The sequence below is a fragment of the Pandoraea iniqua genome, assembly GCF_902459685.1.
GTDB classification, from domain to species: Bacteria; Pseudomonadota; Gammaproteobacteria; order Burkholderiales; family Burkholderiaceae; genus Pandoraea; species Pandoraea iniqua.
The window spans coordinates 743,238-800,610 of the sequence record NZ_CABPSF010000001.1 but is presented as its reverse complement, the minus strand read 5'-3'; the positions used below and the strand labels follow the sequence as shown (position 1 = coordinate 800,610).

Here is a 57,373-nt window from a genome sequence, read left to right as displayed (position 1 = left end):
GCGGCGAACGCGGGCCTCACCCTGACGCTGCCCGTCACGCTCGGCGCGAACGGTCTCACTGTCTCCGGCAGCAACCCACTCGTTGTGAGCGGTGTGCTGAGTGGCGCGGGCGGCGTGTCGCTCACGGGGACCGGCAGTCTCACGCTATTGGGCGCCAACACGTATACCGGGGGGACGTCGCTGAGCAGCGGCAGGTTAATTGCCGGCAGCGGTGCCGCATTCGGTAGCGGGGTCGTGCACGCGTCCGGCTCAAGCGCGGTCCTCGATGCCAGTGCCCCGCTAACGCTCGCCAATCAAATTTCAGTCGGCGGTGGCAGCACACTGCTCACGTTTGGCGGTAGCGCACCGCTCACCCTCACCGGGCAGATCACGGGAAGCGGCAACGTCGCCAAGTTTGGGCCGCAGCCGGTCACACTCACAGGGATCAACACCTTCAGCGGATCCATGAGCATCTTTGCCGGCTCGTTGATCTTGTCCGGGGCGGGCACACTTCAGGTAGCGGGGACGCCGCTCGCGCTATCCGGACCGGGCACGACATTCGACATTTCGGGGGCGGACGGCGATCGCACGATTGCCGGGCTATCCGGCGTCGCCAACACGCGGATCCTGCTAGGCGCGAACAACCTCACGCTCGGCAACAGTTTCAACGGCACCTACGCGGGGGCGATCAACGGTACAGGCGGCATCATCAAGGCGAACGGCGACACGCAAACGCTCTCGGGCGCCAACACCTACACCGGCGGCACGACCATCAACGCCGGCGGTATCGCCCTCGGGGCAGGTGGCTCACTGGCCAGCACCGGCGCGGTGTCGCTGCTCGGCTCGGGAACGGCGTTCGACATCAGTCAGGCGGGCGCGCAGACCATCGGTGCGCTCTCGGGCGTGGCCGATTCCACCGTCTCGCTTGGCGCGGCGACACTGACGTTCGGCGACGGGAGCAACGAAAGCTTCGACGGCAGCATCACCGGCAGCGGCGGCATCGTCAAACAAGGCACGGGGACGCAGACGCTTTCCGGTCCGAATACGTTCAGCGGGGCCATCACCATCGACGCGGGCACGTTGACCGTCGGCGGGACTGGCACGTTATCGGGCAATGCGGTGAACATCGCCGGCGGCGCCGCGTTCGATATCGCCAATGGTGAGAATCAGACCATCGGCGCGTTGTCCGGGGCCACCGGCAGCGCTGTCAATCTGGGCGATAACACGCTGTCGTTTGGCGACGCCACGGATCAGACCTTCGGCGGTGCGATCCACGGGAATGGCGGCGGCATCGTCAAATTCGGCACCGGGACGCAGACGCTCACCGGACAGCAGACGTTTACCGGCGGGGTCGTCGTCGGCGGCGGCGCACTCGTGATCGGTGCCGGTGGCGGCCTGTCGTCGCAGAGTGCGGTCAGCCTTGGCGACAACACCACGTCACTCGACATCGGCGGTGCCGGTGCGCAAACCATCGGCTCGCTGAGCGGGGGCGCGGCGCAGGTGCGACTCGGCGCGAACACGCTGACCTTCGGTGACAACACCGGGCAGACGTTCACCGGCAGCATTCACGGCACGGGCGCGCTCATCAAGCAGGGCGCAGGCGTGCAGACGTTGACGGGAGCGAGTGATTTCGCCGGTGGCGTGACGGTGAGCGCCGGTGGGCTGGCACTGGGCAACGCGACTGCGCTTGGCAGCGGCGCGTTGACGATGGCCGATCAGACGACGCTCGACACCACACAAGCGACGACACTCGCGAACAACATCACCCTGAATGGCACGTCGGCGGTACTCGGCAGTCAGGACCTGACACTGACCGGCAACGTCTCGGGTGTCGGGGCGCTGCAAAAGACCGGCAGTGCACAACTCGTCATCGACGGCGCAGGCACGTGGACGGGCGGGACGACGATCAACGACGGTACGCTGGCCTTGGGCGCTGGCGGCGCGCTCGCCTCACAGGGGGCCGTCGCGCTGGGCAGCGACACCGCAACGTTCGACATCAGCGCGGCAGGCAATCGCACCGTCGGCGCACTCTCCGGCAGTGGGGGTTCGGTTGCGCTCGGTGCCAACACGCTGACGTTCGGCGATGCGACCGACCAGACGCTGGGCGCGGCATTTAACGGTACCGGCGGCATCGTCAAGCAAGGCACGGGCACGCAAACGCTCACGGCTGCGCAGACGTTTACCGGCGGTGTCGATATCGCGGGCGGCACGCTGGCGATCGGTACCGGCGGCTCGCTACAAGCCGCTAACGCACTCACACTGTCGGGCGCGAATACCGTGTTCGATATCGGTGCAGCGGGGCCGACCACCGTCGACGCGCTCACAGGTGTGGGGAGTAGCGCCATCGCCTTGGGCACACAGACACTCACGTTCGGCAATGCGCTCGACGAGACATTCGACGGTGTCTTTCACGGCACCGGCGCGATTGTGAAGGCCGGGCCGGGGGTGCAGACGCTGACCGGGGCAAGTGACTTCACCGGTGGCACGACGGTCAATGCGGGCGGGTTGATCGCCGGCAACAATCTCGCGCTCGGCACAGGTGCGCTGACCATCGCCAGCAATGCAACGCTCGACAGTACGCAAGCGGTGACGCTCGGCAACAACGTCAATCTGACCGGCACGCTGACCGTCCTCGGGAGCAACGATGTGACGCTGAACGGCGTGCTCGCGGGGCTCGGCGGGCTCACCAAATCGGGCAACGCGACGCTCACGCTAGGCGGCTCCAACACCTATACCGGCCCCACCACCATCAACGCCGGGACACTCGCGCTGGGTGCGGGAGCATCGTTGAATGCGGCAGGCTCGATCAACGTTGCGAGCGGTGCGACGCTCGATCTTTCCGCAGGCAACGGTACGCAAACGATCGGTGCCCTCGACGGCACGGGCACCGTCAATCTCGGCGGCGTCGTGACGAGACTCGGCGATGCCGAAAACGACACGTTCGGCGGCAACATCGCCGGGACGGGGTCACTCGTCAAAGTCGGCGTGGGCACGCAAACGCTCACGGGACAGAACACGTACAGCGGCGGCACGACTGTGCAAGCGGGGACGCTCGCGCTAAGCGGCGCTGGCGCGTTGGCGTCGAGCGGCGCGCTTTCGCTAAGCGGCACCGGCGCGACGTTCGATATTTCCGGTGCGAATGGACCGCGCAGCATCGGCGCGCTATCTGGCATCGCCGACTCGCAGATCGATTTGGGCGCGAATACGCTGACGTTTGGTGACGCCACCGGGCAGAACTTCGACGGCGTAATCTCAGGCGCGGGGGGCATCGTCAAACAAGGCGCGGGATCCGCAAGACTTGACGGCGTGCAGTTGTACACCGGTACCACGACCGTTACCGACGGGGCGCTCTTCATCGGACGTACGGGGAGTCTTGCGGCAGGGGCACATGTTGTGGTCGATGGTGTGAACGCGTCGCTTGATCTGAGCGATGCGGGCGACCAGACCATCGGTAGCCTGTCCGGTACGAGCGGCGTCGTGGCACTCAGTCACAACACGTTGACGTTCGGCGACGCGAACGACGACACGCTGGCCGCAGCAATTCAGGGGTACGGAAACGTCGTCAAACAAGGCACAGGCACGCAAACGCTCACGGGTGAGAATCTGCTGGCCGGCATGCTCACGGTCGCCGACGGGGCGGTGGTGCTCGGCGCAGGCGGCTCGCTGCTGAACATGACCGATGTCACGCTCAATGCCGGCACATCGCTCGATGTCAGCGCCGCCACAGCACCTACGATCGGCGCACTCAACGGGGGATCGGGCAGTGCCCTTCGCGTCGGCGCAACCGCGATAACGCTCGACAGTGGCAACAACGGCACGTTCGGTGGAACGCTGAGTGGCTCGGGAGGCATCGTCAAACAAGGCAGCGGTACGCAAACGCTCTCGGGCGGTATGGTGCTGTCGGGCGTGGTGCAAATCGACGCGGGCACGCTCGCGTTACGTGGCGCAACGCAGCTCGGTTCCACCGCCGTCAGTCTCAACGGCACAACCAGCGTCCTCGATGTCGCCACCGGCACGACGCATAACGCCGGCACAATTGCCGGCGTGGCCGGTAGCATCATTGAGCTTGGCGACGCGACATTGCGCTTCAGCACCTCCGGTGCCGACACACTAGCCTCCGACATTCACGGCGTTGGCGGACAACTCGTGAAAGGCAGCAACGGCGTGCAAACGCTTTCCGGTAACAGCGACTTCAGTGGCGGTACGGATGTGCAAGCGGGCGGCATCCTCGTCGGCAGCAATACCGCGTTGGGCACCGGCACCGTCACCTTTGCCGATGCAACATCGCTCGATGCCACGCAAGCCACCACGCTCGGCAACCAGATCACGCTCGACGGCAATCTCAACGTGCTCGGCACGCACGATCTCACACTCAACGGCGCCATTAACGGCGCGGGCGGCATCACCAAGAATGGCGGCGCCACGCTCACGCTCAATGGGCAGAACACCTACGGCGGCGCAACCAACGTCAGTGCGGGCACTCTCGCGTTGGGCGCTGGTGCCAGCCTCGATGCGGGCGGTGTTGTCGATGTGCAGACGGGCGCTACCTTCGACCTGTCGGCCGGTAACGGCACGCAGACGTTCGGTGCGCTCACGGGTGGCGGCGCGATCAACATGGGCGGCAATGTGCTCGAAGTCGGCAGCAGCGGCGCCGACGAAACGTTCAGTGGCAGCGTCGCGGGCACCGGCAGCCTCGTGAAGATGGGGACAGGTGTCGAGACCATGACCGGCACCAGCACCTTCACCGGTGGCACGGTCGTGCAGAACGGCACCCTTTCGCTCGCGGGTGCGGGCACGTTGGCCGCCACAGGCGCCGTGACGCTCCAGAACGCAGGCACCACGCTCGACATTTCAGGGGCGAACGGCGGCCGCACGGTCGGCGCGCTCACCGCGCAAGCCGGAACGAACGTCACCCTCGGCAACAACACGCTGACCTTCGGCGATGCCTCCAGCCACACCGTGAGCGGCACGATCTCGGGCACAGGTGGCATCGTCAAGCAAGGCAGCGGCACGCAGACCCTGACCGGTCAGCAGCAGTTCACCGGCACGACCACCATCGACGACGGCACACTTGCGCTGGGTGCCACCGGCAAGCTCGCAGCGGGTGCGAACGTGGTGGTGGCGGGCAGTCAAGCCGCGTTCGATATCAGCGCTGCGGGCGACCAAACGATTGCCACGTTATCCGGCAGTGGCGGCAACGTGAATCTGGGCGGCAGCACGCTGACGTTTGGCGACGGCAGTCACCAGACACTCACGAGTGCCATCAACGGCACGGGCGACATCGTGAAAGCCGGCGCGGGCACGCAGACGCTCGCAGGACAAAACACGTTCTCTGGCGACATCGACATTACTAACGGCACCCTTGCGCTCGGCGCGGGCGGTGCGCTCTCCGGCAGCAACAACGTCACGCTGGCGAGCGGTACGACGCTCGACGTCAGTCAAGCCAGCGCGCCGGCAACGGTCACGATTGCCGGTCTCGGCGGTGCCGCCGGATCGACGGTATCGCTCGGTGCGCAATCGCTCACGCTCGGAGGCGCGGCCAACAGCACGTTCGATGGCGTGATTCAGGGCAATGGGGGCATCACCAAACAAGGCAACGCCACCGTGACGCTCGGCGGCAACAACACCTACAGCGGGGGCACCACGGTGAAGGGCGGCACCGTCGCCGTTACTTCCCCAACGGGCCTCGGCACCGGTGGGCTGACGCTCACACAAGGCACGGTCACCACGCAAGGCGTCGACGTTACGTTGCCCTCGCTGACCGGCACGGCGCAGGGTGCGCTCACGATCGACGGCGGGTCCGTCACCGTGTCGTCGGGCAACTTCGGCGGCAGCGTGTCAGGGAGCGGCGGTCTCACCAAAACGGGCGGGGGAACGCTCACGCTCAGCGGCAACAACCCGCTCACCGGCCCAACGACTGTAGCCGGCGGCACGCTCGGCATCGGCAACCTCGGTCACTCGCCTGTGACCGTGCAGGCCGGTGGCACGCTGACGACACCCGCGCCCACCTCGGCGGGCGGCAGCGGCACGGGCGCGCAGACCGGGGCGCTGACTGGCGCGAGCGGCAGCCAGATCGTCGTGAGTTCGCCGGGAACCTCCCTCGGCGTCGGTGGCAATTTGACGCTTCAGCCGGGCTCGACGCTTCAGGTGAACGTGGCCCCCGGCACACCGCCCAGTCAGGTGAATGCGACGGGTAGCGCGTCCGTCGGCGGCAGTAATCTTGTCGTGAACGCTGCCCCGGGCACGCAGCCTGCCGACGCATCGGGTGCCGTGATCGTCTCGGCGGCCAATGGCGTGAGCGGACAGTTCGCATCGACCTCGACCAACCTGCTCTACCTCTCGCCGCAAGTGAGCTACACGCCGAACACGGTATTGCTCTCGTTCACACCGAACGGCACGCCGCTTTCCGCGGGTGGCATCACGCCGAATCAAAAGGCGGTCGCGTTGGCAGTGTCGGCACTCGGCACCGGCAGCCCGCTGTATCAGGCGGCATTGGGACTGACGGCAGATACCGCGCCCGCCGCGTTTGCAAGCCTTGACGGGAGTCTGCACGCGTCCATTGCGACGATGCTGCTCAGTCAGAGTCAGGTGACCCGTGACGCCGCATCGCAACGCCTGCGCGACAGCCTGCTGTTCGCCGACGATTGCGGCACCGGCAGCCGTGTCGGCACAAGCGAGTTGACGACGCCTCGGAACAACGTCGATTGCCGGGGTCAACGCCGGGCGACCCAAGCGTGGGCATCGTTCTACGGCAGCGACGGGCAACTGCGCGCCGCCTCGGTGGCCAGCGGTGGTGCCGGGGCATCGACGTTGCATCGTCGCGGCATGGGCGTGTTGGTCGGTGTCGATACGCCCATTGCCGAGACATGGCGCGCGGGGGTACTCGGCGGGCTGGGGCACGACACGTTCAACACAGGCCCCACGGCATCGGGGAACAGTAACGACGCGCAGATGGGCGCGTATGTCAGCCGGCGTTTCGGGCACCTTGGCGCCATGCTCGGCGGCTCGTACGCGTTGCAGCAGATCAGTTCGCAGCGGGCCATCGCCGTCGGCCCCATTGCACAGACCGCGCGTGCCAGCTATGACGCCGCGACGTGGCAGGTCTTCGGCGAAGCTGCGTGGCGATTCGATATCGGCCGCGTCGGCATCGAGCCCTTTGCGGCGATGGCGCATGCGTGGGTGCGTACCGATGCTTTCAACGAATCGGGCAGCGCCGCCGACCTTCATGCCGATGAACAGACGCGCGGCGTCACGTTCTCGACGTTGGGGGTGCGGGGTGACTTGCCCTTCGGCACCAGCACCGGCACGGCAGCGTTGGGACGCGTGAGACTGTCGGCAGGATGGCGGCACGCGTTTGGCGCGGACACGCCGGACGCGCAACTCGCCTTCGTCGATAGCGCGGCGGGCTTCACGGTTGGCGGCGTGCCGATTGCCCGGGATGCGGCCATTGTGGAAGCAGGCATCGACGCCTTCGTCGGGCAAGCCGTCACGCTGGGCGTGAGCTACACCGGGCAGTTCGGCAGTCAGGTTACCGACAACGCGGTGTTCGGCAATCTCAACTGGCGTTTCTGACCGACGGGGGGACGGGGGAACGGGCGAGCGGTGCGACGCAGGACGGTCGCGCTGCTCGCCTCGTCCGACATCCTCCGGTAAGCTGGCGGCTATTGCGCTCGTACGCGTGTCCCTCGCGGAGGCTGTCCCCCATGCCGTCACCGAAAGTTACGAAAGCCGCTCCGGAAGTCGCCCCGAAAGCCGCACCGAAAGTCGCTGCGGCACACGCGCCCCGCCGTACCGTCAAGTCTGGCGATCCACACACCGACCTCCATTTCAAACGTGTCTACGACGCGGCGTCGCCCGACGACGGGCAACGCGTGCTGGCCGACCGTCTGTGGCCGCGCGGGCTCTCCAAAGAGAAAGCCAAGATCGACTTCTGGGCGAAGGACGTCACGCCGAGTGCAGACCTGCGCAAGTGGTTTCACGCGCATCCCGAGCAGTTCAGCGATTTCCGTACGCGCTTTCTCGATGAGCTCAACACGCTCGACGCCGATCACAACGCGATGCTTGCCGAACTGCGCACGCGGTTGACCCAAGGGCGCGTGACGCTGCTCACCGCAGCGCACAAACTCGAAGACGGCGACGCGCAGACGCACCTTCACGTGCTGCGCGATTTTCTCGCGTCATGACCGCATGAGCACGTATTGCGCCTCAAGACGGCATTCCGCCCTTCAAAACGGCCTCAATCGCCCCGCACCGTCTGAAAACCCGCATGATCTCTGGCCGTCGGCGAAAGCGGCGCGGCCCCGGGCAAAGTTTGCTATAACGTTTGTCAGCGCGCCACGTTCGCCCCTCGCCGCGCGCTCACCCGTCGTACCCCACACGCTTACCCGGCTGCCGCTTCGGCCGCCCGCTGCCTCATGCTAGTTCCACTGATTGTTGCCTGCGCGCTGTTCATGGAGAACATGGATTCCACCGTGTTGTCCACCTCGTTGCCGCTGATCGCCAAAGATCTCGGCGAGAGTCCGATCACGCTCAAGCTCGCACTCACGACCTACCTCATCAGTCTCGCTGTCTTCATTCCGATCAGTGGCTGGATTGCCGACCGCTTCGGCACGCGCAACGTGTTCCGCTTTGCCATCGGGGTGTTCGTGCTCGGCTCGATCTGCTGTGGCATTTCGACCAATCTGCCGGAACTGGTGATCGCGCGTTTCGTGCAAGGCATGGGCGGTGCGATGATGGTGCCGGTCGGGCGGCTCGCGCTGCTCAAATCCGTAGAAAAGCGCGACATGGTGCGCGCGCTCAATTACCTGACGATTCCCGCGCTCGTCGGCCCGGTACTCGGCCCGCCGCTCGGGGGTTTCATCACCACGTACTGGCACTGGCGCTGGATCTTCTTCATCAACATTCCGATCGGCATTCTCGGCTTCGTGCTCGCGACGAAATACATCCCCGATCTGTTTGAAGAAGACGTGCCGCCGCTCGATGTGAAGGGCTTCATCTTGTCAGGGCTGGGCCTGTCGATTCTGATGCTTGGCCTCTCGACCATTGGCCGCCATCTGATTCCGACGCCGCTCGCACTCGGGCTCGTTGCCTTTGGCGCGATACTGCTGTGGTCGTATCTGCATCACGCGCGCGGTCTCGCTCACCCGCTGCTGCGGCTCGATCTGTTCCGCATTCCGACGTTCCGTGCCGGGGTAGCAGGTGGCACGTTGTTTCGCATCGGCGTGGGCGCAACGCCGTTTCTGCTGCCGCTGATGCTGCAACTCGGCTTTGGCATGACACCGATGGAGTCAGGTGCGCTCACGTTTATCTCGGCCGCCGGTGCCATGTTCATGAAGACGCTGTCGCTGCGCATTCTGCAACGCTGGGGCTTTCGCCGCGTGCTGATGACCAACGCGATCATCGCGTCGGCCACCATCGGCGGTTATGGGCTGTTCACCGATCAGACCGCGCATCTGGTCATTCTCTGCACGCTGCTGTTCGGCGGCTGCTTCCGCTCGCTGCAATTCACCAGCCTGAATGCCATCTCCTACGCCGACGTGCCCGCACACCGCATGAGTCAGGCGACGAGTCTGGCGAGCGTGGCCCAACAGGTCTCGCTCACGCTCGGCATCACTATCGGGGCAGCCGTGCTGCAAACTTCGTCGTATCTGCATGGGCGCGATCACGTCGTCTCGGCCGACTTCCCGTGGGCATTCCTGACGGTGGGTCTGATTGCGGTGAGTTCGACGATCTCGATCGCCCGCCTCGCCCGCGATGCCGGCAGCGAATTGGCGCAACGCAGTTAATTGGTGCAACGCAGTTGACGGACTGAAACTGATAGGCTGGGCACTTCTTCCAAAAGCACAATGCCCGGCGTTTTCGCAGAATGGCGATTCTCCTTTTTGAGAATCGAGACGATGCGCATCCCTTCTCCCCCGCCGTCATCCGCGCCCAAAGCCGCCCCGTCGGGGGGTGGCGGCAAGGCGGCAGCGCCCGCCCCTGCCTCCGGCGGCGGCAAGTCGCAAGCGTGCGACGCGATCCGCCAATACGTTTCGTCGGTCGCACCCGGCACAAATTGGGCATTTAGCCCGGCCCCGGATCTCTCCGTCGATAAGTTAGGTAATTTCCTTCGGGGTGTTGCCTCGTGGGACGCCCCCTTCGACCCACTCGACACCCGCAGACTCGCGTTCACGCTGAACACCGGTGAGCGGATCGAAGTCGACATGATGAAGATCGACGGTGAGCGGATGGAGGTCAGCGGCTTGTTGGCTGGAGACCCGCGATTCGTCGTCAAACGATTGCATCCGCACAGCGCGATTTCGGGGATGGGGTTGGGGACGGGTGCGGAATCGGCGAGCGGCCTACGTATGCTCTACGTGCAACGCGACCCCCATACCTGCGAGGCACTGACCGATGCCAGCCTGCTGGACTGGCTGCTCGATGCCTTGGCCGCATCGACACCGCTGGGCGAATTACTGGGCTTGCGCACCGCGACGGTCGATTTCTCAGTACCGCGTTTCGCCCAGATCATTCAGACGGACCGGCCCAGCCACGATTTTTTCCTCGTGCATAACGAAGAAGGCGTGCGCGCGGCGCCCGGCGAAAAGAATCTACCGGTCGCCGAGTGGCGCCCGCCCGACCATCACATCACGCTGAACACGCCGTTCTTTGTCGTCATGCTCACTGACGATGACTATCCGCTTCTGATCACTTATCAAGTGCACCCAGTCGAGGATGTCATCACAACTTACGATTAGCGGAAGATCACCGTCTTGTGCCCGTTGAGCAGAATGCGGTGCTCGGCGTGATAGCGCACGGCACGCGCGAGCGCCACGCACTCCACATCGCGCCCGATGGCGGTCAGTTGTTCCGGGTCCATCGTGTGGTCCACGCGCTCGACTTCCTGCTCGATGATCGGACCTTCGTCGAGGTCAGACGTCACGTAGTGCGCCGTCGCCCCGATCAGCTTCACGCCACGGTCGAACGCCTGATAGTACGGCTTCGCGCCCTTGAAGCTCGGCAGGAACGAGTGGTGAATGTTGATCGCGCGGCCCGCCAGTTGCTTGCACAGGTTGGCGGAGAGCACCTGCATGTAGCGCGCCAGCACCACCAGATCGATGTTGTTGTCGTTGACCAGCTCCAGCACCTTCGCTTCCTGCGCGGCCTTCGATTCCGGCGTGGCATTCATGAGCGGCAGGTGATGGAACGGAATGTTGTAGCTGGCCGCCAGTTGATAGAAATCCTTGTGGTTCGAGACGATCACCGGGATTTCGATGTTGAGCTGACCGGTCTTGTAGCGGAACAGCAGATCGTTCAGGCAGTGGCCGATCTTCGAGACCATGAGCATGACGCGCGGCTTGATCGCAGCGTCGACCAGTTCCCACTGCATTTCGTATTGCGTGGCGAGCGGTGCGAAGTCGCGTTGCAGCGCGGCCAGATCGGTTTCACCCGGCAGTTGCTGGAAGTGCACGCGCATGAAAAAGCCGCCCGTGAAGCGATCGTTGAACTGGGCCGAGTCGAGAATGTTGCCGCCGCGCTCGACCAGAAAACCGGCCACCGCGTGGACGATGCCGGGACGGTCCGGGCAGGACAACTTCAGAATGTAGCTATTTTCGATCGGTGCCATGATTGCTCCTGAGCAAAAGGCTTGCAATGACGTTGCAGTGTTGAAATTCTGATGGGGGCCACCCGGCGCGGTGCGCATCGCATGATGCTTGCACCACCGGGCCCCGGATTATTCGTCGGCCGGTTTGAACAACGCATCGATGCCCGCGCAGTCCTTCGCGCGCACAGCCCCTTCACGCAGCAGAAAATCTAGGCTGGCGAGACTCGCATCGACGGTCATCTTGCCGCGCGCGATCACATCGCGCACATGGCCGGCGGAACACAGCCAATGGGCGCTGGCCTCGCCGTCCTGATTCTCGGGCACGAAGCCGCGCGGCAGCGCGAGGTCGTAGACGAACACCTGCTCGGACTGCACCCCCTCCGGAATCTCCGCGAGAAGGTGCAGCGTGCGGCCCGGCCGGGCTTCGTTGGCCAGATACGCCGGAATGCCCGCTTCTTCCCAACATTCCTTGACGAGCGTGTCGCCCACGCCGATACCGTTGCCGATGCCCCCCGCCGCCGCATTGTCGAGGCAGCCGGGATCGGTCGCCTTGTGCACGCTGCGCCGCGCGATCCACATTTTCGGTGCTTCGCCCACGAAGCGCGCAGGGACATACGCGTTCACGTGCACGGCGAACGTCCGTGTGCCGAAGAACCGTGAGGCTGCGCGCTCGATCCATGCGAGTGGCGCGTCGTAAAGCCGTTGCCGGATGGCGTAGCGTTCGTTGCGCCAGCCGGTGATGATGCCCTCGGCCGCCAGCGTCTCGATCACCGGCGCGAGCGCCGCCGTGCGGGCTTCACACGTGTCGTGACGCGGGTGAATGCGCACCGCGAGCGAGCTGATCTCAAATACTTCGGGCCACCGGCACAGCGACGCGACGTCGCGACGACGAATCCAGCCGTAACGCTGCGAACCGATCACGAGCGGCAGGTGTGCCGTGTCGTCGAAGCGGCGCGCCGCTGCTATACATGCAAAAGACATACGGGAAGACCGGACGCACCCTCACCGGACAGGTGCGAAAACTAGGCAAAAGCGGCATTTTACAGAAGCGGCAGCGAGTCCGCCCGTGTCAGTCGAGATTCGGGGCGAGATTCACGTCGAGATTCGCCTCCGGTGTCGTGTCGGGATGTTGGCCCGCACGACACCGGCATCGGACCGGCTTCAGGCCTTCACGCGTTCGCCTTTCGGGTCGTACAGGGCCCGCAGTTGCACACGCGCGTCGAGCAGTTCGCCCGCCAGATCGACCTGATATCGGCCAGCTTCGACGAAGGCGGCATCTACCGGGCCATCGGGGTTGATGAGGAACGCGAGCCCCACCGGCGCGTCGATGGTATGTCCGTACGCCGCCGACGAAATGAAGCCCACCGGCTGGCCGTCACGCAAAACCGCCTCACCGCCCCACAGCATGCGATCGGCGGCGCCGTCGAGCGCCACGCTCACCAGCTTGCGCCGCACGCCTTGTGCACGGGCTTGTTCGACCGCCGTGCGCCCGGTGAACGCGATGTCACCCGCCAGCTTGCAGGCGAACGTCAGGCCAGCTTCGACCGGGTTGGTGTCCGGGGTCAGTTCGCGCCCCCACGCCCGATAGCCCTTCTCGATGCGCAGCGAGTCGATGGCGTAGTAGCCCGCATCGCGCAACCCGAACGCCTTGCCCGCCGCGTGCAGCGCCTCGTAGACCCCCACGGCGAATTCGACCGGCACGTAGAGTTCCCAACCCAGTTCGCCGACATAGGTCAGGCGCGTCGCACGCACGGTGGCATAGCCGAGATCGATCTCGCGGCTCGTGCCGAACGGAAATGCCTCATTGGAAAAATCGGCCTTGGACACTTGCTGGAACAAGGCGCGCGAGTTCGGCCCCATGACGGCCAGCACCGAGTATTGCCCCGTCACGTCCACGACTGTGCAGTGCGTGTCGGCCGGAATGCGGCGCTCCACGTAATCCATATCGCGGGTGGTCTGTGCCGAGCCAGTGACCATCAGGTACTGATCGGGCGCGAGACGCGTGAGCGTGAAGTCCGACTCGTAGCCGCCGCGCTCGTTGAGCATGCCCGTGTAGACCGTACGGCCTGGCGCCACCGACACGTCGTTGCTGCACAGCGATTGCAGCACGCGCTCGGCATCTCGCCCCTTGATGAGCAGCTTCGAGAACGAACTCATGTCGAACAGCGCCACCGCCTCACGGCACGCACGATGCTCGGCCGCGCTCCACGCGTGCCAGTTCTGCTGACCGAAGCTGTACTCGATGTGCGCTTCCTCGGGCGAAGGCGCGAAGAAGTTGGGCCGCTCCCAGCCCATCTTGCTGCCGAAGCACGCGCCCTTGGCGAGCAACGTGCCATAGAGCGGCGAACGGCGGAACGGGCGTGCCGTGTCGAGTTCGCGATTCGGCCACGGCATCGCGTAATGCAGGCCAAGCGTCTCTTTCACACGGTCGTGCAGCCACGTGTCGTTGCCGTTGAAACCCGCGAAGCGGCGGATATCCACCGGCCACAGATCCATCGTCGGCTCGCCCGCGACAATCCACTCGGCGAGGGCCATGCCCGCCCCGCCCGCCGACGCGATGCCCATGGAGTTGAAGCCCGCGCCCACGTAGAAATTGCGCAACTCGGGGGCTTCGCCAAGAATGAAGTTGTTATCTGGCGTGAAGGACTCGGGGCCGTTGTAGAACTGGCGAATCTGCGCGGTCTCGAGCGCCGGCACGCGGATCAGTGCGTTCTCCATCAAGATCTCGAACTGGTCCCAGTCGTCGGGCAACAGTTGAAACTCGAAGTTCTCGGGAATGCCGTTCATGCCCCACGGCTTGGCGTTCGGCTCGAAGCCGCCCATCACCAGCCCGCCCACTTCTTCCTTGAAGTAGATGTAGCCGTCGGGGTCACGCATTACCGGCAGGTCGGGATGCACACCCGCGATGCGCTCGGTCACGATGTAGTAGTGCTCGGCCGAATGCAACGGCACCGTGACACCGCACATGCGGCCTACGGCCTTGGCCCACTGGCCCGCGCAGTTGACGACGATCTCGGCGTCGATGCGGCCGCTCTCGCCGTCCTTGTTTTGCCACGACACACCGGTAGCCGTACGCACGCCATTGGGCGTCGCCGTGTGAATTTCGGTGATGCGGGTGTTTTCGGCGATGCGCACACCCCGGCTGCGCGCACCGCGTGCGAGCGCCTGCGTGAGATCGGTCGGGTTCGCCTTGCCGTCGCCCGGCAGCCATACGGCACCCACCAGATCGTCGGTGCGCATCACGGGCCACAACTCACCGGCATCGCGCGGCGAAATCACGTCGCATTGCACGCCGTACGCGCGCGCCACTGCGGCGGTGCGCTTGAGTTGTGTCATGCGCTCGGGCGTGCGCGCCACCGACAACGACCCACATTGCTTCCAGCCCGTGCCCAGCCCCGTCTCCGCTTCCAGCTCGCTGTACAGCTTGGTCGAATAGCGGATGAGCTTCGTCATGCTCTCTTGCGAGCGCAACTGCCCGACAAGCCCCGCAGCGTGCCAAGTCGTGCCGCACGACAACTGGCCCTGTTCGAGCAGCACGACGTCGGTCCAGCCGAGTTTCGCGAGGTGATAGGCGACGGAACATCCGACGATGCCGCCGCCGACGATGACGACGCGGGCATGAGTGGGCAAGACTGTGGCCATGAGGGGCTCCGGAAAGCGGCCCGCGCCAGCGACGGCGCGGGCAGTGTCGTGGTGGATGTCGTGAGATTACGCAAAGCTTGCTCACTTTGCAATAATTTGCAAAATAACGACACACAACGCCACATCACCCCGGATTGTCAGCCTGACATCCGCCCGTCATCTCAATGCGTCACGGCGCCAACCCCGTCAGCACGGCCACCAGCGCGTCACCCGCCTGCGCGAGCGTGCCGTTGTTGGCGATGACGGTCAGTGGAATGCCGTCGGGCGGTGTCCACTGCACGCGGTGCGCAACGCGTTGATCGAGCGCCTCACCCGACTCCCGGCCGCGACTGGCAAGACGCTGCGCCCGCACCTGCGCGTCGACCTGAACTTCAACCAACGACAACCGGTCGCCGTACCGCTGCACCGCGCGCTCGAGAAACGCGCGCGAGCCGTTCATCACCACGCTCGCACCGGCGGCCAGCCACGTATCGATTTCCACACCGATGCCGTAGCGGCAACCATGACTTTCCCAGTCGAGTGCGAAGCACCCCAATGCGTGCCGCTGAGTGAATTCAGCCGACGACAGCGCGACGTGGTTTTCACCATCGGCCGTTGGCGGCCGCGTGATGTAGCGATGGGCGAACAAGACGGGCGCGGCTGCGGCAGGTTGCCCGCCAATGCGCTCGCGCGCGTAGGCCAGTAAGGAGTCTTTGCCGGCGCCTGAGGCGCCCATCACATAGAACAATCGTGCGCGGTTCATGCGGCACCTCCGACTTGATCGGCGGCACTGGCCGTAGGGTTCTGACCGAACGTGAAGCGCTCGGCGATCACGAACGGTGCCTCGGGTGTGGGCTGCACAAACAGCGCAAGGCCGTCGACACGCATCGGCCCCAACGCCTGCACACGCGGGCGCCACCAGTCGGTCATCGCGGTGGCGTCGGCAGTGCCTACACGATCCGTGAGCGTGACGTGAAAACGGAATTCATCGAACACATACGGATAGCCCCACCGCGCGAGCAATTCGCGCTGGCGTGTCGTCAGCGGCTGTGCCAGACGACGCGCCAGTTCGGCCTCGGTGGGCAGCGCGCGCAAGCCATCAAACGCTTCCACGCAGTCGAACGCGAGCGCGTCGATCTGCTTCGCAGCGGCCGCGCCTGCGGCACTGATAACGCCCGGCACCCCGGCGATGTTCGTTTTCGGACGCAGCGCGACAAAGCCCGGCCGCTTGCCGTTGTCGGTGTCCACCACGTCGATGGTCAGCGGCAGATCGAATGGCGTATGTCTTGCGGCGACTTGCCGCGCGATGACGCAGAGGTCGTCGAGCGTCGCGCCCGGGGCCAGCCGCATCGGCGCTTTAAGCGTGCCGTGCAGTCCGTAGCGGCGCGCGTCGACAGTGAGGTCTGCCAGCGCCCGCGACAACCCCGGCACATGGGGCGCATTGAGTTGCCGGCCCGTGATGGCGTCGCGCCCCAGCCAGCGGCTGCCCTCGTTCCACCAACAGGCTCCCGCAGGCGGGACGTAGTACACGGCAAATCGCGCTACCGCCAAGTCGAGCGATGCCAATGCTGCGCGGCGTTGGTGCGCGTCGGGCAATGAATCGCCGACGGATGTGAAGACTTCGCTCATGCAGCGTCTCCCTGCACTACGAGTTGCATACGATCGGCGGGGAAATAGGCGATGCCATATTTGATCGGCTTGCCCTTTTCATCGACGTCGGTGCTCTCGACGCTCAACACCGGCTGCTGCCGGTTGATGCCGAGATGCCGTGCAATTTCTGCGTCGGGCAGGCGCGCGCCGATGCGGCTTTCGCGCCGCGTGTAATCGGTCACGCCGTAAGTGGCGAGCGTTGCGCTGATCGTCGTGGACTGCGCAAAAACGTCGGGAAAATCGGGGAAGCGTGCCGCCGGAAACCAGTTCTCGCTGTACGCAAGCGGCAACTCGATGCCCTGATCGTCGAGGCTGCGGCGCGCCAGTTCCACGCGATACACCTGCGTGCCCGCGCGCACTTCCAACGCTTGCGCCACGTTCGCTTCGGCGCTCACCTTGCGGGCCGACAGAATCTGCTGCGCGACCTTGAGGTTGTGCTGCGAGAGATTTTCGGAGAAGCGCGTGCGGCGGCCGATCACGTAGTCGATGGCACCGGCCTGCACGAATGTGCCACGGCCATGCTCGACATTGACGAGCCCCTGCTCGGCCAGACCGAGAATGGCGCGCCGCACCGTATGGCGGTTCACGCCGAAACGGTGGGCCAGATCGGTTTCGCTCGGCAGACGGTCGTCGGGCAGCCCTTCGCCATAGCGACGCTGGCCGATTTCGGTGGCGAGAATCTGCGCAATCTGTCGCCAAACGGCGACGCCGCCACCGCGTTCGAGTTGTGCTGTCATGAAATTGACACCCGGCAAAGTTGTAATGAGTTCGCGAGACTTACCACCTTCAGTGCCAAAGCGATCATACACACGTCTATACGACTAGACAATCATGCCAAACACAACTTTCGATACCGCGCACGACGCGCGCTCTCACGCCCCTCACGCCCCGCAGGCGCGGCAGCGCTGGCTGGCGTTGCTCGCCCGTGCCACGCGCGACGAGCTTGACGACGCGCTGGCGCGCTGCCCCGATGCGCCTGAATTCGTCTGGCTGCGCGCACCGCAGACCGGCCTCGTGCTCGTGCAGGGCCGGGTCGGCGGCAGCGGCGATCGCTTCAACCTCGGCGAGACCACGCTCACACGCTGCACGCTGCGTCAGCGCGACGGTGTAGTCGGCACCGGTTATGTGCTGGGCCGCGACGCCGAGCGCGCCGTGCGCGTCGCACGACTCGACGCGCTTATGCAGATGCCGCAACACCACGCAACGCTTGCTGCGGGTCCGCTGACGGCCATTGCAAAACGCGTTGCCGACACGGTGGAACAGACTGAGGCGGCCACGGCAGCCAGCCGTGTCGAATTCTTCACGATGGTTCGGGAGGCTTGAATGTTGATGGCATCGATGCCCGACTGGTCACAACTGCAACCCGGCTTCGCCGATCCGGTGCACGACGCGCAAGGCGTGTTTCGTGCGGTACTCGACGCGTTGGCGCGCCCCGGCCAACTGCGCAGTGTCGGCAGCCGTCTCGCGCCCAGCGACGAGGCCAGCGTCGCCGCCCGCGCCACGTTGCTGGCGTTGGCCGACTCGACGACGCCGGTCTGGTTGCAAACCGCGCTGCAGGAAGTGAGCAGTGCGCTGCGCTTTCATACCGGTGCGCCACTGCTTGGCGGTGACGCCGCCCTTGCGTCGGCACAGTTCGCGTTGCTGACAGACCCTGCGCGCTGCCCGGCGCTGGATCACTTCGCATTCGGCACGTCCGAATCGCCCGACCACTCGGCCACGCTGATCGTCGACGTACCCACGCTGGCCGCCGGTCATGCGAATGACGGCGGCCTGCACCTGCGGTTGCGCGGGCCGGGCATCGCAACGCATACCGATGTGAGCGTCGGCGGTCTCGACGCGGCCTTCTGGCAGGCGCGTGCGGCGCTGGCGCCACGTTTTCCTGCCGGGCTCGATCTGTTGATCGCGGCAGGCGATACGGTGCTCGGGCTACCGCGCACCACGCAAGTGGAGGTGTGCTGATGTACGTGGCCGTCAAAGGTGGCGAACGCGCCATCGAACAATCTTGGGACCTGCTCGCCAAAGCGCGGCGCGGCGATACGTCGATCCCCGCCCTCACCGTCACACAGATTCGCGAGCAGATGCGTCTGGCCGTAGCGCGCGTGATGAGTGAAGGGGCGCTGTACGACGAAACGCTCGCCGCGCTCGCGATCAAGCAGGCAGCGGGCGATCTGGTCGAAGCGATCTTCCTGCTGCGCGCCTATCGCACCACGCTGCCGCGTCTGGGCACCACGACGCCGATCGATACCGCGGCAATGCGGCTGTCGCGCCGTATTTCCGCCACGTTCAAGGACGTGCCGGGCGGGCAGCTCCTCGGCGCGACCTACGACTACACCCAGCGCCTGCTCGACTTCGCGCTGCTTGCGGAAGACGAAGCGGCGACGGCACCGCTCGCTGGTGAAGTGCGTGAGCACGCTAAAGATGCTTCCGATGCCGGTGATGCCGGTGATGCCGGTGATGCGAGTGATGCGAGTGATGCTACTGGCATCCCGCCGCTGCCGCCCATCGACACCACCCCGCGCGTGACCGACATTCTCGGACGCGACGGTCTGCTCGAATCGCTGCGCGCCGACGATCTCGATCCCGAGCCGCACGATCTGGTTCACACGCCGCTCTTCACGCCGGCATCGCGCACCGCACGACTGCAAAACCTCGCGCGTGGCGACGAGGGCTTTCTCCTCGCACTCGGCTATTCGACGCAGCGCGGCTATGGCAACGATCACCCGTTTGCGGGCGAAATTCGCATCGGCCACGTCGCCATCGAGATCGAACCGGAAGAACTCGGTTTCCCGATCGACATCGGCGAGATTGCCGTGACCGAATGCCAGATGGTCACGCAGTTCGGCGGCAATCAGGACGTGCCGCCGCAATTCACCCAAGGCTACGGACTTGCGTTCGGTCACAACGAGCGCAAGGCGCTGGCAATGTCGCTGGTCGACCGCGCGTTGCGCACGCAGGAACTCGGCGACGCGATTACGTCACCCGCGCAGCAGCAGGAATTCGTGCTCTATCACAGCGACAACGTCGAGGCGTCGGGCTTCGTGCAACACCTGAAGTTGCCCCACTACGTCGACTTTCAAGCCGAACTGGAACTCGTGCGCCGGTTGCGCGCCGAGCACGCGGCCAAGTACGGCGCTCAAGCGCCTGATGCCGACAAGGCCAACGAGGCCGATGAAGCTGCGCCCACGGCCACCCAAGACAAGCAGGAGGCCGCATGAGCGACGCCGCCACATTCGATTCGACAAGCACCCCACAAGCCAAATCTGCCACGCCTGAGCCCGCGCAACTTGCGGAAGGCTATAACTTCGCGTTTCTCGACGAGCAGACCAAGCGCATGATCCGCCGCAGCCTGCTCAAGGCCGTGGCCATTCCCGGCTATCAGGTGCCGTTCGGCAGCCGCGAGATGCCGTTGCCGTACGGCTGGGGCACGGGCGGCATTCAGGTCAGCGCCGCCGTGATCGGCGCGGGCGACACGCTCAAGGTGATCGATCAGGGCGCGGACGATACGACCAACGCGGTCAACATCCGCCGGTTCTTCGCGCGCACGGCCGGTGTGGCCACCACGACGAAGACCGCCGACGCCACGGTCATTCAGACACGTCACCGCATTCCCGAAACGCCACTGCACGAGGGCCAGATCATGGTCTATCAGGTGCCGATGCCAGAGCCGCTGTTCCGGCTGGAGCCGCGCATCGCCGAGTCGCGCAAGTTGCATGCGCTGGGCGAATACGGGCTCATGCGTGTGCGTCTGTATGAGGACATCGTGCGCCACGGCGCCATCGCCACGACGTACGACTACCCGGTGATCGTGGGCGGGCGCTATCTCTCGTCGCCGTCACCGATTCCGAAGTTCGATAACCCCAAGCTCCATATGAACCCGGCGCTGCAACTCTTCGGGGCGGGCCGCGAGCGGCGTCTCTATGCCATACCGCCCTATACCCCGGTCGAAAGCCTCGACTTCGACGACCACCCGTTCGAGATTCAGAAATGGGATGCGCATTGCGCGCTGTGCGGTGCGACCGAGAGCTTCCTCGATGAAGTGATTACAGACGATGCGGGCACGCGCATGTATGTGTGCTCGGACAGCGATTACTGCGGTAGCCGCACGGCACTCGCGTCGACGGCTGACGACACCGCGAAGGAGGTTGCATGAACGCCGTGACGAATGCGGCCGTCGGGATGCCGCCCGTCGCCGACCTGCCGCTGCTTCGCGTCGACGGTCTCGCCAAGCGCTATGGCGACCGGATCGGTTGCGAGGACGTGAGTTTCGAGCTGTGGCCCGGCGAAGTCATCTGCGTGGTCGGCGAATCGGGCTCGGGCAAGTCGACGTTGCTCAACGCGCTGGCCCTGCGTCACGACATCGACGCCGGCACGCTGCACTATCGCGGCACCGACGGCGCGCTGCACGACCTGCGCGCCCTCGATGAGGCGCACAAGCGCCGCCTGCTGCGCACCGAATGGGGCTTCGTGGAACAGAATCCGCGCGATGGCCTGCGCATGAACGTCTCGGCGGGCGGCAACATCGGCGACCGGCTGATGGCCGTCGGTGCACGCCACTTCGGCGATATCCGCAGCAAGGCGCGTCACTGGATGGCGCAGGTCGAACTCGATCCGCAGCGCGTCGACGAGATGCCCGGTGCGTTCTCCGGGGGGATGCAGCAGCGTTTGCAGATCGCCCGCAATCTCGTCACCGAGCCGCGCCTCGTCTTCATGGATGAACCCACGGCAGGTCTCGACGTGTCGGTGCAGGCGCGTCTGCTCGATCTGTTGCGCTCGCTGGTGGAGCGCCTTCATCTGGCGGCCATCATCGTCACGCACGATATCGGTGTCGCGCGGCTCATTGCTCACCGGTTGATCGTGATGCAAGGCGGGCGCGTGGTGGAAGCCGGGCTGACCGATCAGGTGCTCGACGATCCGCAACATCCCTACACGCAACTGCTCGTCTCTTCGGTGCTGCCCGTATGACTTCCGGAACGACACCTCACACCATGCTTCAGAACGCCGCCGCTGGCGCTCTTCGCCACGAATCGCTCACGCTCGCCACGCGCGAACACGATGTGATGCTGCGCGCGCAAGGGTTGCACAAGACCTTTCACCTGCACGCGCACGCGGGTGCGGTGGATGCGCAAATTCCGGCGCTCGACAGCGTCGACCTGACCGTGCGGCGCGGCGAGTGCGTGGCGCTCGTCGGCCCGTCCGGCGCGGGCAAGAGCACGCTGCTGCGCTGCTTGTACGGCAACTATCTGGCGAACGCCGGGCGCATCGAGATTCGTCACGACGACGGACATGGCGAGCACTGGATCGATCTCACGGCCGCCACGGCCCGCGAAGTGCTCGCGGTACGCCGCACCACGCTCGGTTACGTCAGCCAGTTTCTGCGCGTGATTCCGCGCGTGAGCACGCTCGACATCGTGGCCGAACCGCTGCGCCGTCTGGGTGTCGATGCGCAGGATGCCACTGCAAAGGCTCGTGCCTTGCTGGATCGTCTGAACATTCCCGAGCGGTTGTGGACGCTGGCACCGGCCACGTTCTCCGGCGGCGAGCAGCAGCGCATCAACATCGCGCGCGGGCTGATCGCGGCGGCGCCCGTGCTGCTGCTCGACGAGCCCACCGCGTCGCTCGATGCCCAGAACCGTGCGGTGGTCGCGCAACTGATCGCCGAGGCACGCGCCGCCGGCAGCGCCATCGTCGGCATCTTTCACGACGAGGCGACCCGCGACGAGGTTGCCACGCGCACGCTCGCGATGCGCCCCGTCCTACGCCCCGCTCATTGATTTCGGAGTTTTCGTCCATGCTCATCAAGAACGCCCGCATCGTCACGCCCGAGACCACCTTTACCGGGGTGGTGGAAGTGCGCGAGGGCCGCATTCATTCTGTGGAAGAAGGCACCACGCAAGCCCCCGAGGCCATCGACTGGGAAGGCGATCATCTGCTGCCCGGCCTGGTCGAACTGCACACGGACAATTTGGAGAAACACCTCGCGCCGCGCCCCGGCGTGTTGTGGAATACGCAGGCCGCCTTTGTCATTCACGACGCACAGGTGGCGGCTGCGGGTATTACGACGGTGTTCGACGCGCTGGCCATCGGCGAGCGCGATTCTGTCGGCCTGCGCAGCCGCAAGGTGCAAAGCGAGTGTGCGCAGACGTTGCTCGATACGGCCGCGTCTGGCTTGTTGCGCTCGGATCACTTTCTGCATCTGCGCTGCGAAGTCGCCACGCATGACGCGGTGAATGCCTTTGCGGAGATGAGCGATCACCCGTTGCTGCGGCTGGTGTCGGTGATGGATCACACGCCGGGGCAGCGCCAGTGGCACGACCCGGTGCAGTTCCGCCGCTATCACGAACGCAACGGCAAGCTGAGCGAAGACAAGTGGCTGGAAACGCTGGCCGAGATGAAGGCACAGCAGGACGCCTACGCGCACCCGCATCGCCGCGAAATTGTGGCGATGAGCCGTGCGCGCGGTCTGCCGCTCGCGAGCCACGACGACACGTCGCTGGATCACGTGGAAGAGGCGGTACGCGATGGCGTCTCGCTCTCGGAGTTTCCGACGACGCTGGCCGCAGCGCGGGCGGCGCGCGAGAAGTCGATCGCCGTGATCATGGGTGCGCCGAATATCGTGCGCGGTGGCTCGCATTCGGGCAACGTGGCAGCGGCCGATCTGGCGCGCGAAGACGCGCTCGACATTCTGTCGTCGGACTATGTGCCGTCGAGTCTGCTGCAAGCGGCGTTCCAGCTGCACAAGGAGATCGGCTGGCCGCTGTCGAAGGCAGTGAGCACGGTGTCGTGGGCCCCGGCGCAATCGGTGGGTCTCACGGATCGCGGCGGCATTCGCCCGGGTCTGCGCGCAGATCTGGTGCGCGTGGCCGTACGCCCCGGTATGCCGCCGGTGCCGCGTGCAACGTATCTGGAAGGGCAGCGGATCGCTTGACGCCATCCGAGTCGATACCAATGAAGAAGGGGCGCGCGAGCGCCCTTTCTCGTTGTTGGTGCACACAGTTGTCGCGCCGCTAGAAGACGCGCGAAGGGTTGTCAATGCAAAGGTTGACAGCTTGATGACCACATCCCGTCGCGCTTAGTGTGATTAGGTCAGAACGCGCTGCCGTTGCGATGCGTTTTGCTGGGCAGACATGATCGCGAGCGCGTCGTGGACTGCGAACCAAAGCATCGACCGGAGTCTTCTCATGGCATCGAACCAACCCATCAGCACGTTTCGTGGCGGACGCCTGACCGCCGCCCTACCACTCGCCGGCGGACCGGGCAAAACCCTTGACGAACCACGTCTGCTCGCCTTCTTCTTCCCATTCCCCGGTGACCCGCCGCGAGTCATTCAGGCGGTCGCCCCGTGGGGACTCATCGTGCCGGGGGAGGCTCTCGAATCGTTGGACGCGTTCTACCTCATGGAAATAGACGGCCATCGTGTGCCGTTCGGATCGACGGTCCTGATTCGCTTTATGCCGGAAGACGGCATCGGCGCGCAGGAAGTGCGGGTGCCCTTCTTCGGCCCGGACCTTGTGGTGCAAGTCATGTTGCCGGATGCATGGTTTGCGCCCGCCGTCGGAAAACACGTCACCATCGACTATTCAGTCCAGTGGCCGGACGGCGTACGGTATCCCGGCCCGGGCATTGAAATTTATGTCAAACCGATGTTGCAGCTGGGCAGCTTTTCACTCGAAGGCATACCCGCCGGAGAATCGATTGCGCCGGATGCGCACCCCGACGGCATCGTCGCAACGTTCGAGCACGTACCGAATCTCGATTCCTACAACAACCCACGCTTTCGCTGGGCTGTGAACGGCGAACGAAACGGCTTCATTACGACGCTCGCAACCTTCGACTTCGAGATCGAAGGGCTCGAGGCTACCGACGCTCAGGTGACGCTACCGCCGGAGACTTACCAAGGATTTTACGACCTGGGATACATCAATATTTACGCCGTTGCGCTGCTGATCGTAGAGATGATGCCGCTCCCGAATCCGAGCTTCGAGCTTATCTTCAGTTACGGTCGTTACCCGGTTCTGCCCCCGGGCCAATGACAGGGTGAGTACCTCATAACGCGAAAGGGCGCCGAAGCGCCCTTTTTTGCCAATGCACGACCCGCGCGCTGAATCGTCAGATCACCATCTTGCGCACACGCGCCGAGAACACGTCGATGCAGGTGACGACGACGATCATGATCAGCATCACGGCGCACGTTTGTGCGTACTGGAAGCTGCGAATCACTTCATACAACACCACACCGATACCGCCTGCGCCAACCATCCCCACCACCGACGCCGAGCGTACGTTCGACTCGAAGCGGTACAGCGTGTACGAGATCCACAGCGGCATGACTTGCGGCAGCACGCCGTACAGAATTTCGTCGATGGAACGCGCACCCGTGGCACGCACGCCTTCGACCGGACGCGGATCGATCGCTTCGACCGCTTCGGCGAACAGCTTCGAGAGCGTGCCCGTCGTGTGCACCCACAACGCCAGCACACCCGCGAACGGGCCCAGCCCCACGGCCACGATGAACAGCATCGCGAAAACCATTTCGTTGATCGCGCGGCAAGCGTCAAGCACGCGGCGCACCGGCTGATACACCCACGCCGGCACCATGTTCGAAGCCGAGAGCAAACCCATCGGGATCGAACACACCACCGCCAGCACCGTACCCCACACAGCGATGTGAATGGTCACGAGCATCTCGTTCACATACACGCGCCAGTCGTGAAAATCGGGCGGAAAGAAATCGTGCGCGAACTGGCTCATGTTGCCCGAGTCGCGAATCAGATCGAGCGGGCGCATGTCGGCACCGCCCCACGACCACACCAGAATCAGGAAGAACGCCCCCCAACTGATCAGAGACAGCCACGACCGCTTGGGCGGCTCGCCGGGCAGGCGGCCCGTCGCGCCAACAGGGGTTGCAGTGGAGGTTACGCTGGTGTTCATGTCGTGTACCACGTGAAATACCGGCAAGACTCACCGGTGGATGAATCGGACTTCTGCGTCGCGGGACAGCACACAGGTGCCGTCCCGCAGACCACTTGCTACTGTTTGATACGACTTGCGATGGCGTTGATACCGCCTTACTTCGTCTTGCTCAGTTCCTGATCGAGCGCGGCCAGCTTGCTGTCGATGTCAGCCAGTTGCGACTGCTTCTTGGCAGCATCGATGTTCGCGTCGGCTTCGAGCTGTTGCTTCTGCTTGAACAGTTCGAGCTGGCGGATCGGCAGCAGTTGGGCATTGCTCGACGCGCGGAAGCCACCGTAGTTGTAGATGTTCTTCAGCACTTCCTTCTCGTGCGCATCCTTGCCGTAGGCCAGGAAGAAGTCGCGAATCTTCTTCTTGGTGGCATCCGGCAAGTCCTTGCGCCACAGCATCGGATCCGACGGGATCAGCGGCGACTTCCAGAGCACCTGAACCTGCTTGGCCTTCTCCGGCTGCGTGGCTTCGAGCTTGTCGAGCTCTTCCGTGTTGTTGGTAGCGACGTCGATCTGGTTGTTCAGCACAGCCATCAGGTTCGCGCCGTGGTTCGAGCTGCGAGCCGTCTTGAAGTACGTGCGCGGATCGATGTTGTTCTTCGCGAACACGTAGTAACCCGGCACCAGCGTGCCCGACGTCGAGGTCGGATCGCCCAGACCGAAGTTGATCTTCTTACCGTTCTTGAGCACGTCGTCGAGCGTCTTGTACGGGCTCGACTTGTTGGCGATCAGCAGCGAGTAATAACCTTCCGAACCGTCGGCGTAGATGATCTTCGCGAAGATTTCGCCTTGCGAGCGATCCACGGCTTCCATCGCGCCCTTGTTACCCATCCATGCGAGCTGCACTTTGTTGAAGCGCATGCCTTCGATCACGCCGGCGTAGTCGGTGGCGAAGAACGGGGTCACCTTCAGGCCCGTTTGCTTCTCCATGTCGTCGATCAGCGGCTGCCAACGTTGGCGCAGCGCTGCGCTGGAGTCGGTCGAAATAATGCCGAAATTGATTTCCTGCGCGTGCGCAACCGCCACCGAGGCGATCATGGCCGCGCCGGCCAGCAGGGTTTTCCACAGTTTCATGAGAGCAAGCTCCTGGTCAGGTCAAGCTGAGGGACATCGAGGTAAGAAAAGGGGCTTCGGACTCGGCCGGCTTTTGCGCCGTGCCGTCGTCCGCAGCTTCGGAATCTTCAGTGCTTTCATTGAGCAATTCGCTGGCCTGCACGCCATACAGGCGGCGCAGCAGATCCGGCGTGAGCGCGGCCGACGGGCCGTCGTACACCACGCGGCCCTGATGCAGCGCCACGGTGCGCACGCAGTAACGCATGGCCACATCGACCTGATGCAGCGAGACGACGACCGTGAGCTTGTGATCGCGGTTCATGCGCGCCAGCATGTCCATCACCTTGCGTGCGGACTCGGGGTCGAGCGAGGCAATCGGTTCGTCGGCGAGAATGATCTTCGCGCCCTGCACCAACGTGCGAGCGAGTGCGGCACGCTGTTGCTGGCCGCCCGAGAGCGTGCTTGCGCGCTGGAACGCCAGATCGGCAATGCCGACTTCTGCCAGCGCCGCAATGGCCTCGCGGCGCTCGGCCGGCGTGAAACGGAACATCAGGCTGCGCCACAGCGGCACACGCGCCAGCAGCCCCGTGAGCACGTTGGTGATCACCGGCAGGCGGCCCACCAAATTGAATTGCTGGAACACAAAGCCGATGTCGCGGCGGATCTGACGCACTTCGCGCACGATGCGGCCGTCGCGCTGAATCGGACGGCCCAGAATTTCGATGCTGCCCGGTTGGGCATCGGCCGGCACGAAGCCCGCGATGTGACGCATCAGCGTCGACTTGCCCGATCCCGACGCCCCGATAAGGGCCACCATCTCGCCCGGCATGATCTTGAGCGCCACTTCGTCGAGGGCGCGTCGGCTGCCAAAGGTCTTGGTCAGTCGCTCGATTCGAATCGCTTCGTCCACGGTTCACCTGTCAGTCGACGCCGGTCGGGACCGATGCCTGTTCGCGTTTCGTCACTCCCACACGGGAGGCGTCGCCTGCATCACTCGACTAGCTGTTTTGTGGCAATTTGTGCCAAAAGTGAACGCAGTCTAAAAAGCGCGGATGACAAGACAGTGACAATCGATCAGCTTTTTGGCTGGCGTCGAAAACCCTTATCGGCTCAACGATTTGGAAGTGTTTCCGGTAACGAACCAGGGGCTGTCACATGGCCGACACGGTCACATCAGGCGAGACCGGGGAAAGGCAGAGGCATGACGTTGCGCCGATTTTGTCTACATCTTTTGGCGGCGACCGCAGGGGCGAAAATGCCCCGAAATGGCGCGTCAGGGCCGTGGTGCACGGGTCTTGGGTAGGGGAAGGCTTAGAGAGACGGCGTCGGCCATTCCGTCGTTTGGCGACGTGTGGCGATTTGAGGGAATGTTGTGCCGTTGCCGGCGGCGGGCATCGCTTGGGCGGCGCACGCAGCCGGCAACGGGTGAAGCGGTGGTGTTGGGGAGCCTTGGCTTAGGCGATCAGCAGTTCAGGCCCGCGCGCGCGCAGTTGCGCGAGCATCGATTTGTGCGGCGCAGCGTCGCTGATGAGGTAGCGCGCCGCCTCGAAGTGGCGAATGCGTACCGGCGTCACACGGCCGAACTTGGTGTGATCGGCTACGACCGCCGACACGTTGGCGCACAGCAGCATGCGAGCGCGCAATTCCGCCGCCGCCCGGTTGAAGTCGGTAATGCCGCCGTCCTCCGTCACACCGCCCACGCCGATAAACGCGAAGTCGGCGTGATATTGCGAAATCTGGTTGATGGCGTCCCAACCCTGCACGGCATCTTCGTTGTCCTGCAATTCGCCACCGAGCAGCGTGACGCGATTGTCGTGATGACGGCCCAGCAGGCGCGCAATCTGCCAATCGTTCGTGTAAATGCGCAGCCGATGCTTGGAGAGCAAGGCCTGCGCCACGGCGCGCGTGGTGGTGCCGTAGTCGATGATGACCGACGCGCCGTCGGGCACGAGTTCGGCAGCCCGCACGCCGATGGCCCGCTTACCCACCGCGTTGACGTTCTCACGCAGCGTCCAGTCGGGTTCGCTGCGATCGGCGGCGAGTGCGCCGCCGTGGGTCATCAGCAGCAGCCCACGTGCAGCGAGCGTGTTCAGATCGCGGCGCACGGTCTCGCGCGAGACCCCCAGCTCACGCACCAGATCACTGATGGCGAGCGCACCGGTCTTGGTGAGTTGTTCGAGCACGTACTGTTGGCGTTGTTCGGCGAGCATGATCGGACAATGACGGTTGGACTACGAAATCTTTGGTCGGCTTTGGCGAGCTTTGGCCAACGTGGGCCATGGAACCACTCAGGCAGCATCGCGTTGACGCGCGATGACTCCCTGCATTACGGCTTCATCCCTGCAACGCGACACGCACGCCCAGTCCGATGAAGATCATCCCGGCGACGCGATCGAGCCAGCGCCCGGCCCCCGGCCGGCGCTTGAGCCACGTGCCCAGCACGCCCGCAAACCAGCCGTACACGCTGAACACGACGATGGTCTGCGCCATAAAGACAAGACCCAGCAGGAACATCTGACCGCCCGGATGCACCGCGTCCGCCGTGGCGAACTGCGGCAGAAACACGAGGAAGAACAGTGTGACCTTGGGGTTCAGCATGTTGGCAAACACGCTCTGACGGAACACGGCCCACAGCGGCTGCGGCGCCGCGCTGCTCGCCATCGTCAGGCCGCCGCGCGCACGCAGCGCCTTGATGCCGATCCACACGAGATACGCCGCGCCCACCAGCTTGATCGCTTCGAAAGCAAACGGCGACGAGCGCAACACGGTCGCGAGACCGACGGCCGCAATCGTCGTGTGAAACAGGCACCCGAACGTAAAGCCGGCCGCCGCCGCGAGCCCCGCGCGACGCCCTTGCGCAATGCCGCGCGCGATCACCTGCATGTTGTCAGGGCCCGGCGCGAGCGTGATCGCCACCGAGGTCAGCAAAAACAGCCAGAGGTTGGGCATCGCAGCGTCCGGTTCGGGTGGCGAGTGGGGGTGAAAGCGAGGATGACGGTTAGGTCAGTGGCCCTCGAACGAGCACAGCAGGAACAGCGGCAACCCGGCATCGCGAATCATGCGCGAGCCGCCCAGTTCGGGCAGATCGACAATGGCCGCACCTTCAATGACGGTGGCACCCAGCCGTTCGAGCAGTTTCTTGCCCGCGAGCATGGTGCCGCCGGTGGCGACCAGATCGTCGATGAGCAACACGCGGTCGCCGGGACCGCAGGCGTCGGCATGGATTTCGACGGTCGCACTGCCGTATTCCAGTTCGTACTCTTCAGCCACGGTCTGGTAAGGCAGCTTGCCTTTCTTGCGGATGGGGATGAAACCGATGTTCAGCTCGTACGCGAGGATCGAGCCGAGGATGAAGCCACGCGCGTCGAGACCGGCGATGTAGTCGGGACGATGGTCCATGTAGCGATGCACGAACACGTCGATCAACACCCGCAGCGTGCGCGGGTTCTTGAGCAGCGGCGTGATGTCGCGGAACTGCACACCGGGCGAGGGCCAGTCCGGTACGGTGCGAATCTGGCTCTTGATATAGGCGGCAGGGGACTCATCGATCTGCACGGGGATCCTTCTCTTTCTGGATACTGATGGAAATTCACTCGGGCGGACGCCCGAAAGTCCACATTATGCCAAAACGACGGGTCTCGCTTGATGACGTGCGTTAGCCCCGTTAGCCCCGGCCCACCAGCCGCGCCTCGGCGGCGGCCAGTTTCTCGGGCAGGCCGCGCAGCACGACGATGTCTTCGGCCATCAGCCGTGTTTCGGCCACGGGCTCTACGCCACGGATGCCGTGACGGCGGATCGCCGTGACCGTCACGCCCAGCTTGTCGAGCCGCAACTCGCCCAGCGTGCGCCCCACGGCGTCGGCGTTGAGCGTGAGCGGCACCGATTGCAGCCGCACCTGTTCGCGCTCACCGCCTTCGTCGTCATCGTCCAGCCCGTGGAAATAGCCGCGCAGCAAGCTGTAGCGCTCGTTACGGGCCTGCGCCACGCGGCGCAGCACGCGGCGCATCGGCACCCCCATCAGCACCAGCGCATGGGAGGCCAGCATCAGGCTGCCCTCGACGATCTCGGGCACCACTTCGGTCGCCCCGGCCGCAATCAGGTCATCGATATGGGTGTCGTCGACCGTACGTACGACGACCGGCAGGGTCGGTTCGAGCGCCTGCACCTGCGCCAGCACCTTGAGCGCCGCCGGCGTGCTGTCGTACGTGACCACGATGCCCGCCGCGCGATGGATACCCGCCGCGACGAGCGCCTCACGACGCGCGGCGTCGCCGAAGACGACGGTTTCGCCTGAGCTGGCCGCCTCCATGACCCGGTCGGGGTCGAGATCGAGCGCCACGTAGCCGATGCCTTCCTGTTCGAGCATGCGGGCCAGATTCTGGCCGCAGCGGCCGTAGCCGCAGATGATCACGTGGCCCGAGGTCTTGATGCTCTGCGTCGCGATGCGCGTCATTTGCAGCGACTGCATCATCCATTCGTTGGCGACGAAGCGCAGGGCGATGCGGTCGGCATTGATGATCAGGAATGGCGCGCACAGCATCGAAAGCAGCATGCCGGCCAGCACCGCCTGCGAGAGCGACGGGTCGAGCAGGTTCCGGTCGATCACGAGGTTGAGCAGCACAAAACCGAATTCGCCCGCCTGCGCAAGGCCGAGGCCAGTACGAATGGCCGTGCCCGGCGCACTGCCGAAGATGCGGGCGAGGCCGGCAATCAGGGTGAATTTGACGAGCAGCGGGCCGATGAAGAAGAGCAGCACCAGCAGCGGCTGCTTCACAACGATGACCGGATCGAGCAGCATGCCCGTGGTGATGAAGAACAGCCCGAGCAGCACATCGCGGAACGGCTTGATGTCGTCTTCCACCTGATGCCGGAACGGCGTCTCGGCGATCAGCATGCCGGCAATGAACGCGCCCAGCGCCATCGACAGGCCGAGATGCTCGGTGATGTACGCGAGGCCGAGCGTGAGCAGCAGCAGGTTGAGCATGAACAGCTCTTGCGAGCGGCGCGCGGCAACGATATGGAACCAGCGGCCAACCAGTTTCTGTCCGACCCACAACAGCAGCGCGAGCGCGCCCGTGATCTTGAGCGCCGCCAGCGACAAAGCGAGCACCAGCGCCTTCGAATTGCCGCCGAGGGCCGAAATCACGATGAGCAGCGGCACCACGGCCAGATCCTGAAACAGCAGCACGCCCATGATGTTGCGCCCGTGCTCGGTCTCGAGTTCGAGCCGTTCGGCCAGCATCTTGGTGACGATGGCCGTCGACGACATGGCGAGGGCGCCGCCCAGCGCCACCGACGCCTGCCACGAGAACGACCAGAACAAGTTGACGAGCGCGCCGATGCCCACCGAGACGAGCAACGTTCCCAATACTTGAGAAACGCCTAGCCCCAGCACGACCCTTCGCATACTTTTCAGCTTGGGTAGCGAGAATTCGATGCCGATGGAGAACATCAGAAAGACCACGCCGAACTCGGCGAGGTACTGCACCCGCTGCGAATCGGACGCCAGTCCAAGCGCGTGCGGGCCGATGACGATGCCCACGCTCAAATAGCCGAGCATCGGCGGGAGGTGCAGCATGCGGAAGAGCACCACCCCGACGCAGGCGGCAAATAACAGAACGAGAGTGAGTTCGAGCGGCGAAGCCATCAGCGGAGGTGGGTTTCCTGATTGTGCACAACACCTGTCACGCAAGTGTCATGCCAGATTGCGTCCCGATGACGGAATCGAATCACGTCGGCGGCAAGATGGGGCACGCCCCGGGCGTCGTGCGCCTAAGCCTGGCGCGGCTGTCCTTCGGCGCCGCGACCATTTTGATATACTCCGCGCATGATAGCGAAAATCAATCCAGGCCGGGCACTCGAGGTCGCCCGGGAGGTGTTGCGCACCGAAGCGGACGCCATCGAACGCGTCGCCGCACACCTCGACGACAGCTTCTTTGAAGCGGTCTCGCTGCTGCTCGCCTGCCGCGGCCGGGTGGTCGTCACCGGCATGGGCAAGTCAGGCCATATCGGACGCAAGTTGGCGGCCACTTTCGCCAGTACCGGCACCCCCGCATTCTTTGTTCACCCGGCGGAAGCCAGCCACGGCGATCTGGGCATGATCACCGCAGACGACGTCGTCGTCGCCCTCTCCAATTCAGGCGAGACCGGCGAACTGGTGAGCGTGCTGCCGATGGTCAAGCGCCTCGGCGCGAAGCTCATCGCCATGACCGGCAACCCGAATTCGAGCCTTGGCCGCCTGTCGGACGTGCATCTCGATGCGCACGTCGAAAAGGAAGCCTGCCCGCTCAACCTCGCCCCCACGGCCAGCACGACCGCCGCACTTGCCCTCGGCGATGCCCTCGCGGTCGCGTTGCTCGATGCCCGAGGCTTCGGCGCGGAAGACTTTGCCCGTTCGCATCCCGGTGGTGCGCTCGGCCGCCGGCTGCTGACCTTTGTGCGCGACGTGATGCGCAGCGGCGAGCGGATTCCGCGCGTGCGTACCGACGCCAGCCTGTCGGACGCCCTGCTCGAGATGACCGCCAAGGGCCTCGGCATGACCGCCATCGTCGACGCCAACGACCACGTCGTCGGCATCTTCACAGACGGCGACCTGCGCCGCCTGTTCAAACGCACGCTCGACTTCAGCGCGTTGAAGCTGGCCGACGTGATGACTGCCGGGCCGCGCACGATCGGCCCCGATCAACTCGCCGCCGAAGCCGCCGAACTGATGGAGCGTTTCGGCATCATGCAATTGCTCGTGACCGAGAACGACCGCCTGGTAGGCGCGCTGAACGTCCACGACCTGTTCGCCGCCAAGGTCGTGTGAGTCTGCGTCCCATGAATCAAACTCGTACCACCGCCCCCGCCGCCGCCGCTACGACTGCCACGACTGCCGCCATCGCAGCTCCCCGTTTCGATCTGGAAGACGCCACCGCGCGCGCCGCCAAGCTGCGCGTGATGATCTTCGACGTCGACGGCGTGCTCACCGACGGTGGCCTGCGCTACGGGCCGGCGGGTGAAACCTTCAAGACGTTCGACTCGCTCGACGGTCACGGTCTGAAGCTGCTGGCCGAGGCGGGCATCGTCACCGCGATCATCACCGGGCGCAAGTCCGACATCGTCGCGAAGCGGGCCGCCGATCTCGGCGTCGCCCATGTGTATCAGGGCGTGCACGACAAGCGCGAGGCATTCGAAGACCTGTGCAGCAAGCTGTCGGTGGGTGCGCAGGCGTGCGGGCATATCGGCGACGATTGGCCCGACCTGCCGGTGCTCACCCGCGTGGGCTTTGCCGCATGCCCGGCCAACGCGCACGCCGAAGTGCAGTCGCGCTGCCACTGGATTGCCAGTGTGCGCGGCGGCAGCGGTGCAGTGCGCGAGCTGTGCGATTTCATTCTGCACGCGCAGGGACGTTACGACGCCCTGCTCGCCGCAGCCCTCGCCTGACGCGCCCGGAGCCGAAGAACTCATGGCCGCACAACGCGTCTCGCCTGCTTCACTGATCGCCATCACGGTGCTCGCCGGTCTCGCCGCGGGCACCTATTGGCTCGTGCAGCGCACGCTGCCGTCCGATGCCGATCGCACGCCGTACGTGAAGAAGCACATTCCCGATTACTACGCCGACAACATGGTGATCTCCATGCTGTCGCCGACCGGCCTCACGCAGTACCGCGTCAACGCCGTGCACATGACGCACTACGAGGATGACGCCACAACGGCCATGCAGCTCCCCGCCGTGCGTGCCTTCACGCCCGATTCGCCGGAAGTGACGGCCACCAGCAAGCGCGGCACGCTGAATGCCGACATGTCGGTCGTCGATCTGTACGACGATGCCGTCGTGGTCCGCCAGCCGGGCCCGCGCGACCCTGAAATGCGGGCGCTGTCCGAACACTTTCAGGTGCTCGTGAACGAAGACATCGTGCGCACGGAACTGCCGGTCGTGTTGTATCGCGGTCAGTCCGTGATGTACGGCGACGGCATGATTTTCAATAACATCTCGCGGGCCGTACAATTGCTCGGCAATGTGCATGGCACAATCCAGCCGGCCGAGCTCGGCAACAAGCCGCCGGCCCAGCCCGCCGCAACAACGGGCGCTCCGGCAGCCGCTGCCCCGAGCGCGCCACCCAAGACAACACAGGGCCCCAAGACCCCATGACCGATCGCCCTTACCTGCGACCCGCATCGTATCAACCGCTTGACGGCGTGCGCCGCTCGCTGTCCCGCTCGCTGCGCGCTCTGGCCGCCGCGTTCGCGGTGCTCGGCGCGCTGGCGTCGCCGCTCGCCCATGCCGAGCATGCCGACCGCGACAAGCCGCTCAATATCGAAGCGGATCACATGAGCTATGACGACCTCAAGCAGGTCAACATCTTCACCGGCAACGTGACGATGACCAAGGGGACCATTCTCCTCAAGGCCGATCGCGTCGAAGTGACTCAGGATCCGGAGGGCTATCAGTACGCCACCGCTTACTACAAGCCGGGCGGCCCGCTCGCTTACATGCGCCAGAAGCGCGACGGTCTGGACGAGTACATCGACGGCTGGGGCCAGACGATCTACTACAACGGCAAGACCGAAGTCGCCACGTTGACAACGCAGGCCACGCTCAAGCGTCTGGCCGGTGGCACGAAGGTGCTCGACGAGATTCACGGCAGCGTGATCACGTACGATACTTACAACGAGGTGTACACGGCCAACAGCGGCGCCGATCAGGTCAATTCGAACAACCCGAATGGCCGCGTGCGTGCGACGCTCGCGCCTCGCAATGCCACGGGCGCCAATCAAGCGCAGCCCGGCGGCGCGAGCAAGCCCGCCGCAGCGCCCAAGGGCGACCTGCCGGCACTGGCTCCTTCCAAACGCCTAGAGAATCCGCGTGAGTAATCCCGACCAAAGCAACGCTTCCAGCATCAACCAGGGCGCCGGCATGGTCGGCAAGCCCAGCGCGCTCGTCGTGCGCTCGCTCAAGAAGCAATACGGCGCCCGGACTGTCGTCAAAGACGTTTCGCTCGACGTGAAAAGCGGTGAAGTCGTGGGGTTGCTCGGGCCCAATGGCGCCGGCAAGACCACGTCGTTCTACATGATCGTGGGGCTGGTGCCTGCCGACGACGGCGAAATTCAACTGGATGGCAACCTGATCAGCGAACTGCCCATTCACGAGCGCGCCCGCATGGGGGTCTCGTATCTGCCGCAGGAAGCGTCGGTGTTCCGCAAGCTCACGGTCGAGGACAATATTCGCGCCGTGCTCGAATTGCAGGTCGATGCGCAGGGCAAGCCGCTCAAGCGCGACGAAATCGAGCGCCGCATCGAAGCGCTGCTCGACGAGCTGCAAGTCGCGCATTTACGCGAGAACCCGGCCATGTCGCTCTCGGGCGGCGAGCGCCGTCGCGTGGAAATTGCCCGCGCACTGGCCACCCAGCCGCGCTTCATCCTGCTCGATGAGCCGTTCGCCGGGGTGGACCCGATTGCAGTGCTGGAAATTCAGCGCATCGTGCGCTTCCTGAAAGACCGAGGTATCGGTGTCCTGATTACCGACCACAACGTGCGCGAAACGCTCGGTATCTGCGATCACGCGTACATCATCAGCGAAGGCTCGGTGCTCGCCGCCGGCACGCCTGACCAGATCGTTGCCGACGAAAGCGTCCGGCGCGTTTATCTGGGCGAAAATTTCCGGATGTAAAGCTAATTTTTCGCATGTAAACCCTGCCTCCGATAGCGAGGCAGGCCGGTTTCGCTGACGTGACAAAGCCTCTACAATGAAGGCGAGAAACGTTATGAAACCGACCCTCCAACTCCGCACCTCGCAACACCTGACCCTCACCCCGCAGTTGCAACAGTCGATCCGATTGCTGCAACTGTCGACGCTCGAACTTCAACAAGAAGTCGAGCATGCCCTCACCCAGAACCCGATGCTCGAGCGCGAAGACGACTGGCTCGCCGGGTCCGTACGCGTCGGCACCGACGGCTCGCTTCGCAACGAACGCACGACATCGGTCAGCAGCACGAACGACGCACCGTCCGAGGGTAACGGTCACGACGAGGCACGCGAGCTCGACGGCGAAGCGCGTTTCGACGATAACGGCCAGGACAGCGGCAGCGACTGGAGCCTGAACGACTTTGCCCGCACGGGCAATGCCACCGACGACGACGACAACAACTCGCGCCCGCAGCTGCACGTCGACCATCCGAATCTGCGTGAACACCTGCTGGCCCAGTTGCGCGTGACCAAGGCTGCGCCGCGCGATCGCGCGCTGGTGGAGTTTCTGATCGAGTCGCTCGACGAAGACGGTTATCTCGGCACCACGCTCGACGAAATTCAGGCGGAAGTGGCCGAAGAACTGTCGCTGGAGGCTGAAGAGATCAATGCCGCGCTGGCGCTGCTGCAAAGCTTCGACCCGGCCGGCGTCGGCGCCCGGACCCCGTCCGAGTGCCTGCGGCTGCAATTGCAGCGGCTGCCCGCCAGCCCGGTGCGCACGATTTCGCTGCGTATCGTCTCCGATCATCTGGAACTGCTCGCCGCGCGCGACTACACGCGGTTGCGCCGTGTGCTCGGTGTCGGCGAAGACAGCCTGCGTGCCGCGCATCAGCTCATTCGCTCGCTCGACCCGTTTCCGGGAGCCGCCTACGGCACGCCGCAGGCCGACTACGTCATTCCCGACGTGCTCGTGCGCCGGCAGGGCAGCGGGTGGACGGCGGAGCTCAATCCCGAGGTGATGCCGCGTCTGCGCATCAACGAAATGTATGCGCGTATTCTGCGAAATAACCGCAACGATCCGGGCACCGGGAATCTCCAACAGCAGTTGCAGGAAGCGCGCTGGCTGATCAAGAACATTCAGCAGCGATTCGACACGATCCTGCGCGTGGCGCAGGCCATTGTCGAGCGTCAAAAGAACTTCTTTTCCCACGGCGAAATCGGCATGCGCCCCTTGGTTTTGCGCGAGATTGCTGATACGCTGGGTTTACACGAATCCACGATTTCGCGGGTGACAACCAGTAAGTACATGCTCACTCCATTCGGAACTTTCGAGCTTAAGTACTTCTTTGGTTCGCACGTCGCGACGGAAGCCGGAGGGGCCGCGTCATCCACGGCCATCCGTGCCCTCATCAAGCAACTGATAGGAGCCGAAGACCCGCAGAGCCCCCTTTCCGACAGCCGTATCGCGGAACTGCTGGCTGAGCAGGGATTCGTGGTGGCGCGACGCACTGTCGCGAAATACCGCGAAGCCATGCGAATTCCCGCAGTCAACTTGCGCAAATCTTTGTAGGACGGTCCTGGTGAGCCGTGTTGGCCTGCTGGGGCATAACGCCGCAGTGCGACATTGCGTCACATGAATGGCTCGCACTCCCGCTAGCCCGTCATTTGTGACGTGGCCTGCACTTCGGCATTTCAGCAAGGAGAGCAGCTATGAATCTGAAGATCAGTGGACACCATCTCGAACTCACGCCTTCGCTGCGCGAATTTGTGATTAACAAGCTTGACCGCGTGTTGCGCCATTTCGATCAAGTGATGGGCGCCGAGGTGATCCTCTCTGTCGACAAGACCAAGGAGAAAACCGGACGCCAGGTAGCCAGCATTACGGTGTTTCTCAAGGGTAAGGAGATTTTCGTCGAGAAGTGTGACGAAGATATGTACGCCGCCATCGACAAGCTGATCGACATGCTCGACCGCAAGGTAATCCAGTTCAAGGACAAGGTTCAGGACCACGGTCGCGAGGCCATCAAGCATCAGCAGCCGCCCGAGCAGGAACCGCTGCAATGAGTGCTTCCTGGCGTGGTAGTCGCGTCGACTGACACCGGCGAAAGCCCGCGCGGAACCTCGCGCCTGCAATTGCGTCTGTCATAGTCTGGCATCACCCACCGCGGGGCCGTTGAACGGCCCCTTTTATATGGTCCGGCGCATTTCTGGGGAATGGCGCAGGGGTCGGCGGCAGGTGGTCTATAATGCGAGGTCAATCGGGGGTTGGAGGGCGACTACGTGTTCGCCCGCATTACAAGATGAACCGTTTAGTCAAACTCTTACCTGCGTCCAACATCCTGCTTGGACTCTCCGTCACCAGCAAGAAGCGCGTCTTCGAGCAAGCCGGGCTCCTTTTCGAGAGCAATGCCGGGCTCACCCGCGCTGTCATCACCGACAATCTCTTCGCGCGCGAGCGACTCGGCTCGACCGGGCTCGGCGAAGGCGTTGCGATTCCGCATGGTCGCATCAAGGGCCTGAAGCACCCGATGGCAGCATTCGTGCGCCTCGAAGCGCCGATCCCCTTCGAAGCCCCCGACGGCCAGCCGGTGTCCCTGCTGTTTTTCCTTCTGGTTCCCGAACAGGCCACCCAGCAACATCTCGAAATTCTGTCTGAGATTGCACAATTGCTCTCGGATCGAACGATGCGCGAGACGTTGTCGAATGCACCGAGTGCCGAAGACATTCATTCGGCGCTCGCGAACTGGCAGCCCTGAACCGGCACGCCAGACAAGCCCCGTAGCGTAGACCCCCACACCCCCAACCGAACGAGGCGACGCGGTGGAACTGACCGGCATCAACGCGCAAAGCATTTTCGACGACAACGCCGCCACGCTGCGGCTGTCGTGGCTGACCGGCCATGAGGGGTGGGAACGCGGCTTTACGCCGGAGAGCGTGGCCACTGCCACATCGAGTGCCGACCTCGTCGGTCACTTGAACCTCATCCACCCGAACCGTATTCAGGTGCTGGGCGAAGCCGAACTGCGCTACTACCAGCGTCTGACGGAAGAAAACCGCAAGCGTCATATGGGTGAGGTGATTGCGCTGGAGCCGCCGTTCCTCGTGGTGGCCGACGGTCTCGAAGCCCCGCCCGACCTCGTGCTGCGCTGCACACGCTCATCCACCCCGCTGTTCACGACCCCGCTCTCGACCGCTTCGGTCATCGATAGCCTGCGCCTGTACATTTCGCGCGTGTTCGCACCGCGTTGCACGATGCACGGCGTTTTTATCGACATTCTGGGCATGGGCGTGCTGCTGACGGGCGACTCCGGCCTCGGCAAGAGCGAATTGGGTCTGGAACTGATCAGCCGTGGTCACGGGCTGGTCGCCGACGATGCCGTCGATTTCGTGCGTCTTGGCCCCGATTTCGTGGAAGGCCGTTGTCCGCCGCTGTTGCAGAACCTGCTTGAAGTGCGTGGCCTTGGCCTGCTCGACATCAAGACGATCTTCGGTGAGACGGCCGTGCGCCGGAAAATGAAGCTCAAGCTGATCGTGCAACTGGTGCGCCGCCCCGATGGCGAATTCCAGCGCCTGCCGCTCGAAGCGCAAACGGTCGACGTGCTGGGCCTGCCCATCAACAAGGTGATCCTGCAAGTGGCGGCCGGGCGAAATCTCGCCGTGCTGGTCGAGGCTGCCGTGCGCAACACGATTCTGCAACTGCGTGGCATCGATACGCTCAAGGACTTCATGGAGCGTCAGCGTCAGGCCATGCAGGACCCGGACGGCATGCAGGGCAAGCTCCTCTAAGCGAGCCCCCGCGCCCCACGGGCCGGTAAAATCCCCCGGGTTTACCGCAATTTCTGCTTTTTTCTGTCAACGCCGCGCGATTGCGGCGCGTTTTCTTTCATGTTGTAATCGCCACGCAGTCCTTCCCCTTGCGTGTCCGACCCTATGGAGAGACGACCATGAAGAAAGCACTCGCTGCACTGCTCCTGCTGTCCCCGTTGCTCGCATCGCCGGTTTTCGCACAAACGGCCTCAGCACCGGCGGCCCCCAAGGCGAACTCGCAAAACAACAAGATGACCGCCTGTAATCAACAGGCGACCGGCAAGACGGGCGACGATCGCAAGGCGTTCATGAAGCAGTGCCTGTCGGCCGCCGGCACCCCGGCCCCGGCCGCCAAGCAGACTCAGCAAGAGAAGATGAAGTCCTGCAATACCGCCGCCACCGGCAAGAAGGGCGACGACCGCAAGGCGTTCATGAAGCAGTGTCTGTCGAATCAACCGGCAGCCTGATATCCAGCCCGCCCACGGTGTTCGCGAACGGCGCCCCCACGGGCGCCGTTTTCATTGGCGCACCGATCGCGCCCAGAATGAGCGAACGCCTGAAAACCGCGCGGAACCATTCACGTAATTTCAAGCCCGACACCCGAACGACACAATCGCTTACCATCATGGTTGTATCCGGGAAATGCCATGAAGATCGTATTGATTACCGGCGTTTCGGGTTCGGGCAAATCGCTCGCCCTGAACGTCCTCGAGGATGCGGGCTACTACTGCGTCGACAATCTGCCGTCGCGCTTTCTGCCTGAGCTCGCCGAATACCTCGAAACACAGAACTACACACGTCTGGCCGTCGCCATCGATGCGCGCAGCGGCGGCTCGCTCGCCGATCTGCCGCCGATCGTCGGGGGTTTGCGCCGTTTCGGCCACGATGTGCGCGTATTGTTCCTGAATGCCACCACGCAAACGCTGGTGCAACGCTTCTCGGAAACGCGCCGCCGCCATCCGCTCTCTGCCGCCTCCACCGATCCCGTGAATGCCAGCGGGTCGCTCGTCGAGGCCATCGAGAAAGAGCGCGAGATGCTCAACAGCGTGACCGAACTGGGTCACCAGATCGACACCAGCAATTTGCGCGCGAGTGCGTTGCGCCGCTGGATTCGCGAGTTCGTGCAGCACGATCACACGGGTCTGACGCTGATGTTCGAATCGTTCGGGTTCAAGCACGGCGTGCCGCTCGATGCCGATCTCGTCTTCGACGTGCGCTCGCTGCCCAATCCGTACTACGACACGCAACTGCGCCCGCTAACCGGCCGCGACCAGCCCGTCATCGACTTCCTCTCTGCAATTCCGGAAGTCGACGAAATGATCAACGACATCGGCGCGTATCTGCAAAAGTGGCTGCCGAGCTTCATGCGCGATAACCGCAGCTACCTGACCGTGGCCATCGGCTGCACCGGCGGACAACACCGCTCGGTGTTCATCGCCGAAACACTCGGCGAGCGCTTTCGCGCCGAATCGAGCGTACTGGTGCGCCACCGCGAACTTGCGGACGGCGACGGCGCCTGAATCACACCCAGTCGGCTTGAATCAGGCCGGCAGCGACAATTGCCCGTCGTCGGGCGCAAGCGCATCAGCAATTTTGCGGATCGGCGACGGCAGACCGGCCCCGGCCACCTCCCCCGCATTCATCCATGCCTGCTGTGAGCCCGTTGCCGCGCTCGATTCGGCCGACTGGGCCATCGTCACCAGCCACGGGCGGAGATGCAGTTTGAAGTGCGTGAACACATGCGTGAGCCCGAGCAGCGGCACCATCGATCGCACCACGCCATGCGCGGCACCCAATGTCGACGCGCGCGCGCCAATGCGGTCACGCAGTGAGGCGTCGTCATCCTCACGAGCGTCGAGCGGCGGCGTGAGTTCCGGCAGGCTCCACAGCCCACCCCAGATGCCGCTGTCAGGCCGCCGTTCGAACAGCACCCGCTCACCGGCCCGAATCACCAGCACATCCACGTAACGCTCCGGCTGTGCCTTTTTAGGCTTCGACGTCGGCAGCGTGCGCTCGCGTCCGGTTGCGTGAGCCGCGCAATCGCTGTCGAACGGACATGCCTCACAACGCGGCTTGCCGCGTCCGCACAACGTTGCGCCCAGATCCATCATGCCCTGCGTGTACGCCGGCAGATCGCGCTCGGGCAGCAGCGATTCCGCCAATGCCCACATCTCGCGCTCGATCTTCGGCGTGCCGGGAAAACCTTCAATGCCGAAGACGCGCGCCAGTACCCGCTTGACGTTGCCATCGAGAATCGCTGCGTGCGCGTCGTAGGCGAATGCGGCAATGGCCGCCGCCGTCGACCGGCCGATACCGGGCAGCGTCGCGAGCGTCTCGGGGTCGGACGGGAAGCGGCCGCCGTGCTCGGCCACCACGACTTGTGCACAGCGATGCAGATTTCGCGCGCGGGAGTAGTAGCCAAGGCCGGCCCAGAGCGCCATGACGTCGTCCTGCGGCGCGGCAGCGAGTGCCGCGACATCGGGAAATCGTTCGAGAAACCGGGCGTAATACGGAATGACCGTCGCCACCTGCGTCTGCTGCAACATGATTTCCGAGAGCCAGATGCGGTAGGCATCGCGTGTGTTTTGCCACGGCAGGTCGTGGCGGCCGTGTTCGGCCTGCCACGCGATCAGGCGTTCGGCGAAGGTTTCAGTCAACGATTGGGGCATGGCTATTCTTGTGGGGGTCAGACGCTTTCATTTCTGGCAGTGCGGGCAGAAGAACGTGGAGCGCTGCTGCTGCACGATCTGCCGGATGGGCGTGCCGCACACTCTGCACGGCTGCCCTGCCCGGTCGTAGACGAAGTACTCGAGTTGGAAATAACCGCTCTTGCCGTCGCTGCCGACAAAATCGCGCAATGTGCTGCCGCCTTTCTCGATCGCTGCGGCGAGCGTTTCCCGCACCGCGATGGCGAGCTTTTCACAGCGCGGACGCGACAACTTTCCCGCGGCAAGCCGTGGATTGATGCCCGCGCGAAAGAGGCTTTCCGACGCATAGATATTGCCCACGCCAACGACGATCGAGCCGGCCAGCAACGCTTGCTTGATGGCGACGGTGCGCCCGCGAGTACCGGCGTAAAGCAGGTTGCCGTCGAACGCATCGGAGAACGGTTCGACGCCGAGATTCGCAAGCAACGCATGACCGAGCACATCGCCGGCCGAGCGCGGATGAAACAGCACGGCGCCGAAGCGGCGGGGATCGCGATAGCGCAATGCGCAGCGCTCGAACACGAGATCGATGTGATCGTGAATACCGGCAACCGGCAGTGCTTCGGGCTCGGGCAAGACGCGCAACGTCCCGGTCATGCCCAGATGCACGAGCAACCAGCCCGGCGCATATTCGAGCAGCAGGTATTTACCGCGGCGGGTCACATCGATGAGCGTCTCGCCACGCAACAAGGCGTCGAGCCCGGCGGGTACCGGCCAGCGCAGCGATGCATTGCGAACGTCGATACGAGCGACGCGCGTGCCCGCCACATGCGGCGCGATGCCGCGGCGGGTGACTTCGACTTCGGGGAGTTCAGGCATGCCTGCGAACGTTTGCTGAGGATTTAGACTCTATTGTATCGGGCGCGCTACAATCGCTCGAAACCTGCCGTGGATCCCTATGCCGAACACTCGTCTCCCGTCCATTCTCACCGCTTCGAAGCCCTCGGTGGCCGTGCCTTCCCGTCTGCGCGGCGCCTTGGCGCGCGGTGCTTTGGCCGGTGCTACGGCGCTCGGCGTGACCTGCGCCAGCGCGATCATGGCATTTCTGCCATCTTCGAACGCCTTCGCCCAGACCGGTCAACCCGGTGTCGTCCAGCCCGCACAACCGGCCGCACCGGCCGCCCCCGGCGCTGCGCCGTCGAAGGCGGCAAAGCCGGGCGCCGCGAGCAAGGCAGGCGCCAACGCCGATGCCGACGCAGATAGCGAAGACGTTCCGCCCAACGCCGACGTGCCGAAAGAGAAGCTGCCGAACGTCGCGCTCTCCAGCGAAATCGTGTTCGAAGTGACGGCCGCCGAACTAAGCCTCCAACAAGGCAACCTCGCACCCGCCTTCAACACTTACGTCTCGCTCGCCAACCGCACGAAGGACCCGCGCATGGCGCGCCGCGCGGTGGAGATCGCACTCGGCGCACGCCAGCTCGGCGACGCCCTCGTCGCGGCCCGTTTGTGGCATCAACTGGACCCGACGTGGCGTCCGGCCACGCAGTTGCTGGCCAGCCTCGAAGTCGGCACCGGCCATCTGGCGGAAGCCGAGCCGTTGCTCACCGACGAATTGAACAAGGTGCCGGAAGCGCGCCGCGGACAAGCCATTCTCGAGTTGCAGCAGATGATTGCGCGCAGCCCGGAACGTGCCACCGGCATCGAGTCGCTCAAGCGCATGCTCGCGAACGATCAGCAACGCCCCGAAGCGCAACTGGCACTGGCCCGCTCGCAACTCGACGCAGGCGACACCGCCGGCGCGCGTAAGTCGCTCGAAACGGCGCTCAAGCTGAAGCCGGATTACGAAGCGGCCGCGCTGCTTTACGGTCAGATGGGTCCGGAGGAGCGCGCAAGCGCCATTGCCGGCCTGAAGACGTTCCTCGACCGCAATCCGGATGCCAAGGAAGCGCGCTTCGCCTACGCCAAGCTGCTGCTCGCCGACAACCAGCTCGATACCGCGCAAAAGCAGTTCGAGACGCTCGAGAAGCGCTATCCGCACGAGTTGTCGACGCTGATGGCGCTGGCGCTGCTCAACCTGCACGCCAAGCATCCCGGCGCGGCCGAACAGTACTTGCAGAAGTACGCGACCGAAGCCGAACAACAGAACACCGACGGCGCGCAAGCGTATGTGTATCTCGCGCAGATTGCGCAGGATCGCAAGGATTACCCGGCCGCCGACAAGTGGCTCTCGAAGATTCGCGAAGACAGCAACGCCTATCTGCCGGCACAAATCGGCCGCGCGCAATTGCTCGCCGATCAGGGCAAGGTCGAAGAAGGCCGCGCGCTGCTGCACGGCATCAAGTCGAGCGACCCGCGCGAGCAACTCGCGCTCAAGCGCGCGGAATCCGATCTGCTCGTCAAAGCGAAGCGCTATGACGATGCCGAGAAGCTGCTCGCCGTCGAGGTCAAGGATCATCCGGACGATCCCGATTTGCTCTACCAGTACGGCATGGTCGCGGAACTGAACAAGCATTACGACGTCATGGAAAAAGCCATGCGTCGCGTGATGACGGCGCAGCCCGACAACGCGCAGGCTTACAACGCGCTGGGCTACTCGCTCACCGAGCGCAATACGCGTCTGCCGGAAGCGCTCAAGCTGTTGCAGAAGGCGTCGTCGCTCGCACCGGACGATCCGTACATCATGGACAGCCTCGCTTGGGTGAAGTACCGCCTTGGCGACAAGACGCAGGCGCTCGAATTGCTGCGCCGGGCGTACGGCATTCAGGCGCAGGCCGAAATCGGCGCGCATCTGGGCGAAGTGTTGTGGGAAAGCGGCCAGCAGGACGAAGCCCGCAAGACGTGGCGCGAAGCGCTCAAGGTCGATAGCGACGACGACACGCTGCGCTCGACGATGAAGCGTTACAACGTCACGCCGTAATGCTGTGATACCGGCGTCGCGAGCCTTTCCTCGCGACGCCTTTCTTTTTGCTGACGATGTCCCGTTTGCCCCAACTACCCTTGTCCCGTCACGATCTCTCGATGTTGCCGCGCCCGCGTCTGACGATGCGGGCCGCCGGCATGGCGCTCGCCATCTCTGCCGCCGTGCTCGGCACCGGGTGTGCGAGCCTCGCACCGCCCGCCCCTATCGCACAGGCCGAAGGCACCAGCGTCGAGCATTACCGGGGACGTTTCTCGATTCGATTCGAACAGAACGGCGAGGCGCGCAATACGTACGGTAATTTCGACTGGCAGCAAAGCGGCGAAAACGCCACCGTGCAATTGCTCGATCCGCTCGGGCAAACGCAGGCGATCGTGCGGGAGAGCCCGCGGGGCGCCTCGCTCGAATTGCCGGGCAAGGCACCGCTGACTGGGCCGCGCCTCGAAGACGTGATGCACGACGCGCTCGGCTTTGCCCTGCCGGTCGGCGGTTTGCGCTACTGGCTGCATATGCAGGGCGCGCCCGGCTCGCAGGCGAATATCCAACGCGATCCGCAGACGCAACGCCCGACGCGCCTCGTTCAGGACGGCTGGACCATCGACTATCAGGCGTATTTCGACACCACACCCCTGCGTGTGAAACGCGTCGACCTCTCGCGCGATCTCGATGGCTCGCCGCTGGCGGTACGGCTGGTGATCGACGAGTAAGCAGCGCCCGGCGGTGCTATCCTTGGCGCCTCTTGCTCAAGCGGCCGCTCGATGACCGCGAACGAACGAGTCCCTGCATTCCGGCCGCCGGCCCCTGCCGTCGGCCCTCAAAACGCATTGCCATGTACGAAATCCTGCGTGACTGCCCGGCTCCGGCCAAATTGAACCTGTTCCTGCACATCGTGGGACGCCGGCCCAATGGCTATCACGAGCTGCAAACCGTCTTCCAGCTGATCGACTGGGCCGATACGCTGCATTTCGAGCGCCGCGACGACGGCAAGATCGTGCATACGAACCCGCTGCCCGGCGTGCCGCCCGAGACCGATCTGACGGTGCGGGCCGCGCGGTTGCTTCAGGAACACTGCGGGGTGCAGTTCGGCGTGGATATCGGCATCGAGAAGCGCCTGCCGGCTGGTGGCGGCATCGGCGGCGGCAGCTCGGACGCCGCAACCACCCTGCTCGCGCTCAACCGTATGTGGCAGCTCGATCTGCCGCGTGCCGAACTCCAGACGCTGGCACTCAAACTCGGTGCCGACGTGCCGTTCTTCGTGTTCGGGCGCAATGCGTTTGCCGAGGGGCTGGGCGAGCAAATGCAGGCAGTGGATCTACCGCAACGGCACTTTCTGGTCGTCAACCCGCGGGTACACGTCGCAACCGATAAGATTTTTCGTGATCCCCTGTTGACAAGGGATTCGAACGTCGTCACAATGGCGTTCTTTCTTGAGCACGCCAACAAAAACGTGTTCGAAACGGATGAAATTTTCCGTAACGACATGCAGGCGGTAGTCACTCGAGAATACGCGGAAGTCGCTGCTGTGATTGACTGGTTCAGAACCTTCACCACAGCTCGCATGACGGGATCCGGCGCCAGCGTGTTTGCAGCATTCGACACGAAGGCAGAAGCGGAAGCGGCATGTAAGCGATTGCCAGAGCGCTGGCTCGGTCAAGTGACCGCCGGTCTGGCCGAACACCCGTTGTTCGCATTTGCGTGAAAAAGTTTTACTTTGCTGCGTATCCTACGACGCAACAAAGGCATCGGTTAGTGTAGGGGAGTCGCCAAGTTGGTTAAGGCACCGGATTTTGATTCCGGCATACGAGGGTTCGAGTCCTTCCTCCCCTGCCAATTTCTCTGTCGTTCAGTCTCAGCATCAATACGTCCCGCAGGTAGCCAGATGAGTAGTGATAACCTAATGGTATTCACCGGGAACGCCAATCCCGCCCTGGCCCAAGAGGTCGTCAACACTCTCGGCATCCCGCTCGGCAAGGCCATGGTCAGCCGATTCTCGGATGGCGAAATCCAAGTCGAAATCCAGGAAAACGTGCGCGGCAAGGACGTCTTCGTCCTCCAGTCGACGTGTGCGCCGACCAACGACAATCTGATGGAACTGTTGATCATGGTCGACGCGCTCAAGCGCGCTTCTGCCGGCCGGATCACTGCTGCCATCCCGTATTTCGGCTATGCCCGTCAAGATCGCCGCCCCCGTTCGGCGCGCGTGGCGATCTCGGCGAAGGTCGTAGCCAACATGCTGCAAATCGCAGGCGTCGAGCGCATCATCACGATGGACCTGCACGCCGACCAGATTCAGGGTTTCTTCGATATCCCGGTCGACAACATTTACGCCTCGCCGCTGCTGCTGGCTGATGTGCGCAAGCAGAATCACGAAAACCTGCTGGTGGTTTCGCCGGACGTCGGCGGCGTGGTGCGTGCCCGTGCACTCGCGAAGCAACTGCATTGCGATCTGGCCATCATCGACAAGCGTCGTCCGAAGGCCAATGTGGCCGAAGTGATGAACATCATCGGTGAAGTCGACGGCCGTACGTGCGTGATCATGGACGACATGGTCGACACCGCCGGCACGCTCTGCAAGGCAGCGCAAGTACTGAAGGAACGCGGCGCACAGAAGGTCTACGCCTACTGTACGCACCCGGTGCTCTCGGGTGGCGCAGCAGAGCGCATCAACGCTTCGGCGCTCGACGAAGTGGTCGTGACGGATACGATTCCGCTGCGCGACGACTCGAAGGGCGGCAAGATTCGCCAGTTGAGCTGCGCTGGCCTGCTCGCCGAGACGTTCTCGCGCATCCGTCGCGGCGACTCGGTGATGTCGCTGTTCGCGGAGTAAGCGTTCGGTAGAATTTTTGCGACGGCGCCTGTGTGGCGCCGTTGTCATGTCGGCGGGGAGCGTTTTCCCCGCCTTTGTCGTTCCTGAAACCCGTGTTTTTTGCACGGAAAAGTTCAGGAAGAAATCGCCACCTGGTCGCGGGTGGTACAAGGAGTTGTTATGAAAGTCGTCGCTTTTGAGCGTAATCTGCAAGGTACGGGTGCGAGCCGCCGCCTGCGCAATGCCGGCAAGACCGCAGGCATCGTGTACGGTGGTAACGTTGATCCGCAACTGATCGAACTCGATCACAACGCACTGTGGCACGCCCTGCGTAAAGAAGCTTTCCACTCGTCGATTCTCGAGCTGGAAATCGCTGGCAAGTCGGAACAAGTGCTGCTGCGCGATGTGCAGTACCACCCGTTCAAGCAACTGGTTCTGCACGTGGATTTCCAACGTGTCGACGCCACCAAGCCGATCCACGTGAAGGTGCCCCTGCACTTCCTGGGCGCTGAAGAGTCGCCCGCAGTGAAGCTGTCGGCCAACGTGATCAGCCACATCGTGAACGACCTCGACATCAGCTGCCTGCCGGGCAAGCTGCCGGAATTCCTGGAAGTCGATCTGTCGAAGCTGGCTGCTGGTCAAACCGTGCATGCTAAGGACGTCAAGCTGCCGGAAGGCGTGACGCTCGTGCTGCACGTCGAGCAAGAAAACCCGGTCGTGGCGCAAGCCGTTCAACCGGCGGGCGCTGCTGCTGATGAAGCTGCTGCCCCGGCTGCCGAAGGCGAAACGCCGGCTGCCTAAGCCTGCGAGTTGTCCTTCAGCGGCGACGCTGGACGCAAAACCCGCCGCGACGTCATGTCCCGGCGGGTTTTTTTATTGCGGTGCGCCTATCCTGCGTAGGTTGCACACAAGATCTGATACCGAAATGATCAAGCTGATCGTAGGGCTCGGCAATCCGGGCGCTGAATACACGGCCACCCGGCACAACGCCGGCTTCTGGTTTGTCGACGCATTGGCGCAGCAAAGCGGCGCCTCGCTGTCGAACCAGAAGAGCTTTCATGGCTATGCGGCCCGCGCACGCATCGCCGGCAGCGAGGTCTGGCTGCTCGAACCCCAGACGTTCATGAACCGCTCAGGGCAGTCGGTGGTCGCGCTCGCGCGCTTCTATAAGATTCTGCCGGATGAAATTCTCGTCGTGCACGACGAACTCGATCTGCCGCCCGGTGGCGTCAAACTCAAACGCGGCGGTGGCAGTGGCGGCCATAACGGCCTGAAGGACATTGCCGCGCATCTGACGACGCCTGATTTCTGGCGTCTGCGTCTGGGCATCGGCCATCCGCGCACGCTGCAACCGGCGGGCAGTCAGCAACAGGTGGTGGACTTCGTGTTGAAGCCGCCGCGCAAGGAAGAACAAGCGCAAATCGACGACGCGATGTCGCGTTCGCTCGACATCGTCGATCTCGTCGTGAAAGGTGAGATGGAAAAGGCGATGATGCGCCTGCACGCCACGCCGGGGAAATAAGCAACCCGGCGTATCAGGCCAGCTTGTCCGCTTGCAGGTGGGTGTACTTCGCGAGCAACTGCGCCGGCGTCTCGACGTGTTCCGGATTGATCGGAATGCACTCTACCGGGCACACCTGCACGCACTGCGGTTCATCGAAGTGCCCGACACACTCGGTGCACTTGTTCGGGTCGATCTCATAAATCTCGACCCCCATCGAAATTGCGTCGTTCGGGCACTCGGGCTCACACACGTCGCAATTGATGCATTCATCGGTAATCATCAAGGCCATACGGCACCTCCAACTGTATCGCGACGCCGGCCCGCCATCCGAGTCAAACCTCGGGTCAGACCCGGGGCCAGACCGGCGCGCGCGATACTCATCCCTTCGCCGACAGGTCGCCGACTTTCGTCACCAACCACTTCTCGACGGAAGGGAACACAAACTTGCTGACATCGCCGCCCAGTTGCGCAATCTCGCGCACGATCGTGCCCGAGATGAACTGGTACTGGTCAGACGGCGTCATGAACATCGTTTCCACGTCGGGCAACAGATAGCGGTTCATCCCGGCCATCTGGAACTCGTACTCGAAGTCGGACACGGCACGCAGCCCGCGCACGATCACGCGCGCCTGGTGCTTACGCACGAAGTCCTTGAGCAGCCCGGAAAACCCCTCGACCGTCACGTTCGGATAGTGCCCAAGCACTTCGCGCGCGATATCGATGCGCTCTTCCAGCGTGAAGAACGGCTTCTTGTTGCGACTGTCGGCCACACCGACAATGAGCTTGTCGAAAATGCCCGCCGCACGGCGAACCAGATCTTCGTGCCCTCGGGTCAGCGGGTCGAACGTCCCCGGATAGATCGCCACTACCATGCCAACGTCTCCTCGCGGCTGGGGACCGTTACTACGTACTTGTTCATTGTGGTCTCTAGGTTTTCGGAATCGATTCAAGCAAATGATAATGCACCGCTCCGGCTTTCGCCCGGCGCACACACACTAGCCCCAGTGCCGCCAGCGCTTCGTCGTCGAGCGGCGCGTCGGATTCAGCATAGATCACGCCGTTGGGCGCCAGCAGGCGGGCCGCAGGGGCCAGCAGATCGGTCAGCCAGCCACTCGCGAACGGCGGATCGAGAAACACCACGTCGAAAGCCCCGGGTGCGAGTGTGGTTATCAGACGCCGCGCGTCGGCCTGCACGATCTCGACCTGATCGGCGGCGAGCTTGGCCTGATTGGCGCGCAACTGGCGCACGGCCGGTGCGGCGTATTCGACCATCAGCACACGGGCCGCGCCTCGCGAGGCCGCCTCAAAACCCAGCGCGCCACTGCCGGCAAAGGCATCGAGGCAACGCAGGCCGTCGAGATCTTGTCCAAGCCAATTGAACAGCGTTTCGCGCACACGATCCGGCGTGGGACGCAGGCCATCGCCGGGCGGCACAGGCAGCGGCGTGCGCTTCCACTGGCCGCCAATGATGCGGACCTGCTGGGGCGCGCCGCGTGCGACGTTTCCGGAACCTGACTTCATGCGGCGCTCCGGTGTGTGGCGTTGGCGGCGACATTGTTGGCGGCAACATTAAGTACGGCCAAAGTGCCCAAATAGTGAGATCGCGCGCAGGGTTGCGCGCGCTGGTCGTCCAAATTCATGGTAATTCACGCTACATTGTTGAGGCGAAACATACCACATCGCCCGTAAGACTTGCCCCCTGTGGTTTCGAAGGGGCATGCCAGACGACAGGAGACCCCCGAATTCGCTATGACCGATGCCGCCATCGAGGTAACCGAACTCTGCAAAGCCTACGACGGACGCCCCGTCGTCGATCACCTGTCACTGCACGTGGCGCCCGGTGAATGTTTCGGGCTACTGGGCCCCAACGGCGCGGGCAAAACCACGACGCTACGCATGCTGCTGGGCCTCGTCACCCCCGACGCCGGGGAGATCCGGCTCGGCGGCCTGTCGGTCCCCAGACTCGCCCCGGAAGCCCGGCGCCGGATCGGCGTGGTGCCGCAGTTCGACAATCTCGACCCCGACTTCACCGTGCGCGAGAATCTGGCGATCTTCGGACGCTATTTCGGACTCTCCTCCGCCGAGGTGCGCGAGCGCGTACCCGCCCTGCTCGCCTTTGCGCGGCTCGAATCGAAGGCCGACGCGCGCGTCGGGCAACTCTCGGGCGGCATGAAGCGGCGCCTCACGCTCGCCCGCGCGCTCATCAACAACCCCGATCTGCTGCTGCTCGACGAGCCGACGACGGGGCTCGACCCGCAAGCGCGCCATCTGATCTGGGAACGGCTCAAATCGCTGATGAACGAGGGCAAGACGATTCTGCTCACCACCCACTTCATGGAAGAGGCCGAGCGCCTGTGCCATCGCCTGTGCGTGATCGATGCCGGTCGCAAGATCGCCGAAGGCACGCCGCCCGAGCTGGTCGCGCGCGAGATCGGTTGCGACGTGGTCGAAGTCTTCGGCGATGTGCCGCACGCGCTGCTGGTAAGCCTTGCCCCGTTGGCCGAGCGCATCGAGACGAGCGGCGAGACGCACTTCTGCTACGTACGCGACGCCACCCCGGTTGTGAACGCACTGCGCGATCAGCCCGGTGTGCGTTATCTGCATCGGCGCGCCAATCTGGAAGACGTTTTCCTCAAACTCACCGGACGGGAGATGCGCGATGACTGAGGCCGATCGCCAGAGCCAGACCGAACGTTTGACAACTCGCACCCAGCGGCCAGAGACACCGCGCTACCTCCCCGGCTTCACCCCGTGGACCGGTGTGTGGCGGCGCAATTTTCTCGTCTGGCGCAAGCTCGCCATCGCGTCGATGTTCGGCAATCTGGCCGACCCGATGATCTATCTGTTCGGGCTCGGCTTTGGGCTGGGCATGATGGTCGGGAATGTGGACGGCACGTCCTATATCGCGTTTCTCGCCGCGGGCACGGTCGGCTCGAGCGTGATGTTTTCCGCGAGCTTCGAATCGATGTACTCGGGCTTCTCGCGCATGCATGTGCAGCGCACGTGGGAAGCGCTCATGCACACGCCGCTGACGCTGGGCGACGTCGTGCTCGGTGAAGTGGCTTGGGCGGCCAGCAAAGCGGTGCTCTCGGGCCTCGCGATTCTGTTGGTGGCCAGCGTCCTCGGCTACGCGCGGCTCGACGCCTTGCCGGTTGTGCTGCCCGCGGTGGTGCTTGCCGGCTTCGCGTTTGCGAGTCTGGCGATGGTCATGACGGCACTCGCGCCGAGTTACGACTTCTTTATGTTCTATCAGACGCTCGTCATGACGCCGATGTTGCTGCTCTCGGGCGTGTTCTTCCCGTTGTCGCAACTCCCGGCGGCCGCGCGCCACGTCACCGAGTGGTTGCCGCTCGCACACGCCATCGCGTTGATTCGCCCCGCCATGCTCGGACGCGCCATCGACCAGCCGTGGCTGCACGTGGCCGCCTTGGTCGCCTACGCAGTGATCGCGTTTGCGATTGCGCTGACGTTGCTGCGACGGCGGATTCTGCGGTAACAACGGTAATGCCGATAGCGCCGATAACGGATAACGCATTCGACCAGCCGCCCAAGAAAAAGCGGCATCGGAAATTTCCCGGTGCCGCTTTTTTCCTACTGCGTGAATCGCACCGCAGCGTTACTTCGCTTTCGTACCCGCTGCCGCAGCGCCACCGGCCGCGGCACCCGCACTCGCGGCACCGAACACATTGCCCGGGCCAACGACGACAGTCACCAGCCGGTCAGGTTGCACGTGACGTGCAAACGCGTCTTTCACCTGCGCAGCGGTCACGGCCTTGACCTTGTCGGTCCACGTGTCGAGATAGTCGAGCGGCAGGTTATAGAAACCGATCGCGGCAACGCTCGCCAAGAGCTTGCGATTGCTGTCCAGACGCAGCGGGAAACCATTGATCAGGTTGTCCTTCGCGGCCTGCATTTCGGCATCAGTCGGGCCGTCCTGCACGAACTTGCCCAACGTCTCGCGGACTACCTTCAACGCTTCAGGCGCCTGCTCGCGACGCGTCTGCAAGCTGATCTCGAACGGCCCCTCCTGCAACTGCGGGACGAACATGCTCGTGACACCATACGTCAGCCCGCGCTTCTCGCGCACTTCGGCCGTGAGTCGCGACACGAAGCCACCGCCGCCCAGCACATAGTTGCCGACGAGCAATGCGAAGTAGTCGGGATCGCTGCGTGCCACCGACGCCTGACCGCTCACGATATGCGCCTGCTCGGCCGGGTGCGGCAGATCGATCTGCACGGCACTGCGCAGCGCCGCCACCGGCGGCATGGCCGGCGGCTGGATGCCCGCCGGCATGGCGTCGGTCAGCGTGGCTACCAGCTTCTCGGCCTGTGCGCGATCGATGTCGCCGACGAGGGTGACCACCGCGCGCTTCGGGCTGAACATGTCGCGATAGAAGCGCACGAGATCGTCACGCTTGACCGCATTCACGCTCGCCACCGTGGCACTCACCCCATACGGATGGCTGCCGTAAATCGCACTGCGGAAGGCCTTCTCGGCAATCGCTTCGGGCTTGGTGTTGGCCTCGGCAATCGCCGCCGACAGGCGCGCAGCCTCACGCTTGAGCACGGCCTCGGGGAACGTCGGATGTTGCAGGAACTGCGCCATCGTACTGACGGCGGCGTCGCGTTCGGCCGCCGACGATAGCGTGCGCATCGTGACGGTTGCGGCATCACGCCCCGCGCTCGTCGCTTCCATCGCGCCCACATCGGCAAAGCGGTCGGCAATTTGCGCCTCGGTCAGCGCCGGGCGGCCGTTCACTGCCATGGCGCCCGAATCGAGCAATCCGGCAGTGAGCAACGCCAATCCGGATTTGCCAGGCGGATCGTAACGACTGCCCGCATCGAAATCGATGTTCAGATCGAGCATCGGAATCGAATGGCTCTCCACGAGCAGCACTTTGGCACCGGAGGGCGCCGTCCAAGTCTGGATCGGCAGTGCCGCCAGTGCCGTCGTCGGCATGGCTGCCACAGCAGCAACAGCGCCCACGCAGGCAGGCAGGACAAACGCACGCAGTAGTGCGGTAATTTTCATCATCGGGTGGCCTCTTAGCGCATGTTCTTCAGGTCTTCCGCCCCTTGGGCGCGGCGCTTGCGTGTCGCCTCATCCACGGGCTGCGGCACCAGCGTGGCCACCGTCAGCGTGTCGTCGCCGAAGTACTTGCCCGCCACCGCCTGCACCTGTGCCGGCGTGACCGCCTTCACCTTCTCGAGCATGCGATCGATCTGCCGCCACGAGATGCCCGACATTTCATTGAGACCGATCTCCATCGCCTGACCGAACACCGAGTCACGCTTGTAAATCTGCCCCGCAACGACCTGCGCTTTCACGCGCTTGAGTTCTTCCTCGGTCACGCCGTGCGCCGCAATGTCGGCCACTTGGGCGCGCAAGGCCTTCTCGATCTGCTCGGGCGTCTTGCCCTGTGCCGGCGTGCCGTCGAGGATGAAGAACTGCGGGCCGCGACCCACGCCGTCGTAACCGGCACCCACATCGTTCGCGATGCGTTGCTCGCGCACGAGGCGGCTCGTCAGCCGCGCGTTGCCGTAGCCGTCGAGCACCGCCGCCAGCACTTGCAGCGCATAGACGTCGTCATCCTTCTCGACATCGGTCAGACGCGGTGCGCGCCACGCCAGCATCACGTTCGGGTTCTCGGCGGGCGCCTTCACGAACACACGGCGCACGCCCAGTTGGGCGGGTTCGTTCTGCGGCCGGCGCTCGGGCAGCGCGTGCGACTTGATCGGACCGTAGTACTGCTCGGCCCAGCGGCGCACCTGCTGCGGATCGACGTCGCCACTCACGACCACCACTACGTTGTTCGGCGCATACCAGCGCTCGTACCACGCGCGCGTATCGTCGACGGTCATGTGCTGAAGATCGTCCATCCAGCCCACGATCGGCCGGCGGTATGGGTTGGCGACCAATGCCGACGCCATCAGTTGCTCGTAAAGCAACGCACGCGGCTGGTCGTCGGTGCGCAGCCGGCGCTCTTCCATCACCACCTGAATCTCTTTGGCGAATTCGTCGGCCGAGAGTGTCAGGTTGGCCATACGATCGGCTTCGAGACGCATCATGTCGGGCAGACGCGACTTCTCGGTCTGCTCGAAGAAGCCCGTGTAGTCCTTGCTGGTGAATGCATTCTCGCGGCCGCCGAGTGCGGCGACCTGACGCGAAAACTGACCCGGGCCGACCGTCTTCGTGCCCTTGAACATCATGTGCTCGAGCGCGTGCGCCACACCCGTGGTGCCGTTGAACTCGTCGAGCGAGCCCGCGCGGTACCAGACCACATGCGCCACCGTCGGTGCGCGATGGTCTTCGCGCACGATCAGCCGCAGTCCGTTGGAGAGCGTGAATTCGGAAGTGTTGTCCGTCGTTTTGCTGCCGGTGGTGTCGGCGGCATGGCCCAGGCTAATCACCCCGGCCAAGGTCAGACCGGCCAAGGCGTGAAGCCAGCGCATGGTTCCTCTCATGGATCCCCTCATGAATTCCCTTTTGCCCTTGATGGACGTCGAGACGCGTCTGATAAAATACGTCGCATTTCCCGCGCCGGAAACGCGACCGCCCATTGTAGGGCGTTTTGCCCGGCGCGAATGGCACGACAAATCAGAGACGTCTCCGAGCGCGCTCCCCACGCCAAGTTCCTCACCCCATGTTCAGTTTCTTCAAGCGTTTCACGTCGGGCGGTAACAAATCCGCCGAGCCGAGCCCCGCATCGCCCGTCGAAAACGAGGCCGACGACGACGCTGCAAAGGCCGCCGCCGAAGCTGCCTCCGCCGCGCCTGCCGCTGCCCCTGCTCCGACACCGGCCCAGCCCGCTGCGCCGCAGGCCGCTCAAGCGCCGGTGGCTGCACCGGCGGCGCCCGTGGTGCCGCCAGCCCCTGTGGAAACCCCGGCTGCCACGGCAACGCCTGCCGCCGAACCCGATGTTCCGCAAAGCGCACCCGTCCGTGACGCCGAGGCGTCAAAAACGGCGGCGTTGTCTGAAACGCCTGCGGCGAATGTCCCCAATCCGGTGACGATTGCGCCGGAAGCCGAACCGCAACGCAAACCGGAAGCGCTGCCGGAACCTGAACCGGAACCTGAGCCGGAACCTGAAGCGCAATTCGAACCGGAAGTTGCGCCCGCACCGGCCCCCGCCCCGGTCGTCGTCAAAGACGACAGCGGTGAAGCCATCGGCGAAAT

The 57,373-nt window shown here is 64.1% G+C and carries 52 protein-coding genes and 1 tRNA gene (2 of these 53 only partly in view); 33 read left to right on the top strand and 20 right to left on the bottom strand.

What is annotated here, in order from left to right:
* The 4 genes from PIN31009_RS03565 to PIN31009_RS03550 form a co-directional block, all read left to right on the top strand.
* Nucleotides 1-7,551, top strand: the 3' portion of a protein-coding gene (locus PIN31009_RS03565) for an autotransporter-associated beta strand repeat-containing protein (protein WP_150789308.1). 1,209 nt of this gene lie to the left of the window's left edge; 7,551 of the gene's 8,760 nt are visible here — the last part of the coding sequence; its start codon lies off the left edge, out of view; its stop codon occupies nt 7,549-7,551.
* Between the two features lie 131 nt (nt 7,552-7,682).
* Complete coding sequence (locus tag PIN31009_RS03560; RefSeq protein ID WP_150789307.1) at nt 7,683-8,162, top strand: DUF488 domain-containing protein; 480 nt, start codon at nt 7,683-7,685, stop codon at nt 8,160-8,162.
* A gap of 231 nt (nt 8,163-8,393) precedes the next feature.
* Nucleotides 8,394-9,764 (top strand): MFS transporter, encoded by a 1,371-nt coding sequence (locus tag PIN31009_RS03555; RefSeq protein ID WP_150789306.1) that lies wholly within the window; start codon nt 8,394-8,396, stop codon nt 9,762-9,764.
* A 111-nt stretch (nt 9,765-9,875) separates the two neighbouring features.
* Nucleotides 9,876-10,715 (top strand): hypothetical protein, encoded by an 840-nt coding sequence (locus tag PIN31009_RS03550; protein ID WP_174996925.1) that lies wholly within the window; start codon nt 9,876-9,878, stop codon nt 10,713-10,715.
* On the opposite strand, the gene purU is transcribed toward PIN31009_RS03550, so the two are convergent.
* The 6 genes from purU to phnF all read right to left on the bottom strand — a co-directional run bounded on the left by purU (nt 10,712) and on the right by phnF (nt 17,571).
* Nucleotides 10,712-11,584: a formyltetrahydrofolate deformylase gene (gene purU, locus PIN31009_RS03545; protein WP_150683011.1), complete on the bottom strand. Its 873-nt coding sequence runs from the start codon at nt 11,582-11,584 to the stop codon at nt 10,712-10,714. The genes PIN31009_RS03550 and purU overlap by 4 nt on opposite strands.
* 108 nt (nt 11,585-11,692) lie before the next feature.
* The gene (locus PIN31009_RS03540) at nt 11,693-12,544 is read right to left on the bottom strand and encodes an NUDIX hydrolase (protein WP_150789304.1); all 852 of its coding nucleotides are present in this window, start codon (nt 12,542-12,544) and stop codon (nt 11,693-11,695) included.
* A 180-nt stretch (nt 12,545-12,724) separates the two neighbouring features.
* A complete protein-coding gene (locus PIN31009_RS03535) occupies nt 12,725-15,205 on the bottom strand; it encodes a GcvT family protein (protein WP_150789303.1) in 2,481 nt (826 codons plus the stop codon).
* A 169-nt stretch (nt 15,206-15,374) separates the two neighbouring features.
* Nucleotides 15,375-15,947: a phosphonate metabolism protein/1,5-bisphosphokinase (PRPP-forming) PhnN gene (phnN, locus tag PIN31009_RS03530; RefSeq protein WP_150789302.1), complete on the bottom strand. Its 573-nt coding sequence runs from the start codon at nt 15,945-15,947 to the stop codon at nt 15,375-15,377.
* Nucleotides 15,944-16,813: a DUF1045 domain-containing protein gene (locus PIN31009_RS03525; protein WP_150789301.1), complete on the bottom strand. Its 870-nt coding sequence runs from the start codon at nt 16,811-16,813 to the stop codon at nt 15,944-15,946. Before PIN31009_RS03525 ends, phnN begins: the two co-directional genes overlap by 4 nt.
* Nucleotides 16,810-17,571: a phosphonate metabolism transcriptional regulator PhnF gene (gene phnF / locus PIN31009_RS03520; RefSeq protein ID WP_150789300.1), complete on the bottom strand. Its 762-nt coding sequence runs from the start codon at nt 17,569-17,571 to the stop codon at nt 16,810-16,812. The genes PIN31009_RS03525 and phnF overlap by 4 nt, the downstream gene beginning before the upstream one ends.
* Before the next feature lie 94 nt (nt 17,572-17,665).
* Here phnF and phnG point away from each other — a divergent pair, with 94 nt between their 5' ends.
* The 8 genes from phnG (at nt 17,666) to PIN31009_RS03480 (ending at nt 24,864) form a co-directional block, all read left to right on the top strand.
* Nucleotides 17,666-18,157 carry a phosphonate C-P lyase system protein PhnG gene (gene phnG, locus PIN31009_RS03515; protein WP_150789299.1) on the top strand — a complete coding sequence of 164 codons (492 nt, stop codon included), beginning with the start codon at nt 17,666-17,668 and terminating at the stop codon, nt 18,155-18,157.
* Entirely contained in the window at nt 18,158-18,793 is a 636-nt protein-coding gene (gene phnH / locus PIN31009_RS03510) for a phosphonate C-P lyase system protein PhnH (protein WP_150789298.1), read from the top strand.
* On the top strand, nt 18,793-20,049 hold the full coding sequence (locus PIN31009_RS03505; RefSeq protein ID WP_150789297.1) for a carbon-phosphorus lyase complex subunit: 1,257 nt from the start codon (nt 18,793-18,795) through the stop codon (nt 20,047-20,049). Before phnH ends, PIN31009_RS03505 begins: the two co-directional genes overlap by 1 nt.
* A complete protein-coding gene (locus tag PIN31009_RS03500) occupies nt 20,046-20,984 on the top strand; it encodes an alpha-D-ribose 1-methylphosphonate 5-phosphate C-P-lyase PhnJ (protein ID WP_150789296.1) in 939 nt (312 codons plus the stop codon). The genes PIN31009_RS03505 and PIN31009_RS03500 overlap by 4 nt, the downstream gene beginning before the upstream one ends.
* Nucleotides 20,985-21,010: 26 nt before the next feature.
* A complete protein-coding gene (gene phnK, locus PIN31009_RS03495) occupies nt 21,011-21,796 on the top strand; it encodes a phosphonate C-P lyase system protein PhnK (protein ID WP_150683437.1) in 786 nt (261 codons plus the stop codon).
* Between the two features lie 95 nt (nt 21,797-21,891).
* A complete protein-coding gene (gene phnL, locus PIN31009_RS03490) occupies nt 21,892-22,605 on the top strand; it encodes a phosphonate C-P lyase system protein PhnL (RefSeq protein ID WP_246185519.1) in 714 nt (237 codons plus the stop codon).
* A gap of 17 nt (nt 22,606-22,622) precedes the next feature.
* Nucleotides 22,623-23,759 (top strand): alpha-D-ribose 1-methylphosphonate 5-triphosphate diphosphatase, encoded by a 1,137-nt coding sequence (locus PIN31009_RS03485; protein WP_150789294.1) that lies wholly within the window; start codon nt 22,623-22,625, stop codon nt 23,757-23,759.
* 253 nt (nt 23,760-24,012) lie between these two features.
* Nucleotides 24,013-24,864, top strand: a complete 852-nt coding sequence (locus tag PIN31009_RS03480; protein ID WP_150789293.1) for a hypothetical protein — start codon at nt 24,013-24,015, stop codon at nt 24,862-24,864.
* 76 nt (nt 24,865-24,940) lie between these two features.
* Here the strand turns inward: PIN31009_RS03480 and phnE are convergent, their stop codons facing one another.
* The 7 genes from phnE to PIN31009_RS03445 form a co-directional block, all read right to left on the bottom strand.
* Nucleotides 24,941-25,762, bottom strand: a complete 822-nt coding sequence (gene phnE / locus PIN31009_RS03475) for a phosphonate ABC transporter, permease protein PhnE (RefSeq protein WP_087724013.1) — start codon at nt 25,760-25,762, stop codon at nt 24,941-24,943.
* Nucleotides 25,763-25,899: 137 nt separating this feature from the next.
* The gene (gene phnD / locus PIN31009_RS03470; protein WP_087689867.1) at nt 25,900-26,868 is read right to left on the bottom strand and encodes a phosphonate ABC transporter substrate-binding protein; all 969 of its coding nucleotides are present in this window, start codon (nt 26,866-26,868) and stop codon (nt 25,900-25,902) included.
* A 16-nt stretch (nt 26,869-26,884) separates the two neighbouring features.
* Nucleotides 26,885-27,757 (bottom strand): phosphonate ABC transporter ATP-binding protein, encoded by an 873-nt coding sequence (gene phnC, locus PIN31009_RS03465; RefSeq protein WP_150789292.1) that lies wholly within the window; start codon nt 27,755-27,757, stop codon nt 26,885-26,887.
* 544 nt (nt 27,758-28,301) lie between these two features.
* Nucleotides 28,302-29,057, bottom strand: a complete 756-nt coding sequence (locus PIN31009_RS03460) for a DeoR/GlpR family DNA-binding transcription regulator (RefSeq protein ID WP_058377155.1) — start codon at nt 29,055-29,057, stop codon at nt 28,302-28,304.
* Nucleotides 29,058-29,181: 124 nt separating this feature from the next.
* Nucleotides 29,182-29,796 carry a LysE family translocator gene (locus PIN31009_RS03455; protein ID WP_150789291.1) on the bottom strand — a complete coding sequence of 205 codons (615 nt, stop codon included), beginning with the start codon at nt 29,794-29,796 and terminating at the stop codon, nt 29,182-29,184.
* Nucleotides 29,797-29,850: 54 nt separating this feature from the next.
* Nucleotides 29,851-30,402: an adenine phosphoribosyltransferase gene (locus tag PIN31009_RS03450; protein WP_150682998.1), complete on the bottom strand. Its 552-nt coding sequence runs from the start codon at nt 30,400-30,402 to the stop codon at nt 29,851-29,853.
* Nucleotides 30,403-30,511: 109 nt separating this feature from the next.
* Nucleotides 30,512-32,494, bottom strand: a complete 1,983-nt coding sequence (locus PIN31009_RS03445) for a monovalent cation:proton antiporter family protein (protein WP_150789290.1) — start codon at nt 32,492-32,494, stop codon at nt 30,512-30,514.
* 180 nt (nt 32,495-32,674) lie between these two features.
* On the opposite strand from PIN31009_RS03445, the gene PIN31009_RS03440 reads away from it, so the two are divergent.
* The 11 genes from PIN31009_RS03440 (at nt 32,675) to rapZ (ending at nt 41,841) form a co-directional block, all read left to right on the top strand.
* On the top strand, nt 32,675-33,655 hold the full coding sequence (locus PIN31009_RS03440; protein WP_150789289.1) for a KpsF/GutQ family sugar-phosphate isomerase: 981 nt from the start codon (nt 32,675-32,677) through the stop codon (nt 33,653-33,655).
* Nucleotides 33,656-33,786: 131 nt separating this feature from the next.
* Entirely contained in the window at nt 33,787-34,272 is a 486-nt protein-coding gene (locus tag PIN31009_RS03435) for a KdsC family phosphatase (protein WP_246185518.1), read from the top strand.
* 22 nt (nt 34,273-34,294) lie between these two features.
* The gene (lptC, locus tag PIN31009_RS03430) at nt 34,295-34,981 is read left to right on the top strand and encodes an LPS export ABC transporter periplasmic protein LptC (protein WP_150682994.1); all 687 of its coding nucleotides are present in this window, start codon (nt 34,295-34,297) and stop codon (nt 34,979-34,981) included.
* Nucleotides 34,978-35,703 (top strand): lipopolysaccharide transport periplasmic protein LptA, encoded by a 726-nt coding sequence (gene lptA / locus PIN31009_RS03425; RefSeq protein ID WP_150682993.1) that lies wholly within the window; start codon nt 34,978-34,980, stop codon nt 35,701-35,703. Before lptC ends, lptA begins: the two co-directional genes overlap by 4 nt.
* Nucleotides 35,704-35,746: 43 nt before the next feature.
* Nucleotides 35,747-36,499, top strand: a complete 753-nt coding sequence (gene lptB / locus PIN31009_RS03420; protein WP_150683436.1) for an LPS export ABC transporter ATP-binding protein — start codon at nt 35,747-35,749, stop codon at nt 36,497-36,499.
* A 94-nt stretch (nt 36,500-36,593) separates the two neighbouring features.
* Nucleotides 36,594-38,084 (top strand): RNA polymerase factor sigma-54, encoded by a 1,491-nt coding sequence (locus PIN31009_RS03415; protein WP_058377149.1) that lies wholly within the window; start codon nt 36,594-36,596, stop codon nt 38,082-38,084.
* 140 nt (nt 38,085-38,224) lie between these two features.
* Entirely contained in the window at nt 38,225-38,578 is a 354-nt protein-coding gene (gene hpf / locus PIN31009_RS03410; RefSeq protein WP_058377148.1) for a ribosome hibernation-promoting factor, HPF/YfiA family, read from the top strand.
* Nucleotides 38,579-38,814: 236 nt separating this feature from the next.
* Nucleotides 38,815-39,270: a PTS IIA-like nitrogen regulatory protein PtsN gene (gene ptsN / locus PIN31009_RS03405; RefSeq protein WP_150682992.1), complete on the top strand. Its 456-nt coding sequence runs from the start codon at nt 38,815-38,817 to the stop codon at nt 39,268-39,270.
* Nucleotides 39,271-39,334: 64 nt separating this feature from the next.
* Nucleotides 39,335-40,300 (top strand): HPr(Ser) kinase/phosphatase, encoded by a 966-nt coding sequence (gene hprK, locus PIN31009_RS03400; RefSeq protein WP_058377146.1) that lies wholly within the window; start codon nt 39,335-39,337, stop codon nt 40,298-40,300.
* 158 nt (nt 40,301-40,458) lie between these two features.
* The gene (locus PIN31009_RS03395; protein WP_150789287.1) at nt 40,459-40,788 is read left to right on the top strand and encodes a PsiF family protein; all 330 of its coding nucleotides are present in this window, start codon (nt 40,459-40,461) and stop codon (nt 40,786-40,788) included.
* 180 nt (nt 40,789-40,968) lie between these two features.
* A complete protein-coding gene (gene rapZ, locus PIN31009_RS03390; RefSeq protein ID WP_150682990.1) occupies nt 40,969-41,841 on the top strand; it encodes an RNase adapter RapZ in 873 nt (290 codons plus the stop codon).
* A gap of 21 nt (nt 41,842-41,862) precedes the next feature.
* On the opposite strand, the gene mutY is transcribed toward rapZ, so the two are convergent.
* Nucleotides 41,863-43,011, bottom strand: coding sequence for an A/G-specific adenine glycosylase (gene mutY, locus PIN31009_RS03385; RefSeq protein ID WP_425495462.1), 1,149 nt, complete (start codon nt 43,009-43,011; stop codon nt 41,863-41,865).
* 6 nt (nt 43,012-43,017) lie between these two features.
* Nucleotides 43,018-43,848 carry a bifunctional DNA-formamidopyrimidine glycosylase/DNA-(apurinic or apyrimidinic site) lyase gene (gene mutM / locus PIN31009_RS03380; RefSeq protein WP_150789285.1) on the bottom strand — a complete coding sequence of 277 codons (831 nt, stop codon included), beginning with the start codon at nt 43,846-43,848 and terminating at the stop codon, nt 43,018-43,020.
* A gap of 79 nt (nt 43,849-43,927) precedes the next feature.
* Between mutM and PIN31009_RS03375 the strand changes: the two genes are divergently transcribed.
* From PIN31009_RS03375 to pth, 7 genes are all read left to right on the top strand, one after another.
* Complete coding sequence (locus PIN31009_RS03375; protein WP_150789284.1) at nt 43,928-45,886, top strand: tetratricopeptide repeat protein; 1,959 nt, start codon at nt 43,928-43,930, stop codon at nt 45,884-45,886.
* A 65-nt stretch (nt 45,887-45,951) separates the two neighbouring features.
* Nucleotides 45,952-46,593, top strand: coding sequence for an outer membrane lipoprotein LolB (locus PIN31009_RS03370; protein ID WP_246185489.1), 642 nt, complete (start codon nt 45,952-45,954; stop codon nt 46,591-46,593).
* A 122-nt stretch (nt 46,594-46,715) separates the two neighbouring features.
* Nucleotides 46,716-47,585 carry a 4-(cytidine 5'-diphospho)-2-C-methyl-D-erythritol kinase gene (gene ispE, locus PIN31009_RS03365; RefSeq protein ID WP_150789283.1) on the top strand — a complete coding sequence of 290 codons (870 nt, stop codon included), beginning with the start codon at nt 46,716-46,718 and terminating at the stop codon, nt 47,583-47,585.
* A gap of 54 nt (nt 47,586-47,639) precedes the next feature.
* Nucleotides 47,640-47,716: transfer RNA gene (locus PIN31009_RS03360), tRNA-Gln, on the top strand.
* A gap of 49 nt (nt 47,717-47,765) precedes the next feature.
* The gene (locus PIN31009_RS03355) at nt 47,766-48,713 is read left to right on the top strand and encodes a ribose-phosphate pyrophosphokinase (protein ID WP_058377138.1); all 948 of its coding nucleotides are present in this window, start codon (nt 47,766-47,768) and stop codon (nt 48,711-48,713) included.
* A 159-nt stretch (nt 48,714-48,872) separates the two neighbouring features.
* A complete protein-coding gene (locus PIN31009_RS03350) occupies nt 48,873-49,493 on the top strand; it encodes a 50S ribosomal protein L25/general stress protein Ctc (protein ID WP_150682985.1) in 621 nt (206 codons plus the stop codon).
* Nucleotides 49,494-49,617: 124 nt separating this feature from the next.
* Nucleotides 49,618-50,214 carry an aminoacyl-tRNA hydrolase gene (pth, locus tag PIN31009_RS03345; RefSeq protein ID WP_058377136.1) on the top strand — a complete coding sequence of 199 codons (597 nt, stop codon included), beginning with the start codon at nt 49,618-49,620 and terminating at the stop codon, nt 50,212-50,214.
* Nucleotides 50,215-50,227: 13 nt separating this feature from the next.
* Here pth and PIN31009_RS03340 read toward each other — a convergent pair whose 3' ends face one another.
* The 3 genes from PIN31009_RS03340 to rsmD all read right to left on the bottom strand — a co-directional run bounded on the left by PIN31009_RS03340 (nt 50,228) and on the right by rsmD (nt 51,717).
* The gene (locus PIN31009_RS03340; RefSeq protein ID WP_087689896.1) at nt 50,228-50,485 is read right to left on the bottom strand and encodes a YfhL family 4Fe-4S dicluster ferredoxin; all 258 of its coding nucleotides are present in this window, start codon (nt 50,483-50,485) and stop codon (nt 50,228-50,230) included.
* Nucleotides 50,486-50,573: 88 nt separating this feature from the next.
* Nucleotides 50,574-51,068: a pantetheine-phosphate adenylyltransferase gene (coaD, locus tag PIN31009_RS03335; protein WP_058377134.1), complete on the bottom strand. Its 495-nt coding sequence runs from the start codon at nt 51,066-51,068 to the stop codon at nt 50,574-50,576.
* Between the two features lie 55 nt (nt 51,069-51,123).
* Nucleotides 51,124-51,717: a 16S rRNA (guanine(966)-N(2))-methyltransferase RsmD gene (gene rsmD, locus PIN31009_RS03330; protein WP_150789282.1), complete on the bottom strand. Its 594-nt coding sequence runs from the start codon at nt 51,715-51,717 to the stop codon at nt 51,124-51,126.
* Nucleotides 51,718-51,945: 228 nt separating this feature from the next.
* Between rsmD and nodI the strand changes: the two genes are divergently transcribed.
* On the top strand, nt 51,946-52,863 hold the full coding sequence (nodI, locus tag PIN31009_RS03325; RefSeq protein WP_150789281.1) for a nodulation factor ABC transporter ATP-binding protein NodI: 918 nt from the start codon (nt 51,946-51,948) through the stop codon (nt 52,861-52,863).
* Nucleotides 52,856-53,692, top strand: coding sequence for an ABC transporter permease (locus tag PIN31009_RS03320; RefSeq protein WP_150682982.1), 837 nt, complete (start codon nt 52,856-52,858; stop codon nt 53,690-53,692). The genes nodI and PIN31009_RS03320 overlap by 8 nt, the downstream gene beginning before the upstream one ends.
* A gap of 120 nt (nt 53,693-53,812) precedes the next feature.
* Here the strand turns inward: PIN31009_RS03320 and PIN31009_RS03315 are convergent, their stop codons facing one another.
* Together PIN31009_RS03315 and PIN31009_RS03310 are read right to left on the bottom strand one after the other, a co-directional pair.
* Nucleotides 53,813-55,231: a M16 family metallopeptidase gene (locus PIN31009_RS03315; protein ID WP_150789280.1), complete on the bottom strand. Its 1,419-nt coding sequence runs from the start codon at nt 55,229-55,231 to the stop codon at nt 53,813-53,815.
* An 11-nt stretch (nt 55,232-55,242) separates the two neighbouring features.
* On the bottom strand, nt 55,243-56,649 hold the full coding sequence (locus PIN31009_RS03310) for a M16 family metallopeptidase (protein WP_246185488.1): 1,407 nt from the start codon (nt 56,647-56,649) through the stop codon (nt 55,243-55,245).
* A 191-nt stretch (nt 56,650-56,840) separates the two neighbouring features.
* Between PIN31009_RS03310 and ftsY the strand changes: the two genes are divergently transcribed.
* Nucleotides 56,841-57,373 carry the beginning of a signal recognition particle-docking protein FtsY gene (gene ftsY / locus PIN31009_RS03305; RefSeq protein WP_174996923.1) on the top strand. It continues 928 nt past the right edge of the window, so 533 of the gene's 1,461 nt are visible here — the first part of the coding sequence; it begins with the start codon at nt 56,841-56,843; the stop codon falls past the right edge of the window.

Bases quoted from the DNA above. Each gene is read 5' to 3' on its own strand.
- rsmD (WP_150789282.1), bottom strand. From the start codon at position 51,717: ATGAAGTCAGGTTCCGGAAACGTCGCACGCGGCGCGCCCCAGCAGGTC.
- PIN31009_RS03435 (WP_246185518.1), top strand. From the start codon at position 33,787: ATGATCTTCGACGTCGACGGCGTGCTCACCGACGGTGGCCTGCGCTAC.
- PIN31009_RS03445 (WP_150789290.1), bottom strand. From the start codon at position 32,494: ATGGCTTCGCCGCTCGAACTCACTCTCGTTCTGTTATTTGCCGCCTGC.
- phnG (WP_150789299.1), top strand. From the start codon at position 17,666: ATGCCAAACACAACTTTCGATACCGCGCACGACGCGCGCTCTCACGCC.
- PIN31009_RS03505 (WP_150789297.1), top strand. From the start codon at position 18,793: ATGTACGTGGCCGTCAAAGGTGGCGAACGCGCCATCGAACAATCTTGG.
- PIN31009_RS03355 (WP_058377138.1), top strand. From the start codon at position 47,766: ATGAGTAGTGATAACCTAATGGTATTCACCGGGAACGCCAATCCCGCC.
- PIN31009_RS03485 (WP_150789294.1), top strand. From the start codon at position 22,623: ATGCTCATCAAGAACGCCCGCATCGTCACGCCCGAGACCACCTTTACC.
- PIN31009_RS03310 (WP_246185488.1), bottom strand. From the start codon at position 56,649: ATGCGCTGGCTTCACGCCTTGGCCGGTCTGACCTTGGCCGGGGTGATT.
- PIN31009_RS03525 (WP_150789301.1), bottom strand. From the start codon at position 16,813: ATGAGCGAAGTCTTCACATCCGTCGGCGATTCATTGCCCGACGCGCAC.
- coaD (WP_058377134.1), bottom strand. From the start codon at position 51,068: ATGGTAGTGGCGATCTATCCGGGGACGTTCGACCCGCTGACCCGAGGG.
- PIN31009_RS03350 (WP_150682985.1), top strand. From the start codon at position 48,873: ATGAAAGTCGTCGCTTTTGAGCGTAATCTGCAAGGTACGGGTGCGAGC.
- ispE (WP_150789283.1), top strand. From the start codon at position 46,716: ATGTACGAAATCCTGCGTGACTGCCCGGCTCCGGCCAAATTGAACCTG.
- phnN (WP_150789302.1), bottom strand. From the start codon at position 15,947: ATGAACCGCGCACGATTGTTCTATGTGATGGGCGCCTCAGGCGCCGGC.
- PIN31009_RS03455 (WP_150789291.1), bottom strand. From the start codon at position 29,796: ATGCCCAACCTCTGGCTGTTTTTGCTGACCTCGGTGGCGATCACGCTC.
- phnK (WP_150683437.1), top strand. From the start codon at position 21,011: ATGCCGCCCGTCGCCGACCTGCCGCTGCTTCGCGTCGACGGTCTCGCC.
- rapZ (WP_150682990.1), top strand. From the start codon at position 40,969: ATGAAGATCGTATTGATTACCGGCGTTTCGGGTTCGGGCAAATCGCTC.
- PIN31009_RS03535 (WP_150789303.1), bottom strand. From the start codon at position 15,205: ATGGCCACAGTCTTGCCCACTCATGCCCGCGTCGTCATCGTCGGCGGC.
- PIN31009_RS03395 (WP_150789287.1), top strand. From the start codon at position 40,459: ATGAAGAAAGCACTCGCTGCACTGCTCCTGCTGTCCCCGTTGCTCGCA.
- PIN31009_RS03550 (WP_174996925.1), top strand. From the start codon at position 9,876: ATGCGCATCCCTTCTCCCCCGCCGTCATCCGCGCCCAAAGCCGCCCCG.
- phnF (WP_150789300.1), bottom strand. From the start codon at position 17,571: ATGACAGCACAACTCGAACGCGGTGGCGGCGTCGCCGTTTGGCGACAG.
- mutM (WP_150789285.1), bottom strand. From the start codon at position 43,848: ATGCCTGAACTCCCCGAAGTCGAAGTCACCCGCCGCGGCATCGCGCCG.
- PIN31009_RS03375 (WP_150789284.1), top strand. From the start codon at position 43,928: ATGCCGAACACTCGTCTCCCGTCCATTCTCACCGCTTCGAAGCCCTCG.
- lptB (WP_150683436.1), top strand. From the start codon at position 35,747: ATGGTCGGCAAGCCCAGCGCGCTCGTCGTGCGCTCGCTCAAGAAGCAA.
- PIN31009_RS03320 (WP_150682982.1), top strand. From the start codon at position 52,856: ATGACTGAGGCCGATCGCCAGAGCCAGACCGAACGTTTGACAACTCGC.
- PIN31009_RS03415 (WP_058377149.1), top strand. From the start codon at position 36,594: ATGAAACCGACCCTCCAACTCCGCACCTCGCAACACCTGACCCTCACC.
- PIN31009_RS03560 (WP_150789307.1), top strand. From the start codon at position 7,683: ATGCCGTCACCGAAAGTTACGAAAGCCGCTCCGGAAGTCGCCCCGAAA.
- lptC (WP_150682994.1), top strand. From the start codon at position 34,295: ATGGCCGCACAACGCGTCTCGCCTGCTTCACTGATCGCCATCACGGTG.
- PIN31009_RS03440 (WP_150789289.1), top strand. From the start codon at position 32,675: ATGATAGCGAAAATCAATCCAGGCCGGGCACTCGAGGTCGCCCGGGAG.
- PIN31009_RS03555 (WP_150789306.1), top strand. From the start codon at position 8,394: ATGCTAGTTCCACTGATTGTTGCCTGCGCGCTGTTCATGGAGAACATG.
- phnH (WP_150789298.1), top strand. From the start codon at position 18,158: ATGTTGATGGCATCGATGCCCGACTGGTCACAACTGCAACCCGGCTTC.
- purU (WP_150683011.1), bottom strand. From the start codon at position 11,584: ATGGCACCGATCGAAAATAGCTACATTCTGAAGTTGTCCTGCCCGGAC.
- PIN31009_RS03500 (WP_150789296.1), top strand. From the start codon at position 20,046: ATGAGCGACGCCGCCACATTCGATTCGACAAGCACCCCACAAGCCAAA.
- ptsN (WP_150682992.1), top strand. From the start codon at position 38,815: ATGAACCGTTTAGTCAAACTCTTACCTGCGTCCAACATCCTGCTTGGA.
- PIN31009_RS03340 (WP_087689896.1), bottom strand. From the start codon at position 50,485: ATGGCCTTGATGATTACCGATGAATGCATCAATTGCGACGTGTGTGAG.
- phnE (WP_087724013.1), bottom strand. From the start codon at position 25,762: ATGAACACCAGCGTAACCTCCACTGCAACCCCTGTTGGCGCGACGGGC.
- PIN31009_RS03460 (WP_058377155.1), bottom strand. From the start codon at position 29,057: ATGCTCGCCGAACAACGCCAACAGTACGTGCTCGAACAACTCACCAAG.
- hpf (WP_058377148.1), top strand. From the start codon at position 38,225: ATGAATCTGAAGATCAGTGGACACCATCTCGAACTCACGCCTTCGCTG.
- PIN31009_RS03540 (WP_150789304.1), bottom strand. From the start codon at position 12,544: ATGTCTTTTGCATGTATAGCAGCGGCGCGCCGCTTCGACGACACGGCA.
- pth (WP_058377136.1), top strand. From the start codon at position 49,618: ATGATCAAGCTGATCGTAGGGCTCGGCAATCCGGGCGCTGAATACACG.
- PIN31009_RS03315 (WP_150789280.1), bottom strand. From the start codon at position 55,231: ATGATGAAAATTACCGCACTACTGCGTGCGTTTGTCCTGCCTGCCTGC.
- lptA (WP_150682993.1), top strand. From the start codon at position 34,978: ATGACCGATCGCCCTTACCTGCGACCCGCATCGTATCAACCGCTTGAC.
- PIN31009_RS03480 (WP_150789293.1), top strand. From the start codon at position 24,013: ATGGCATCGAACCAACCCATCAGCACGTTTCGTGGCGGACGCCTGACC.
- nodI (WP_150789281.1), top strand. From the start codon at position 51,946: ATGACCGATGCCGCCATCGAGGTAACCGAACTCTGCAAAGCCTACGAC.
- phnD (WP_087689867.1), bottom strand. From the start codon at position 26,868: ATGAAACTGTGGAAAACCCTGCTGGCCGGCGCGGCCATGATCGCCTCG.
- phnL (WP_246185519.1), top strand. From the start codon at position 21,892: ATGCTGCGCGCGCAAGGGTTGCACAAGACCTTTCACCTGCACGCGCAC.